This window comes from Bacillus sp. 22-7, assembly GCF_010628845.1.
GTDB lineage: Bacteria > Bacillota > Bacilli > Bacillales > Cytobacillaceae > Cytobacillus > Cytobacillus firmus_B.
On the sequence record NZ_NJQY01000009.1, the window covers coordinates 254,973 to 297,401 of the forward strand.

Here is a 42,429-nt window from a genome sequence, read left to right on the forward strand (position 1 = left end):
GCGACTAACAATCAGTGGGGGATAAGGAAAATCCCCACTGATTGAAGTTTCACTTTATATTTACTTCGCTTCCATATATGCAGGGTATTTTCTATTTTGCAGATAGATCAGCCGGCTTGTTAAAGTAATGGCGCCAGCTGCAAGTCCTGTAATTAAACCAATCCAATAACCATAGGCTCCCCAATCTGTATGATTGGCCAGGTAATAGCCAAACGGCAGCCCGATGATCCAATAAGAAATAAGCGACATAATAAAGGTGACATTCACGTCCTTATATCCGCGCAGCGCTCCCTGGACGGGTGCCTGAATGGCATCTGAAAGCTGAAAGAACATGGCATAAATTAAAAAAGCGGCTGTTAATTGTAATACATGGTCGTCTTTTGTATAAATCGATGCCACTTCTTTTGGGAAAGCCAAAAGAACAGCTGCACAAACTAATGCCATAAATACAGCAATACCGACACCGATCCAGCTGTACTCTTTAGCATCCCTGAATCTCTTAGCCCCCGCTTCAAAGCCCACAACGATTGTTAATGCCATTGAAATGCTTAGGGGGATCATATAAAGAAGTGATGCGAAATTGAGGGCAATCTGATGAGCTGCGATTACGGCTGTTTCAAATGTGCTCATTAATAAAGTAACTGCTGAAAAGATGCTGGTTTCGAAAAAAATCGATAAGCCGATTGGAATTCCGATAAGAAGGATTTCTTTCCATTTGCCGATAGAAACAGCATGCATTCTTCTGAAAATTCCATAGTTCGAGAACGGGGAATTTTTATGAATAATAATAATCGAAATAACCATGATCAGCCAGTAAGTAATAGATGAGGCATAGCCTGCACCTGCTCCGCCGAGTTCCGGAAAACCCAATTTGCCATATATAAGTATATAATTAAAAAAAGCATTGATTGGCAGTGTTAGAAGGGTGATAATCATACTGACTCTGGTCTTTCCAAGAGCATCAATAAACGACCTTAATACATTGTAGACAAACAGGGGAATCAATCCTGTGCTTAGGGCTGCAAGGTAGTTGAAAGCTGTATCCTCGACCCTGTTCTCGAGATTCATTCCACTTAAGATTGGATTTAAGGAAAGTGCTCCTCCGCCAAAAACAATGACGGCCATAATGATGGACAGATAAACACCCTGAATAACAGAAAAAGCAACTTCCTCACGCTGTTCCCCTGCTCCCACGAGGTGGGACACAATCGGGGTAACAGCTAGGAGTATTCCGCTGAGCCCGGTGAATACAGGAACCCATAGAGAAGATCCAATCGCTACACCTGCCAGGTCCTGTGAATCATAGCGGCCGGTCATTAAAGTATCAATAAATGTCATAGAGTACATCGCCAGCTGGGTTACCAGTATTGGAACTAAAATAACCAGCAGCTGATGCAGTTTTTGTTTTTTGCTGTATGTCTGATTCATGAATCTTTCCTCTTTCTATAATTTGACTAGAGAATTATATCATACTAAAGAGAAGCCGGCCCCAAGCGGGTCTGTTATTCAGTATAGTAATTTGCTGATAAATGTTTCAATTATGTGAACTTTTGCATAACGGGAATAAAAATCCTTCAATCGGCGAGTATAAATAGTAAACAGCCATTTCCAAAAAATAGCTTGAGGGAGGCAGAAAGATGAGCTTCAATATAAATAGGATTAATCCCAATCAGACACAAGTTTCATTTGTGGACGGGCGTTTTGAGACTCTTACCAATGAAGAGCTGGATGAATTGCTGTCCCATTACGGAATAAGAGAAAAAACAGATGAATCGGAAACCAATATTATTAATTGAAAAAAATAAAAAGCACTTGCTCTATGCAAGTGCTTAGCGTTTTTGTACTTCGAGAGCTGCTTTTCTTTAAGCCTCCAATAATTGGGACGATTCTTGGACTGCTGCTCCATGACGCATTACATGAAGAGTATATAAATCTTTTGGGATCTCAAATAGATTGTAAATATCACCATTTGCATTCAACTGATCATATACAGACTTTCTCGTTTCATTTGCAAGAATGACATAAGGCAGCTTTTCTGCAGCTTTTTGCGAGCGGATATTTTCCTTGCGGATCCTCATAAAAATGGTTTCAATGCCTGTTTCAAAAAAGAGCTCTTCAAAGAAAGCATCTTTTGCTAATTTGTTATACCCCTTGCCATGATAAGGTTTGCCAAGCCATGTGCCGAGAAAGCCGGCATTGTCCTGGATGTCATACAAATTAATCGTCCCAATCGGAGCGCCCCATTCATCAAGAATTGTGCGTGAAATCAATTCACCGCGCTCTTCAGATTCGATTGTCTGCTTTGTAATAAATATAAACTCATCATAACAATTGGCTTTTTGGCGAACAAAAGGGAAGACATCAGGGTGCGTCATTAAATCAAATAAAGCATGGCAGTCGTGAAGATCACGTTTCTTGAGCATAGGTTATCCCTCCAATTGAGGGCAGTCCTACTCCATGCCAAATAGAGCCTTCGGTCCACCCTCGAAATTTTTTATTATGCTGCTAAAAAATTTCGGGGTGGGAATCGAACCCACTAGAACCAGATAACTGGTGGCGCACCATTTGCCTTCCCTATTACTATCGTTTCCGATATTTGATTGTCTGTCATGTAGGAAGCAAAATTACACTTCACTTTAGGTATAATACTAAAAAAATTTCAAAAAGGAAATAGGTTTTTTGATTATTTTTTTTGCGATTTTATGTCAAATATCACCAGCAATATTCGACACCCTTCTAAGACTCCCTAAACACAAAATCTCCGCCTATCATTGTCCATTTTGGCTTGGAAAGAAAGTGAAATGGATGATGATTCCATAGAACTAAATCAGCATCTTTTCCTTCCTCGATGCTTCCAAGCTGATGATCGATTCTGAGGTTTCTTGCCGGTAAAATGGTGATTCCTTCTAAGGCTTTTTGCTCGGAAAGGCCTTCCCGGACTGCAATAGCTGCACACATATTCAAATATTGCACAGGTGTGTATGGATGATCTGTAGTGATGGAGACTTCCACTCCATGCGCTGTCAGCTGCTGATACGTTTTCCAGGTTTTATTTTTCAGTTCCACTTTCGATCTTCTTGTTAGAGTAGGCCCCACTGATACCTTTAAATTTAAGCCTTCCAATTCGCCTGCAATTAGATGGCCTTCTGTGCAATGTTCGATTCGAAGATCGAGATTGAATTCCTCTGCAAAGCGGATGGCAGAAATAATATCATCTGCCCTGTGTGCATGTATTCTGACGGGAATTTCTCTTTTGAGCGCCCTGACAAGCGGTGCAAATCTTAGAGAGTCGGGATTATCGCACTGTAAAGCCTCATAAAAAGCTTCCCTCAGCATTCCCATAATCCCCATTCTTGTTATGGAATCCTTGTTGCCATGACTATGAATCCGTTTTGGATTTTCACCAAGGGCAATTTTAAGGCCGGCTGTTTCCTGGATAATCATCTTGCTGATGTTTTTCCCGGATGTCTTAATAACTGAGGTTGTTCCTCCAATTACATTGGCGCTTCCCGGCATGATGTGGGCAGTTGTTATGCCATATTTCACGGCATCAGAAAAGGCGGGATCAAGAGGGTATACACCATCCATCGCTCTAATATGCGGGCTTAAGGGTTCAATTGTTTCGTTGGCATCATTGCCTGCCCATCCGGTGCCTTCATCATAAAGACCCAGATGAGTATGGACATCTATGAAGCCCGGAAGAAGGTGGTGGCTATGGCAGTCTATAATTTTTACATTAGAATCAGACTTTAAGTTCTTGCCCATCTTTAGTATTTTTCCGTTTTCTACTATTACATCCCCATGGAAGGTGGGGGAAGTCACAGGATATATGACTGCATTTTTTAATAAAATTTTCATCTTTTATCGTCCTTTGATCCTAAGTATTTGCTTTATTTTACAAAAATGATTAGAAAGTGTGAAGAATTTTCTCAACATCACTAGCTCAAATAAAAAAAGTGTAAAATTGGAATTCTACACTTTTGGTAAATTTGCTATGTTAACTTTTCCTCTTCATATAAAACAAATAAATAGCGCCGGAGACCAAAGCAATAACTATGATCGGCAAGATAAATGGTTTTGCATATTCTTTGATGTCTCTCCAGTGATCACCAAGCTCCATCCCCAATAATAGAAAGAGAACCGTCCAAGGCACCATAGCTGCTAGTGTGTAAACAGTAAAGACCGATAAAGGCATCTTAGCAATTCCGGCTGGGATTGAAATGGCATGCCGTATTACAGGTATAAATCTGGCCGTAAAAATTACTCCAGTCCCATACTTTTCGAACCATTTCTCTGATGCATCCAAATGCTTTTTTTGAATCAGAAGATATTTTCCATATTTGTCAAGAACAGGCCTTCCTCCATATGCGCCCAGCCAGTAAAGAAACAGCTGGGCAAGTGTTCCGCCTGCAATCCCTGCAAGGAGGGCTCCTATAAAATGGATTTTTCCGGTGCTGACTAAAAAGCCGCCATAGCTCAGGACAATTTCGCTTGGGATCACTTCAACCATTAACCCAAGTGCAATGCCGACATAACCCAGCTGGGAGAGTAATTCAAAAATGCCGGCAATTATCTCTTCCATTCTGATACCTCCCCATCTGAAAATTAAAAAGTCCCGGTCATTTGAAGGAATATAATGATGAACCCTAATATCCAAACGTATACAGCAAATATCTTCAGGGATTTTCTTTTTAGAAAATTAATCATCCACACGACTGCTGCATAACCGAAAATCGCTGATGACAATGTCGCCATTAACATGCTGCCAAGGGTTATGGCTTCTGTGTGACCGGACATCAATTCGCCAAATTGCATGACAATGCCGCCAGCGATGGCAGGTATGGATAACAGGAATGAAAAATAGGCAGCTGTTTCCCTGTCAAGCTTCCTGAAGAGGCCTGCTGCAATGGTTAAGCCGGATCTTGAAACTGCCGGAAAAATGGCAGCAGCCTGAAAGGTGCCGATAAACAAGGCATCTCCGTACGTGATGCTGTCCATTTTTTTTGCGCCTTTCTTAACACCATCAGCAATCCAGAGTATGAACCCGGTAAATAGAAATTCCCAGCCGATTGTAACACCGGATTTAGAAATTGAATCGAACATGTCACTCAGCAGGAGTCCCACGATTACGGCCGGAATCGTCCCGACTATCAGAAGCATCGATAGCTTGCCGAAGGGCTTCTTAATAATTTGAAGCAATTCATTTTTGTATACGACAAGGACTGCCAGTAAAGTTCCTATGTGCAGCATTGTATCAAGGAAGAGGCCTGCTTCATCAAGGCCAAATAGATGTCTCCCCAAATATAAATGTCCAGTACTGGAAATAGGCAGGAACTCGGTAAGCCCCTGGATGATTCCCAGAATGAAAGCCTCAAGTTTTGACATCATCTGTATATCACCTTCCTAGGCGGTTTAAGAATAGGCAAAGGTATATGCGCAATGCCTGTCTTTAACATGTGTATTCGAGTTGTCCCAATCGAGAACTGGAAATTAAGGCTGCAGAGGGGATATAAAAAAATATAAAAATACATGAAACCTTTTACAGTGAATATCGTAAATAATATAAAAGAAACATCATTTATATTTGAGGTTAGCTTAGGAGGAAACAGGATGAATGATTATAAAATGCCTTCCAATGATGAAAGGCTTATAGCAGCAGCAATCTATGTAACCAGCTTTTTTACTGTTTTTGTCGGACCGCTGATCATTTGGCTATTGAAAAAGAATGACTCGGAGTTTGTAGATTACCATGGAAAGGAATATTTAAATTTTTTAATTTCCTATTCGATCTACAGCGCAATAAGCGTAGTGCTAATGATCATATTAATTGGGGTCATTACGATTTGGATCGTGGGAATCCTTGCTTTTATCTTTACAATAGTAGCTGCTGTCAAAGCATATGAAGGCAAGGAATACAGAATACCTTTAGTTTTCAGGATTTTAAAATGATGAACACAGTCCAGGGCTAGTTGCCACTGGGCTTTTTTAAATGGATAATTAACTCTGCAGAGCTTTTAGTTATAAAGTACATGGGGTGAAGTAATGACTAGACTCGATAACAAACAAAGGATGCTCAAGCTTATGGAAATTTTGAGAGAGCAGACCGATGAAGAAAATGAATATACACTGGACGATATAACTGAATGCTTTAAAAAGGAATATGGACCGGATGTGAAATTAAACAAAAATTCATTGAGAGACGATATTGAACATCTGATTGAAGCAAAATTTGATATTACCATTAACCAGGAAAAAGAGGGAATGCCAAAGTTCTACAGCCATCAATACCGTCTATTCGAGCTTTATGAATTGCGCATGCTGATTGATGCTGTTGCTTCTGCACGCTTCATCACCAAAGATGAGACTAAACAGCTGATACGGAAAATTAAAAAGCTGACAAGCATTCATCATGCCAAAAAGCTGCATAATGAAATTTTGATCGATTCCTCTGTGAAAAGTGAAAGTAAACTGGTTCGGCTGGCTATCAATGATTTGCATGAAGCCATCTCCGAGAGGAAAATCGTCACATTTCAATACGGAAGATATAATCTCAATAAGGAATTTGTATTAAGCCACAATGGAGGGCAATACAGGGTCAAGCCGCTGGCGCTCACATGGGTAAATGACTTTTATTATTTAATAGCCTACTATTTTGCGAAAGAAGAAATCCGCCATTATCGGATTGACCGTCTCCGAAATGTTAACATAACGGAAGAACAATTCGCATATGAACCCTTTGATGTATCCAAGTATGTGAGTTCAACCTTTCATATGTATGCCGGATCTGAAGAGTGGATAAAAATTCGATTTCACAACGATTTGATCAACGTGATAATTGATAAATTTGGACGGGATGCAGACATAAGAAAACTGGATGAGAACCATTTCGTTTTATCAGCAAAAGCTATTGTGAGTGATGGACTTGTCAAATGGCTCCTCAACTGGGGTAATCAGGCCAAAGTGCTTTCACCATCCTCACTCATTGATCAGGTAACAAACGAAATTAAAAATATGATGGCTGTGTATGAAAAAGAAATGGATTAACCTTAGCAATTAAACTTATAGACACTCCAATATTGGGGTGTCTTTTCATTAGAAAAATAGTTGAAATCCCTTTGAACGATTTTTGTACTTAAACGTCATATGAATGACAGTACAATAAGGGAGGACATCGAAATGGGAATTTTAGAAAGCATTAACTGGGCTATTATTGCACCTATTGTCATCATTCAGCTAATATTAATGGCTGTAGCCATTATTGATCTCATAAAAATAGAAAAAGCAAATGGTCCGAAATGGATGTGGGCTCTCGTCATTATATTTATTAATCTGCTAGGGCCTATCATTTACTTTATTTTCGGAAGGAGAAGCTGAATATGCCGGTTGTAAGCATAACAAATCTTAAAAAGCAGTTTAAGGATCAAGAGGTCATAAAAGGTCTGGATTTTCAATTATCTGAAGGAAAATGTATTGCTTTGCTGGGAGCAAATGGAGCAGGGAAAACAACTACACTTAAGATGCTTGCCGGCCTGGTGAAGCCAGATTCCGGCACAATCGTGTATGAAGGGGGAGAAAAAGCGGATTTCCGAAGATTAATAGGCTATCTTCCTCAATTTCCTGTTTTTTATGAATGGATGACAGGCAGGGAATTTCTTGAATACGCAGGGCAGCTTGCAGGACTTCCCAAAGCAGAAGCAAAAGACAGAGCAGCGGAGCTTCTTGAACTTACAGGCATAGCTGATGCAAAGAATCGCCGTATAGGAAAATATTCAGGAGGCATGAAGCAGCGGCTAGGCATCGCTCAGGCTATAATCCATCGTCCGAAGCTCGTCATGCTTGATGAACCAGTTTCTGCCCTTGATCCCTTTGGACGCAGAGAAGTGCTGGAAATGATGGATAAGCTGAAAAAAGAAACTGCCATCCTGTTTTCAACACATATCTTAAATGATGCCGAAGAAATCTGTGATGAAATACTATTTCTCCATAATGGTGAACTGGTTGAGTCTGGAACAATGGCAGACCTGAGAGCTAAACATCAGAAGGCAAAGATTGACTTAGCTTTTAAGCAGAATACTCCGCAATTTGCCGAAGAATTATCTCTGCTTCAGCCTGTTTCTTCAATGAAATTGGATGGAGATAGTGCAAGCTTTTTGGTGAAGGATATTGAGGATGCCAGGAATTTATTTCTAACTGAAATTGCGAAACGGAACTGGCCGCTGGTTAAGTTTGAAATCAGCAGAACAAGCCTGGAGGATGTCTTCATGAAGGTGGTGCGAAAATGAACCAATGGTTAACTTTATTTAAAAAAGAAATGCTTGAAATGGCCAGAAATTACAAATGGATCTGGGTGCCTCTTACTTTTATTTTGATAGCTGTAAAAGAGCCGCTGACATTATATTATATGCCTCAGATTATTGATTCTTTAGGCGGTCTTCCGGAAGGGGCAGTCATCGAGCTTCCTGTTCCTTCTGCAGGTGAAGCAATCGCTGCAAGTCTTAGCCAGTTCAATACGTTTGGTGTGCTTATTATTGTATTAATTACAATGGGGATTATTGCTGGTGAAAGGAAAAGCGGTGTTGCGGGACTAATCCTCGTAAAACCCGTATCGTACGCCGGGTTTGTAACAGCTAAGTGGACCAGTTTGATGGTGCTCATATGGTTATCATATTTTCTAGGTTACTTCCTCTCCTGGTACTATGTGGGTATATTATTTGAATTTATTCCTTTTGCGGATTTTCTTCAATCCTTCTTTGTTTATGGTATCTGGCTTACCCTTATAATCACTATAGTCATCCTCTTCAATACTTTTATAAAATCGCCTGGGGCAGTTGGATTTATATCAATTGGCATTATAGTCATAGCAACTCTATTGAGCACTTCGCTTTCTCATCTGCTGGAGTGGAGTCCGGCCCTTTTGTCTGCTTATACGAATGCTTTTATCATGGGCGGTAATTTCCCTGATGAATTATTGCCGAGTATTATTATTTCTGTGATTGCCATTACGATTTCCATGATTGCATCAATTGCAATTTTTAAACGAAGGGAACTTGCCTGATTTCAAGCAAGTTCCTTCCTTTTGGGCATATTTGTATATCGGAGGGTGCTATTTTGGTAGTATGGCTTTAAAAGATAGAAAGGAAGATGAAAGGTGATCAGTGAAACGGGTCTGGTGCTTGAAGGCGGAGGAATGCGTGGAGTGTATACAGCCGGTGTTCTAGAATATTTTCTTGAACAGGACCTCAGCTTTCCTTATGTTATTGGTGTTTCTGCAGGGGCATGCAATGCCGCTTCTTATTTGTCCAAACAGAAGGGCAGAAACAGAATTGTAAACGTGGATTATGTAACAGATCCGCGATATATCTCATGGCGCAATTTCTTTAAATCGCGTCAGTTTTTCGGGATGGATTTTATTTTTGATGAAATACCGAATAAGCTGGTCCCGTATCACTACGAAGAGTTTTATAAAAACCAGTCTGAATTTGTAATTGGAACAACAGATTGCCATACAGGAAAGCCTGTTTATTTCAATAGAAAAGACTATGGGAAAGATATGCTGAAGGTTTTAAAAGCATCCAGTTCCCTGCCTTTTATTGCACCTGAGGTCGATTTTAATAAAAGGGTCCTCCTTGATGGAGGAATCAGCGATCCTATACCAATCAAAAAAGCACAGCAGGATGGATTCAAAAAAAATATAGTAATCCTGACAAGAAACCGGGGTTATTCCAAAAAGCCGTCTAAATTTGCTTTTATGGTAAAAAGGAAATATCCGCATTATACCGGGCTGCAAAAAGCATTGGCAGAACGGTACCTGACCTATAACGAGACCCTTCGCTATGTAGAGCAGGAAGAAAAGAAGGGGACAGTTCTTGTCGTCCAGCCGCAGGAGCCGTTAACAGTGGGACGGATGGAACGGAATCCTCAAAAATTGGATAAGTTATATCTCCAGGGATATAATGATGCCAGAAAATCATTTGAAAGAATTAATCAATTCTAACCGTATCTATCAGGATGCGGTTTATTTTTATTAGGATAAAACTCATATCTTTTCGACATTAAGGATTGGAAAGAAAAAAAGATTTTGTTGAAAATAAGGCTAATATACCTGTGGTTGTTTAAATCTATGGATTTAAATGTAAAAAATATGAGTTTTAAGTTGTGGATTTTGGTTTTGGGACAGAGGGGTATGTCGAATAAGAAAGATTGCCGGCATCTTTATTTCGAATATAATGAAAATTAGAAAATATAAGGGGGTCAATATACAAAATGAATATGAAAAAGGGCATCGTAACGGGTGCATTAAGTTTGGCATTATGTGCCTCAGCTGTTTTTGCGGGTTCTGCCGGCGTTGGACAAGCCCAAACGGCTGAAAAGAACTATTTAGTCGTTTTTAAAGATGAGGCAAATCTGCCTGCAGGGTATGCAGATTTAGTGAAAAAGGCTGGAGGGCAAGTAGAGAATAAGCTGAACAAATTAGGAGCTGTTGAAGTTTCTTCAGCTAATCCTAACTTTCTTAATGAAATCAGAAAGTCTTCCCTTGTATCGGCAGCCGGCACTGAAAATCTCATTTATCCCGAAGCTCCTGCAGTGGAAGCAGATCTTCCATTAGATGGTGCGGATTTATATAACAGTCTGCAATGGGACATCAAACAAGTAACAAATGATGGGGCATCATGGAATCTGCCAGGAGGAACTGGAAAGGCCGCTGATGGCAAAGATATTGTTGTTGGGGTAATCGATACAGGTATCGACTATAATCACCCGGATCTAAAGGGAAATTACGCATATGGTAAATCATTTGTTCCCGGTTATCCAGATCCAATGGATCAAAACAGCCATGGAACACATGTTGCGGGATCCATTGCAGCAAAAGGAAGAACGATGGGGGTTGGACCAGACTTGAAGGTAGCGGCTTACCGTGTATTCGGTCCTGAAGGCGGAGCAGCTACTTCCCATATTGCCGAAGCTTTAATGACAGCTGCTGATGATAATGTTGATGTTGTTAATATGTCTCTTGGCGGATATGACTGGTTCCAGAATCCTGAGTACGCAACAAAGGATATTGTAGCAGACGTGCAAATGTTTAACAGAGCCATCAAATATGCGATTCAAAAAGGTGTTACTGTAGTTGGCTCAGCAGGCAATAATGCAGTTGATTTAAAAAGTCCGGGGCAGCTGTCAGGTTCAGATAATGGTGCCACACACAGAAGTCCAAGCAGTCAACTGATGATTAGGGTGTCTGCGGGAGGAGCTTTAAAGAATCTTGCCTTTTATTCCAATTATGGTGTTGGCAAAATTGATGTTATGGCTCCAGGTGGAGACTTGGGACCAAACTATGATCCAAATACTGGAGCGGGCAGGGATAATACTTACTTGGCATTAGCAACAATCCCTGGCGGAGGCTATGGCTATAAGGGAGGAACTTCAATGGCTGCTCCGAAAGTAGCGGCACTTGCAGGTGTGATCATTGCAAAACATGGTAAAGACAACATCTCTCCCGCACAAGTTAAGCATATCATTCAAACTTCATCTGAAGATATCTTTAAACCTGGGTATGACGAGCAATCTGGCCACGGGCTAATAAATGCAGTTAATGCGCTAAAATAATCCTATTAATCAGGCTGGCGGAAACTTTCCGTCAGCTTATTTTTATAAGTGAATTTTGCAAAATAAAAAGAGCTCCTGCTAATAAAGTACTCTTAAAATTCATTTTTATTGGACCTGATTAATAGAATATAGAGAGAATAAAAATAGCAGGGGAGACTTACTGATGAATATCCAGCACTATTACCTGAAAACAGCTGACATCTCTTTGAATGCAAGCCTAACTGCACTTATGCCGCCATTTTTCTTCCTATTGATATTCTTTAACAAATTTCCAGGGAATTTCATTATTATCTTGTTCCCTTTTATTATTTATAGCTTTTTGTGTCATCAAATGTATCTTCTGAATAAACAAAGGGCAGCCGAGGCAGCGGCAAGTAACTTTTATTCTATTGGACAAGCCCCTCTGCCTTTTTTGCAGCAGTCAAGAGTGTTGATCGCTTTTCTGCCGGCCCCTTCTCTCAGAATGGTTATTTTTGATCCCGAAGGAAGGGTGATAGGTGAAATAAGAGATATGAAAATGCGGAAGCTTCGCTGGTTCCTGCCTTATTTTATCGACCGATTCTTTCCAAAAAGGCTGGGGATTTATGACTATACTGATAATCATGAGGCATCAATCATCATCCGTAGAAAGGGAATCGAAGTCTTGTCTTCAGATGGTCACTGCAGGGAAATAATCGAATTTAAAAAGGAAGGAAGCACTCTGCTGTTTCAGAATGGAGATATGCAGTATGCCGTTCCTAAAACCTTTTTACACACAGATCTGCAGGTACTAGATGATCAATCGAATAGAATTGCCCGTTTTCGCAAAGGGTGGATGCCATTTGAGTGGGGTAAGCGCTTTAAGGATCCAAACACACCTGTCCTTTCTTTTAATATTAGTCTGGATGCAAAAGAAAAGCGCAGAATTTATGCCATTTTTGCGGCTCTGTTTCTTTATCGCAATCATTAAAACCATGTGCACATTTATAGATTCTGGATTCCCCATATAGTATGATAAATTCAGTTTAAGTATAGGGAATTCAGTATAGAGGTGTTGGAATGAAAAAGTTTTTACTGGCAGCTGCTGTTATTGTCCTTTTGCTGTTCATTGTTGACAAGACCATTCTTAAGGAAAAGGGAGTAGTAGAGCAAGCTGGACAAATGCAAAAATACGATAAAATTGAAGATCCTGAGGATTTGCCTATTGGTCTGGAGAAAGGCAGCCTTGCTCCAGATTTTGAACTGACAGATATGGAAGGGAATCCGGTGAAACTCAGTGACTACAGGGGCAAAGCTGTGCTTCTGAATTTTTGGGCAAGCTGGTGTCCTCCATGCCGCGCGGAAATGCCGCATATGGAGAAGCTTTATAAAAAGTACAAAGATAAAAAATTCGATATTCTTGCCGTAAATCTCACAAACACTGAAAAGAATAACGGAGACGCTGAGAAGTTCGTGAAAGAGCTGGGTCTGACTTTTAAAATCCCTATGGATGTAAAAGGCACTGTTGGTGCGGATTATAATATTATGGCCTATCCTACAAGCTATTTTATTGACTCTGATGGAGTTATTAGAGAAAAAGTTTTGGGAGCCTTAAATGAAGAATATATGGAGAAGGAAATCAAAAAGCTTCCATAAACAAACCGGAGAGCCATATTAGCTCTCCGGTTTTATATCTGCAATCATATCCTGGTGAAGTCGATTAACGATTACCCTTTTTCTGTATAGCATTATGCCGGCTTCTGCAATATCATTAACGGCAGAGCGATTTATGAATGCCCCAAAAAGCAATCCGGCAATAGGGATCATTTGGAAAAGTTTTTTCCACCCTATTTGGTCCCTGTACGAAAACACAACCTCTCTCCAGCCTTGAAGCTCAGAAACGACTTCCCTTTTTGGTCCTTCTTCTTTAGCGCCAAACATGGTAAGCTGCTGCAGAATAGCTTTTTTTCCAACAATATCACTGGAGACAAATTGAAGGATTTTGACGATGAACATTCTTTCATTTTTATCTGCAGGATCGAAGCCATAGCAAATCGCAATATCCTGCAGTGTTTTTAATTGAATGCCGAGGAGAAGGGGGATATCAATGGTCAGGGTGAAAATCCCTCCGACTCCAGTTCCCGCACCCTGCAATGCAGCGGTTCTTTTTCTGTTTGAGGTTAGCTTTTCCGCGGCTGCATCCATCTTTACTATGGGCAGGGCTTCTACATCCTGCAAGGTATGGATATTCTGTCCAGGATAATAATTCTTTAACGCTGCTGCCGAACTTAAATATCTTCCTCCTGATTGAATATACGTGCCAAGTTCATCAAGAATCACTCCAACCTTTTTTTGTATGAACTCCGGTGTGAATCTATCAATAAGTTTGAAAGGAAGCCTCCCGAGCTTCTCCCAAAACCACAAATCACCTTGGTCTTTTTCCCATTCTTCGCATTTCTTTAATTCTTTTATCAGCTGTTCTTTCGGTTCAATCATTAGTATCGCCCCTTCATTCCTTCTTCTATATTTTAACTATACGGCTGGTTAAAGCAAAAGTTTCACTTCTTTCACAACCAATTCTCTTTGTATATTCCGGCTATTCATGGTAAGATTCTTATAATAGAATAGGATTTCCTTCGGGGCAGGGTGAAATTCCCAACCGGCGGTGATGAGGGTACGCCCTCTTAGTCCGTGACCCGGTTTTATTAGCAGAGATAGGTGCTTAATAATAGCGGTGGATTTGGTGAAATTCCAAAGCCGACAGTGAAAGTCTGGATGGGAGAAGGAATGAGTATAGTAACGCGTTCAAAATTTCTTTTTTTAAACGCTTATTTCGTCATGTGTTTTTGCCCCGTTTCACCTAGCTGGTGTACGGGGTTTTGCCGTTTCATACTTAATTTGGAGAAATTGTAAGGAAGGAGGATTCACATAATTTGAATCACCAGGAATATATGAAGTTAGCCATCAGTCTGGCAGCGGCAGCCAAAGGACAAACAAGTCCTAATCCGCAGGTGGGTGCGGTTGTTGTTAAAAATGGTGAAATTCTGGGGATGGGTGCTCACCTGAAGGCGGGAACTCCCCATGCAGAAGTCCATGCGATTGCTGCGGCTGGCGATAAGGTTAAAGGGGCTGATATTTATGTCACTCTTGAACCGTGCAGCCATTTTGGCAGGACTCCACCATGCGCAGACTTAATTATTAATTCAGGGATTAATAGGGTTTTTATTGCTTCTGCCGATCCAAATCCTCTGGTTTCAGGCAAAGGGATCGAAAGGATGCAGGATGCCGGTATTGACGTGGTGACCGGTCTGTTGAAAAAGGAAGCAGATGCCCTAAACGAACCATTTTTCCATTTTATAAAAACAAAGACACCATACGTAACCATTAAAGCAGCTTCATCGTTTGATGGGAAAACAGCTGCAAAAACCGGTGACAGCAAATGGATTACCTCTCCAGAATCCAGGCAGGATGTACACCGTCTACGGCATGAACATGACGCAATACTTACAGGTGTAAATACAATCATTCACGATAATCCCCTTTTAACCGCCAGGCTGCCCCAAGGCGGAAAAAATCCCATTCGAATTGTTTTAGATACAAATCTCAGAATTCCGGCTGACGCAAATGTCATCCGAGATCAGTCTGTTAAGACCATCATCTTTACCGGCTGCGAAATAGATTCGACAAAAGCAGAGGAAATAAGGAAGTATAATGCAGAAGTTTTTTCTTTTCCTTCTAATGAGGTGCCGATTAAAGAAGTATTAAAAAACTTAGGTGAAAGAAACATCATGACTTTATTTGTTGAAGGCGGGTCTGAGATCCATGCTTCATTTATTAAAGAAGGTTTCTTTCAGCAGATGATCCTCTATATGGCTCCTAAAATTATTGGAGGCAATAAGGCGATTCCATTTATTGGCGGGGATGGTGCCGACTATGTACAAGACTCCCCTGTACTGGAATTCACAGAAATCAAAAGGATTGGCGGAGACCTTAGAATTACCGCAAAACCGCTGAGGGAGGCCAGGCAATAATGTTTACAGGAATTATTGAGGAGCTTGGAACAGTAAAAAAAGTAGTTCAGCAAGGCAAGGCAATGAAACTGACGATACAGGCCTCCGAAGTATTATCAGATGTTCAATTGGGGGACAGCATTTCGGTTAATGGCGTGTGTCTTACGGTTACGGATTTTGCAAAAAATGAATTTTCAGCAGATGTCATGCCCGAAACATTCAAAAGCACTTCGCTTTCTGCCATTAAAGAACGAACTAAAGTCAATTTGGAGAGGGCGATGTCGGCAAATGGCCGTTTTGGCGGGCACTTTGTGACAGGGCATGTGGATGGTACAGGTCAAATCATCAAAAAGGCAGCGAGTGAGAATGCTATTTATATACAAATATCTGTGCCGCCTGCCTTAAGCCATTTGCTTATCATGAAAGGCTCTATTGCAGTAGATGGGATTTCCCTTACTGTATTCGGCAATGAAGACAATACCGTTACCGTCTCGATCATTCCACATACAGCGAGTGAAACGGTACTGGGCTTCAAAACTGTTGGAGACATTGTTAATCTCGAATTCGATATGCTTGCCAAGTATCTATATTCCTTCATGAACAGGCGGCAGGAGACCACACCGCCTAAAGAAGGAATATCAGAAGGATTCCTTAAGGAAAACGGCTTCTTATAATTAGCAAAAGGAGGGGCAATAAACCATGTTTAGTGAAATACATGAGGCATTGGAAGATTTAAAAGCGGGGAAAGTCATCATTGTCTGTGATGATGAAGACAGGGAAAATGAAGGAGATTTCCTGGCAATCGCGGAATATGCTAAACCGGACACCATCAACTTTATGGCCAAAGAAGGCAGAGGCCTGATCTGTACACCTATAACTGAGGAGCTGGCTGAAAAGCTGGAACTGAATCCGATGGTAGAGGTGAACACTGACAGCCATGGAACAGCTTTCACAGTCAGTATTGACCATGTGAAAACCACTACAGGCATCAGTGCCTTTGAGCGTGCTTTCACGATAAAGGAAATGCTCGAGAGTGATGCTAAGCCTTCAGACTTTTCCCGTCCGGGACACGTTTTTCCGCTCGTTGCGAAAAAAGGAGCAGTCCTTAGAAGGGCAGGACATACAGAAGCTGCGGTAGATCTTGCTCGCCTTGCCGGTGCTGTACCAGCCGGGGTTATCTGTGAAATCATGAAAGATGATGGAACAATGGCGCGTGTGGATGACCTTGAAATAGTAGCGGAAAAGTTCAACTTGAAAATGATTACGATTCAGCAATTGATAGAGTATCGCTTAAAACATGACTCCATTGTAAAAAGGGAAGTGGAGATTCAGCTTCCAACAGAATTTGGAGATTTTAAAGCAGTAGGCTATACAAACACTGTCGATGGAAAAGACCATGTTGCTCTTGTAAAAGGAGAAATTGATGAAAATGAACCCGTATTGCTTCGTGTTCATTCAGAGTGCCTGACCGGAGATGTATTCGGGTCTAACCGCTGTGACTGCGGACCGCAGCTTGAAGCAGCACTGGCACAGATTGAGGCAGAAGGCCGGGGAATTCTTTTATACATGAGACAGGAAGGACGCGGCATCGGCCTGATTAATAAATTGAAAGCCTATAAGCTGCAGGAAGAGGGATATGATACCGTTGAGGCAAATCATAAGCTCGGGTTTAAGGACGATCTTCGCGACTATGGGGTAGGTGCACAAATCCTAAGGGATCTGGGAGTGAAAAAAATGCGCCTTTTAACCAATAATCCCCGCAAGATTGCAGGTTTGGGCGGCTATGGGCTGGAGGTAGCAGAACGGGTTCCTCTTCAAATGCCTGCCAAATCTGAAAATGAGAATTACTTAAAAACAAAGAAAACAAAACTTGGACATTTATTACAATTTTAAGGGAGCGATTTGAGATGAAAAAAGTAATCGAAGGACATTTAGTAGGAACAGGATTAAAAATGGCAATTGTCGTGTCTCGTTTTAATGAATTCATTACGGGCAAGCTTTTAAGCGGAGCGGAAGATGCACTTAAGCGCCATGGAGTGAGTGAAGAAGATGTGACAGTAGTATGGGTTCCTGGAGCATTTGAAATCCCGCTTGCAGCTAAAAAGCTATCCCAATCCGGAAAATTTGATGCAGTTATTACACTTGGCACAGTAATCCGAGGAGCAACTCCGCATTTTGATTATGTCAGCGGCGAAGTGGCAAAAGGGGTCTCATCAACAGCATTGCAAAGCGGTGTCCCAGTTATCTTCGGAGTTCTAACAACTGACACAATTGAACAGGCTATTGAGCGTGCCGGCACTAAAGCTGGAAACAAAGGATGGGAAGCAGCTGTCGGAGCAATTGAAATGGGCAATTTGTATAGACAGTTATCCGATGGTGAATAAGGTATCATTTTTTATTCAGACGGAACGCTTACTACGATCGACTTGATCATATAATTATACAGGTGCAGTTATGCTGACCTGTTTCTATCAAAATCGGCGGGACAATTCTCGCCGGTTTTTTTAGGTATATCTGAACAGACGTCTGACCTTCTATTGGCAGAATGAATTTTTTTTGTTAAAATACTGCTTGTGGCTCACCCGTGTTTACTTCTGCGGGGAGAGCGGGTAGGGAGAGGGCTAATTGAATAGATAGGTAGTATTTATGAATAAGTGGTTTAACCGGCTTTTTCAGCTGAATTCAAATGGAACAACTGTTAAAAGGGAGGTTATGGCTGGGGCAATCGGCTTTTTTACGATTGTTTATATTATCGCAGTTAACTCTCTTATTCTCTCTGAAGCAGGAATACCTTTGGAAGCAGCTATTTTTGCAACCATTATAACCTCGGTGGTCGGCTGTTTGATTATGGGGTTTTGGGCAAATGTACCGATCCTCCTTGTGCCTGGAATGGGAATCAATGCTTTATTCTCCTATACTATGGTCCAGTCCATGGGCTTATCCTGGCAGGAAGCATTGGCTGTAGTGTTCATATCCGGTCTGATCTTTGTTTTCGTGGCTTTTTCGCGATTTGCACAGACATTAAGTGAATCAATTCCACATTCACTTAAAGAAGCGATAACAGTGGGACTGGGGCTTTTCCTGATGCTGATTGGACTTGAAAAAGGCGGAATCGTTGAAAAAGGGACAAACTCCATTATTGCTTTAGGTGAGCTGGGAGACCCGCAAGTGCTTGCAACAATCTTAACGTTCCTGCTGGCCATCATTTTATTCATGCGGAATGTGCCTGGAAACTTTTTAATTACTGTTGTGGCAGGAACACTGATCGCATGGGCTTTTGGGCTGATAGATGTGCAGAAGACTGATGAAAAGTCGTTCGCGCTCTCTGATTATATGGAAGTATTTGGAGCAATGTCATTTGATAACTTGCTTTCCGTCACTTTTTGGATTGCCATTTTTTCTTTGACAATGGTTCTGGTATTTGAAAATATCGGATTAGTCCATGGTCATGTTGGTTTTATTAACAGGCCGGAACAGTTTAAGCGCGCTTTTCAGGCAAATTCTGTTTCAGCATTATTGTCCGGTATTTTTGGGACAAGCCCGACTGTTGCAACGGTTGAAAGTGCAGCAAGTATGGCTGCCGGGGGACGTACAGGATTGACAGCAGTTACAACCGGGATGCTGTTTGTGCTATCCGCATTCTTTATTCCTGTTATTAAGTTGATCCCCAACAGTGCGATTGCCCCTATTCTGATCATTATTGGCGGACTGATGCTTCAAAACATCCGCAATCTTGATTTAAAGGATATGAGCGAAAGCTTTCCGGCTATCTTTATCATTGCGATGATTCCGTTCACTTACAGTATTGCGGACGGCATTGCCATTGGATTTATTCTTTATCCAATCTTAAAGATTTCGATAGGTAAAGCAAAGGAAGTTTCATTTGCTTTATATGTCATAGCTGCTTTGTTTTTATTCAACTTTGTTTTTCATGTGATTAGTTAATATAGATTATGGGATGCCTTTATATCGGGCATCCTTTTTCTTTTTATGGAAATGCTGTTTTCGCAAGGTTTGCTGCTTTATATATATTATTTGCTGAGTTGATTGGAGCGAGCAGCCTGGAGCGGAAATCAACGGACAACATTGATAGCTGAAAAAATATGAAAGATCAGCCTGCGAAAAAAAATTTTAAATGAAAATATAAAAATTTCTATTTATTCAACAAGTTTCGACACGCGTAATAACTAACCTGAGATAAAATAGGACTATAGTATTAGGTGTTTTCGGAGGTATGTCAATGGAAGTGTTTGTAGCTAGACAGCCGATTTTCAACTCAAAGGAAGAAGTATTCGCTTATGAACTTCTGTATAGAAATAATCAGGTGAACGCTTTCCCTGATATAGATGAAGATCAGGCTACAGCTGAAGTTATCATTAATAGTTTTTTAAATATAGGAATCGATCAGCTATCTGAAGGGAAACCATGTTTTATAAATTTTACGGAAAAATTACTGAAGCTAAGGGTGCCTGCTTTTTTTAGGCCCAGGGAGATTGTTGTCGAAATCCTTGAAACGGTAAAGCCGAGCGCAGAACTTGTCAGGATATGCAAGGACTTAAAGGAGCTTGGCTATCAGATAGCGCTGGATGATTATGTATTTAATGAAACCAACCCCTTTGCAAGGCAATTGCTGAAATATGCAGACATCATTAAGGTGGATTTTCTTAACACCCCAAAGGAGATGCGGGAAAAAATAGAATTGCTTGTTAGCCAGCTCAGAATAAAAACAGTAGCTGAAAAGGTTGAGACCAGAGAGGAATACGAGGAAGCCAAAAGCAAGGGGTATGATTATTTTCAGGGTTACTTTTTTGAAAAGCCTGTCATTATGTCTACACATGATGTACCAGCATATTTTCAATCCTATTATGAGATGATCCAAAACCTGTCAAAAGAGGAGCCAAGTCTTGACCGTATAGCCGAATTAATAGAACGTGACATATCACTGTCTTATAAGTTGCTGAGACTAATAAACTCACCGGCTTACCGTCCAAAGCAAAAGATAAATTCAATCCGGCAGGCCATCGTTCTCCTGGGTCTGATAGAACTTGAAAAGTGGATCTATGTACTGGCCGTAAGGGAAAATATCGTTCATCATTCCCAAATGGCAGAAGAGACCATCAGGTTATCAATGAGACGAGCGAAAATGTGTGAGGAAATAGGCAGACTCCAAATCGGAAAAAGCGTTTCGTCAAGCTATTTTATGACTGGAATGTTTTCATTAATGGATTCATTGCTTAATATCCCGATGAAGCAAATTCTTGATGAGCTTCCCCTGCAGGATGATATTTGTGAAGCCCTCCGCGGGGAAAATAATCATCTTAAAGTGATACTCGATCTTGCTGTTGCAGTCGAGAAAGCACAATGGAGCAGAATCAGTGAAATGTGCGAGAAGCTGAATGTTGATGAAAAAACCATTTTTAAGATCTATTCAGAAGCATTAGCCTGGTCCAGTCAGCTGCTAAAGCCTCAAGGTTTGTAGAACTATATTCTCCGAGTCTATATTATATAGAAAACAAATATTGAATAATAAAAGCTTTTATGGCACTCTTATCTATAAGTTGAATTACTATTGATCTGGAGGTATTACATTGAATATTGAACTATTGAAATGTCATGGATCAGGAAATGATTTCTTTATTATAGATGAGATATCCAATACGTATCATTTTACAGAAGAGAATCGTGCGGAGCTAGCCAGAGCTATATGCGACCGCAGCACCGAGCTGGGCTCAGATGGAATTCTTTTCGTACTAAAAAGCGATAAAGCAGATGCCCGGATGCGTGTTTTTAATCCGGATGGATCTGAAGCCTCAATGTGCGGAAATGGGTTAAGATGCGTCGCCCGTTATGTTTGTGAACTTCTTGGGCTGAAAGAAGCTATCATTGAGACCATGAAAGCTGATTTACAGGTGAAAAAGCAAGAAGATATATTTGAGGACATTCCGACTTATCTTGTTGAAATCTCACCTGTTTCATTCGATTTGAAGGATCTTCCTTTAGTTCTTGATAAAGATACTGTAATTAATGAAAAAGTGAGCGGGATTTCAGATGAATTAGCTTTTACAGCCTTAGCAGTCCCTAATCCTCATTTTGTTTCCATTGTGGAGAAAGAGCAAATAGCATCAGACCTGCAAAAAAAGATCAGCGAATATTTGAATGGGCCGAATGAATTCTTTCCTGATGGAGTAAATGTCAGCTTTGTAAAGCCGCTAAAAAAAGGGCAGATTTATGTACGAACATTTGAACGGGGAGTAGGATTTACCAATGCCTGCGGTACTGCCATGTCCGCTTCGACACTTGTCACTTGCATGAATGGGCTTAATAAAATCGAAGAGCCTGTAGAGGTATATAATAATGGCGGAAAGGTGCGCTGTGTAGTCCATGAAGAGAATGGCAGGCAATCCATTGACTTAATTGGAAATGCGAGCTATGTTTACCGCTGTGAAGCAGAGACTGACATGGATAACCCTGCAGAGTTTTCCCTTTCCCCGAAAGAGGAATATACTGGAGAAATTAAGCAGTATGCTAAACTTCAGGAATTTGCTCAGGCAGTACTTAAAGAGTGGTTGTAGGATAAGGCATCAAGGCCTTATCCTTTTTTATTATGTTCCTTTAAAAACTCCAGCACTGGTGAAAACGGCTGAATTTCCTTTGTTTGAAAATAAGTGTTAAAAGGATCGCCATCACTGTTTATTCTTTTAATCATATTGGTTATTTGAAACCTTTCCATAGTGAGCTTTTCGTTAACTTCCTCCCAAAACAGCGGAGCTGCAACAGTCGCCGATTTATTTCCTCTGGGTGAATAAGGGGCTATAATCGTCTTACCTTCTGCATGCTGGATATAGTCCACATAAAGCCGCCCACCCCGGTGTTTCTTCAACCTTTCAATTGTAAAAGAATCCGGGTCTTTGTTTAGGAGATACTGGGCAATGAACTCAGTGAAAAGCCGTGTATCATCAAAGGTATAAGCATTTTCCGGCAAAGGAATATAAACTTGCAGCCCTTTATTGCCTGATGTTTTAACGAAGCTGATTAATTTAAGCTGTTCCAGCACCTCTTTAATATAAACAGCGGCTTTAATGGCGAGAGGAAAAGCCTCCCGGGACGGCGGGTCCAAATCAAAAACGATTTCACTTGGTCCGGAGCTTGCGATCGTTTTGAACGGTATATGATATTCAAAAGCAAGCTGGTTGCCAAGCCACAACAATGTTTTTAGATTATTGCAGACAATATAATCAATACCTTCTGACATTTCCGTTTCGACAAAATCCGGTGCGTAATCCGGGCAATTTTTCTGGTAGAAGGGCTCTGCAAAAATCCCATGCGGATACCGGATAACGGTTAAAAGCCTGTTTTTTAAAAATGGCAGCATATAGGGTGCAACTTCTCTTAAAAAATGAATGTAATCAATCTTTTGAATAGCCGGAGTTTCCCATAATGGTTTTTCCGGATGGGTGATTTCTATTTCTGGAGGCAGGTTTTTCTGCTGCTGTATAAATTGATCATATGTACAGGCATCAGGCTTCAAATCGAAACGAAACTGGTGAAAGTGCGGCTCCCGCATTTGCTCCTCATAGATCTCGAGGTATTTAACATCCACACAGATTGCAGGTTCTACATATATGAATTGGCTGTTTTCATCTGCTTTATTTTCTTTAATTATTTGAAATAAGGCTTGTTTTTCATCAGGCTTCAAGCCAAAAAGAAACTGTCCGATTCCTATGACAGTATCCCCCTGATATACCCCGGCATAAAAGTATCCATTAGATTTTTCATAAGCAGTGATAAAACAGGAAACGTATTTCCAGTTTTTGAATTTCAGCCATAAAGAGGTTCTCTTTCCTTCTTCCCATTTATTCTTCATCTGCTTGGCCACAATTCCTTCACCGTCATGAAGAACGACTTTTTCCCATAGCTCCTTAAAACTGGGGTATGGGGGAACTAATTGAATCAGCCTGGAGTCCTTCTCGTCAGGTTTTAAGGGCAAATCACAGCTTTTAAACAAAGCTTCAAGCTCTGATTTTCTGGCAGAGTACTCTTTATCGGCAATTTTTCTGCCATTTATCATCAGGATGTCAAAAACAAGAAAACGGCAGGGAGCTGTTTTGGCTTTCTCAAGAATCTTTTTCTCAGATCTCATTCTCCCCCTGACCTGAATCGACCCAAAATGAGCTTTATAGGCATTTTCCAGCAAGACTACCTCTCCATCTAATATAAGCGGAAGGTATTGTTCAAATTTATCTTTGTGCTGTTCCAAAAAAGTATTAATCTCCGGGAAAAGATTTAATAAAGGTTTATCGTTTCTGCTTGTCAGTCTGGGTTCCTTGTCCCAGTGCAGGATCCCTCTAAAACCATCATATTTTGCTTCAAACAGCCATTCTTTCTCTTCCGGAACATCGAAAGTTAATGTAGGAAGCATAGGTCTCATACAATTTGGCCTCCTTTACAATCGTCATTATAGTTTTGGCAGTTGCCGCTAAAACTACTCAGTTTCCAATTCTTTTTGCGTATCCCCTTTTTTATTAATACACAAATTATGACTATTACATCAAAATGAATGGGAGTCTGACTATGCATACAATGTGGAAAGGAAGCATCAGTTTTGGGCTGGTGAATATACCAATTAAGCTGCATTCGGCTACAGAAGATAAGGATATCAAGCTGAGAAATCTTCATAAGGAATGTCATTCGCCAATTAAGTATGAGAAAACATGTCCTGTTTGTGAAAAGGAAATTAAGAACGAGGATATTGTAAAAGCTTATGAATACACAAAAGGAAAGTTTGTTGTTTTAGAGGATGAGGATTTAGAAAAGCTTAAACAGGAAAATGAGGATAAAGCTGTAGAAATAATGGACTTTGTAAAAATACAGGAAATTGATCCAATTTACTACAATCGCACCTATTATATGTCTCCAGGGGACGGGGGAGGGAAAGCTTACTCCCTTTTAAGAAAAGCGCTCGAGACGTCTGAAAAAGTAGGTTTGGCAAAAATCATTATCCGCTCCAAAGAACAGCTGGCTGTTGTCCGTGTATATGAAAATACTCTTGTCATGGAGACGATCCATTATCCTGATGAAGTACGCAAGGCTGCGGATGTGCCAAATGTGCCTGCAGAAGACAAAGTGTCAGATAAGGAGATCGATACTGCCATCATGCTGATTGATCAATTAACCACAGAATTTAAACCTGAAAAATATAATGATGACTACCGGACAGCCCTTTTGGAGCTTATAGAAGCAAAACGGACTGGCAAAGATATCGTCACGCCTGTTGAAAAAGAGCCTGTGGCAAATGTTACCGACCTCATGGCTGCCCTTCAGGCATCAATTGATAAAACTAAACCTGCTGATGCGGAAACAAAGAAAAAACCTGCAGCTAAAAAGAAACGTGCTTCAACAAAAACAAAGGCTAAAAAGCAAGCTTGATGAACCGAAACCGAATTTGCTGATGCAGACTCGGTTTTTTACTGGGCGGATTCGTAATTTCGAGGATGCGGCTCACTCTGATCCGAAAAAAAATGTTCCGTTCATGATGTTTTGTGGTAATTCTAACTAAAAAGGATATGAGTGAATGAACTGGAGAAATATAACACGTAAAAACATATTTTACTTAACGCTTGCCGCCTCTATCATAGCCGGATTTTTGCTGCTATTTATCGAAATAGTGGATGAACTGAAGGAAGAGGAGCTAATTCATTTCGATGAGTCTGTGATCAAGTATGTCCAGGCATTTATTTCTCCCCGGCTCACAGAGTTTATGAGTGTAGTTACTTTTTTGGGGTCGGTAAAGTGGCTGGCTTTTTCGGTACTTGCAGCAGCTGTTCTTTTGTTCCTGTTTAAAAAGAGATCACTTGCATGGTTCATGGTTCTTTCATCGGGTCTCGGAGCACTTTTTAACCTGCTCTTAAAATGGATTTTTAAAAGAGAACGTCCGGATATCAGACCTCTGATTGAAGAGCAGGGATTCAGTTTTCCGAGCGGACATTCAATGGGATCTTTTATTTTTTATGGCTCACTTGCCTATATGATCATTCATCTGGCAAAAAGAAAGCGCTGGAAGGCTGCATGGACATTGATGCTGAGCAGCTTTATCATAATGATTGGATTAAGCCGCATTTATTTAGGTGTTCATTTTCCAAGTGATGTAATAGCCGGTTTTGCAGCCGGGGGTGTCTGGCTGACCATCATGATTATTGGATTCCGCTATTATGAGTACCGTAAAGATTTATAAATGGGTATTGAGAAATACACACATTCTTAATAACATAGGAGAATAACAGAAATAGGAGTGGAACGAATGAATCAAAAAATTTTGCCGGCATCATCCAATATGAAAGAATTTGAAAAGTTCCTGAAAAGCCCTTATGAAATTGGTGTATTTCTCGATATGCATATTTCACAGCTGAAAAATGTTTCACAGATGGCTAAAGCGCAAAACAAAAAAATGATTTATCATGTTGACCTGATCCATGGCTTGAAAAGCGACGACTATGCCGTTGAATATATTTGCCAGGAATACAAGCCGTACGGGTTAATTTCTACTAAATCCAGCGTCATCCTGAAAGCGAAGCAAAAGGGAGTGATTGCAGTCCAGAGGATTTTCCTCATCGATTCGCATGCACTTGAAAAAAGTTATAAATTAATCGAGAAAACCAGGCCGGACTACATAGAAGTGTTGCCGGGTGCCATGCCATGGATGATAAAAGAGGTAAATGAACGTTTGAATACCCCTATATTTGCCGGAGGACTCATCCGCTCAGAAGAAGAAGTGAAGAATGCGCTTAAAGCAGGAGCAGCTGCCATTACTACATCAAAAATAGAATTATGGGAAAGGTTTTCATAAAAATGTTCTAGAAACGTTTGACAACGTTTTCATAGACTTGTATACTCGGTTTAACAAGTTAATTTATGTGTCGGAGATTAGGAGATTCACACAGTTTAGCCTTTGTAGGCTTAATCTGTCGTGAATCTCCTTTTTTGTTTCCGATCAGCCAAAATGGAAAGGGGATTTTAAGATGTCTGCATTTATGGGAGAAATGATTGGAACGATGATCTTGATTGTTTTTGGAGGAGGCGTTGTTGCCGGGGCGAATTTAAAAAAGACTTTTTCTTTTAATGGAGGATGGATTGTTATTACGATTGCCTGGGGGCTTGCTGTAACGATGGGGGTTTTTGCTGTAGGTTCGATCAGCGGTGCACACTTGAACCCTGCTGTAACCATCGGATTTGCGCTTAGCGGTGATTTCCCGTGGCAAGACGTGCCCGGGTATATTCTGGCTCAGGTCCTGGGTGGGTTCTTGGGAGGGGTGATTGTATTCCTTCACTATCTGCCGCATTGGAAAGAAACAGAAGACCAGGGTGCAAAGCTTTCTGTTTTCTCAACAAGTCCTGCCATCCCCCATACATTTTCAAATTTATTGAGTGAAATAATTGGGACGTTCATTCTTGTATTGGGTTTGATGTTTATAGGAGCAAATCAATTTACTGAAGGGTTAAATCCGATTGCTGTTGGCCTTCTTATCGTTGTTATCGGCATGTCGCTCGGCGGGACAACGGGCTATGCAATTAATCCTGCCCGTGACCTGGGACCGCGTATTGCTCATTTTCTTCTTCCCATTGCAGGCAAAGGGAAATCGAACTGGGGATATGCATGGATTCCGGTAGCTGGACCAATCCTAGGGGGATTAATGGGCTCAAGCTTCTATCAAGTGATGTTCGATGGCAAAGCTTCAGGTATTGTTTGGGCAGTGCTGGGTGTTAATATAATAGTATTAATTCTTTCGTATATTTTTGGCAAAAAACAGCCTGGAGAAGTTGATTCTTCTAAAGTTGCTGCATAAATAAGAGTATTGAACGAGATTGGGAGGAGTTCATTATGGAAAAATATATTTTATCATTAGATCAGGGGACTACAAGTTCACGAGCTATTCTATTCAATAAAAAAGGCGAAATTGTCCACACGGCACAAAAAGAGTTCACACAGCATTTTCCAAAGCCTGGCTGGGTTGAACATAATGCCAATGAAATATGGGGTTCAATTTTATCGGTGATTGCAGGTGTCTTTTCAGAATCCGGCATAAAGCCTGAGCAAATTGCCGGCATTGGCATCACAAACCAGAGGGAAACTACTGTTGTTTGGGATAAAGAAACGGGAGCACCGATTTATAATGCGATTGTATGGCAGTCAAGGCAGACCAGCGAGATTTGTGATGACTTGAAAGAAAAAGGCTATAACGGTCTGTTCAGAGAAAAAACCGGCCTATTAATTGATGCATATTTCTCAGGAACAAAGGTGAAATGGATATTGGATCATGTGGAAGGGGCAAGGGAAAAAGCGGAACAGGGAAAATTATTGTTTGGAACCATTGATACATGGCTAATATGGAAGCTATCTGGAGGGAAAGCGCATGTGACCGATTACTCCAACGCCTCCCGGACATTAATGTTTAATATCTATGAACTTAAGTGGGATGAAGAGCTCCTAAATATTCTTGGAGTTCCGAAAGCGATGCTGCCTGAAGTGAAGCCATCTTCCGAGGTGTATGCTAAGACCATTGACTATCACTTTTTCGGAAAGGAAGTACCCATCGCTGGTGCGGCGGGGGACCAGCAGGCTGCGCTGTTTGGACAAGCATGCTTCGAGAAAGGAATGGCTAAAAACACTTACGGCACTGGCTGTTTCATGCTTATGAATACAGGCGAAAAAGCCGTGCAGTCTGAACATGGACTTCTAACAACCATTGCCTGGGGACTTGAGGGGAAAATTGAATATGCATTGGAGGGCAGCATTTTTGTTGCCGGCTCTGCTATTCAATGGCTCCGAGATGGGATGAGAATGCTTAAAGATGCAAAGGACAGTGAAAGCTATGCTAAAAAAGTGGACTCTACAGATGGAGTTTATGTAGTTCCGGCTTTTGTTGGCCTTGGGACGCCATATTGGGATAGTGATGTAAGGGGAGCAGTTTTCGGAGTAACACGGGGAACGTCCAAAGAACATTTTATCAGGGCGACACTTGAGGCACTGGCTTATCAGACAAAAGATGTCCTCTCTGCGATGGAAGCGGACTCTGGCATTGAACTTAAGACGCTTAGAGCTGATGGGGGTGCCGTGAAAAATAATTTCCTGATGGAGTTCCAGTCAGATATTTTAGATGTTCCTGTTGAGAGGCCGGTGATTAATGAAACTACCGCTCTGGGGGCAGCTTATCTTGCGGGATTGGCTGTCGGGTTCTGGAAATCACAGGAGGAAATCGCTGAGCAGTGGGCAATTGACCAATCATATCATCCTTCGATGGATGATCAAGTGCGTGAAAATCTTTATCAGGGCTGGAAAAAGGCTGTAAAGGCAGCTATTGCATTTAAATAATCAGAAGCAAGTTTTTTACACAAATCATATCTTGTATGTTATAATGATCCTAAGTTAATAGTTCGGCAGGAGATGCGGAGAGACCACAAAATCATTATCGTCTTATCGATAATGTATTTTGTGGTCTCTTTTTTATTCACTGCTTTAAAAGGGTAGTTACAACTACTAGCCTTTTAAAAAAGGAGGAGACAACCATGACATTTTCTAATTTAAATCGTAATGACATGATAAATACACTTACAGCCGAAGAATTTGATCTTCTGATTATTGGCGGCGGCATAACGGGAGCTGGGATTGCTCTTGACGCGGCCACACGGGGAATGAAAACGGCGCTCGTTGAAATGCAGGATTTTGCAGCGGGAACCTCCAGCCGTTCAACCAAACTGGTTCACGGAGGATTAAGGTATCTTAAGCAATTCGAAGTTAAAATGGTAGCTGAAGTCGGAAAAGAGCGGGCGATTGTATATGAAAATGGGCCACATGTAACTACACCGGAGTGGATGCTGCTTCCAATGCATAAAGGAGGCACATTTGGAAAATTCTCAACTTCTGTCGGTCTTAGAGTTTATGATTTTCTTGCAGGCGTCAGAAAATCTGAACGAAGAAGTATGCTCAGTGTCCCGGAAACATTATCAAAAGAACCGCTTATAAAAAAAGATGGACTAAAAGGCGGCGGCTATTATGTTGAATACCGCACAGATGATGCCCGTCTTACAATAGAGGTAATGAAAGCTGCTGCAGAAAAAGGCGCTCTTCCAGTTAACTATTTGAAGGTCGAGAACCTTTTATATGATGAACAAGGTAAAGTTTGCGGAGCTGCTGCTGCAGATCAGCTGACCGGCAAGATTCATGAAATCAGAGCGGAAAAAGTCATCAACGCTGCTGGTCCATGGGTTGATTCTATTCGTGAGAAAGATGGTTCCAGGAAAGGAAAGACCCTGCGTCTGACTAAAGGTGTTCATTTGGTAATTGACCAATCCAAGTTCCCGTTAAAACAGGCAGTGTACTTTGACACTCCTGACAAAAGGATGGTATTTGCCATACCTAGAAACGGAAAAACATATGTGGGGACAACAGATACTTTCTATGATTCAGATCCCGTAAATCCAAAAATGACTGCAAGTGACAGAACATACATCATAAACGCCATTAATTTTATGTTTCCTTCTGTAAAAATAACGGAAAATGATATTGAATCAAGCTGGGCTGGTGTTCGTCCGCTTATTTGGGAAGAAGGAAAAGACCCTTCCGAAATATCACGTAAAGATGAAATCTGGGAGTCAGATACTGGATTGCTGACAATTGCCGGCGGGAAACTGACCGGGTACCGGAAAATGGCCGAAACCATTGTTGATATGCTTGCTGAAAAATTCAAGCAGGAATCGAATAGGACATTTAGCAGCAGTATTACAAAAACATTGCCCATTTCTGGAGGGAATGTAGGGGGATCATCCAAATTCCGTGAATTTATTGGGTTCCAGACTGAAAAAGGAACAAGTATTGGTTTATCAGCTGAGCAGTCCAAACACCTTGTAAATATGTATGGTTCTAACGTTGGCATCATTTTTAATATGATTGAAGCGGATAAGAGTGAAGCTGAGAATTACGGCCTGCCGATTGTATTGTGGGCAAAGTTAAAATATGCAATTAAACATGAAATGGCTGCAGCACCTGTTGACTTTTTTAACCGCAGAACAGGAGCGCTTCTTTTTGATATCGAAACGGTAAAAAAATATCAAAGGCAAGTAATTTCATATATGGCTGATGCGTTTAAATGGGATATGGCTGCTGAAAGAAATTTTGAGAACCAGCTGAACGAGGAACTAAGATCTGCAATGAAGCCTGCTGATCAGGACTAAAACTCTCCGGACGGGGAGTTTTCTTTTTATAGGAGAATTTAAACAAAAGGGACATTCCGCAGGCATACTATATTATAAATAGGTAGAGGAGGTGGGTTGTGTACAATGTTCTCATGTTTGTTGACTCTGGGGTTGACGATTCACTTGCCCTAATGTATGCCCTTCAGCATCCTGATATTAATTTAGTTGGTGTAGTCAGCGCTTATGGCAACATAACCAAAGAAGAATCCATTAATAATACTGCCTATTTACTGAACCTTGCCGGCAGAGAGGACATTCCCATTATAGCAGGGGCAAGCGGTCCATTATCCGGTGAGAATGCTGTCTTTTATCCTGAAATTCATGGGGAGGAAGGTCTGGGGCCCATTCGGCCTCCGGAGAATTTTAGCTGCAAAATAAAGGTATATGATATAGACAAAATTATTGAAATTGTAAATCAATACAAAAATGACCTTGTGATCGTTGGTGTTGGAAGGCAGACTGATTTGGCACTGCCGCTCATTCTTTATGGAAAGGATGCATATCAAGATGTAAATGCATTTTATTTAATGGGAGGTGCGTTTCTGGTTCCGGGAAATGTAACGCCAGAGGCAGAAGCCAACTTTTATGCTGACCCCATCGCAGCGGATTCAGTGCTGGAAAAAGCCAAAAACATTTATTTATTTCCTTTGAATGTAACAAATAAAGCGATTATCCGGCCTGAGACGATTAATTTTATAGCAAATAATACCCAGTCACCTTTTAAAGATTTAATCAAACCTGCTTATGATTATTATTACGAAGCTTACCAAAAGCTTGTTCCGGGAATTCAGGGTGCACCTCTCCATGATGTTCTTGTTTTAAGTGTTCTTACAAATCCTGATCTTGTCAAATATGTTAAACGAAGAGTGAGAATTGAACAGTTTGGAAAGGCCAAAGGAAAAAGCATAGCTGATTTCAGGCCTAAGCCGGAAGAGGAACCGCCGGAAACAATTGATAATATCGCGATGGAGCTTGACATGGAACCATTTATCATTGATTTTATGGAGGTTTTTCTCTCTCAGAAAAAACAGAAATAGCTTTTGACACATTGTGTTAAAAGCTTTTTTATTTGTGTTGAAGGGGAATGAGAAGTTCACATAGAATGTATTAACATGGAAAACATTTGCAGTGAGTGGAAGATTCTTCTGGAAAAGTGAAAATGGCAATAATTCCATTTAACTTCGGCAGTATTAATCAAAATCAAATGGAGGCTTTCAAATTGCTGAAAAATAAAAAATTAAACATGACCCTTTCAATTCTTGGAATGGTCATAGCCATTGCGCTGGCTTACAGTGTGCTTGTCTTTTTAAATAAGGATGAATCTAAGATGCAAAAGACCTCGGCAAATGCGGAGGCGCCCGCACAGGGATTAATGTACGAAGATTTAGGAGACTTTATTGCCTCCAATCATACTTTTTATAATGAAACACTTGGCTGGGGAAGAGACCGGAAAGTCAGCTGGCCGAAACAAAGAAAACAAGCTGAACTAATCATAAACTCCCTAAAAAAAATATCAGCAGAGAATGAGGATCTGCAGAAGGACCTAGGAACAATAACAAGTCTGGCAGAAACTGTGCAGTCGGGCACCAAGGAAAAGGACGTATTAATCAAACTGCACCGGTATTTTCATGATCTGGATATAGGCTTTAATGATTATAAAGATACAACCGATTATTTTGATGTAACCGAGTACAAAGGAGAAAGCTGATCTGCGGGTGACAAGATTTTTTCTTGACAGATAACCGCCTATAAGATAATATAGTGATTGAAGTATTTGAGGTATATTTTGAAGTCGTTAATTCACTTGGAATGTTCGGCAGCCGAACCTTCTATTTAGTGGAACTGCGGCTTTTTATTATGTTTTATGCTCTTTAGGATTTTGAAAGAGTAAGTATGTGTTTGTAATTAAGAATAATTTGTGTGGACAGCTTAACGCTGAATGTTCTTCTTAATCATCTTCTGTAAACCAGACACTTCTCCGTATTTTTACTTCAGTAAGTTTCTTACCATTTAATATTAAAATCTCAGAGAGCATCTAAGTCGGAAAGGATTCCGACCGACCTGATTCCCACTGGCGCGGTCTAGGAGCCGCAAGGATGGAAGAGAGGCAGGGCTTTCATTGTTTTAGGTAATAAATAATTAACTCAAATATATCACTTATAAGGACAGTATTTGCTGTCCTTTTTTATTTATTTTACAAGGCTATTTTCGCAAGGTCTGTTGCTTTTTTTGTATCCTATCTACTGAGCAGATTGGAGCGAAAGGTGCGAAATCCTCATAAATGCATTCACATTTTCTTCGTGCAGCGTATACTCAAGGAAACTTTTTGTAAAAAACACGAACATTTTAATAAATTTCAGTTTAATTATTTGTGTTTTTGTGCTATTATCTACTCATAAGAATAGCTTTTCAAAATCGCAGTGACTGACGACAATGCGGAATCAACCGCTGGGGAGCTGCGTCTATGTATAGCCGGTCGTCTGGGCAGAGATAAGGGATACCCTTGTCTCTTTTTTCATAACAAAATGGAAAAGCCCGCAAGCCGAATAGGTGCTTTTCCTATAGGAGGAATATGCATGGCGGAAAAAAAGATTATTCTTGATGGAACTGTTGTGGCAAAGCATGTAAAAGACCAATTAAAGAATCGAATTGAAGATTTAAAGGGAAAAGGTATTGAGCCTTGTTTAGCCACTATTTTAGTGGGAGATGATCCTTCGTCTGAAACGTATGTAAGAATGAAGGGGAATGCGTGTGAAAAACTGGGCATTATATCAAAACGTATCCATATGCCAAAGGATACAACAACACAAGAACTGCTGGAGAAAATTGCAGAACTGAATGATGATCTTTCTGTACATGGAATCCTTCTCCAGCATCCCGTACCTGGACATATAGATGAACGCAAAGCTTTTGAAGCTATTGCAATTGAAAAAGACGTTGACGGTGTTACGAGCCTTGGATATGGTCAAACTGCTTTCGGCTTTGGTGAATATCCGTCTTGTACACCTGCAGCTATTATGGAAATTATGGATTATTATAAATTGAATGCTGAAGGTATGCATGCTGTTGTCATCGGCAGAAGCCCGATCCTTGGCAAGCCGGTTTCTGCCCTTTTACTCAATCGAAATGCAACGGTCACAACCTGCCATTCATATACCAAAGACCTGCACAGGATTGTAAAGCAGGCTGATATTGTAGTTGCAGCTGTGGGAAAGCCTAACTTTGTTAAGGGTGAATGGATTAAAGAAGGGGCTATTGTTCTTGATGCCGGTTATAATGAAGGAAATATTGGAGATGCAGAGTATGACAGCTGTTTTGAAAAAGCGTTTGCTATTACACCTGTACCTGGTGGAGTAGGACCTGTTACGATTTCCATGCTTTTGAAACATACTGTACAGGCTGCGGAAAAGACACTATCTAATAAGAAAATCGTAAGTAGTCAATTTATCCCTAATTGAAAATTGATCTCCAAAGGGATTGACTTATAGATGGGTGTCGTTTATTATTAGGTTAACGCTGTAAAGTTCGTAATATACTTTTTGGATAAGTAGACGTAGCTGCAAAGAAATGTAGGCGATCGTTCATCCTCATTTCTGGCAGCTGCGGCTTTTTTATGTTTAAGTTTATATGGTACATTATAGTGAAAAACAACTTATTGGGAGGCAACACAAATGAACACAGGTAAAGTTAAATGGTTTAATGCAGAAAAAGGTTTCGGATTCATCGAATCTTCAGAAGGCCAAGATGTATTCGTACACTTCTCCGCAATCCAAACTGAAGGTTTCAAAACTTTAGAAGAAGGTCAAGACGTAACTTTCGAAATCGTTGAAGGTAACCGTGGACCTCAAGCTGCTAACGTAACAAAAGCATAATTTTGCTTAAATGAGGTGATGCATGTCTAATCATGCATCACCTTTTTATGTTTGCTTATCCACTTTGTAGCCTTCAGCATTCCTCAAAACAGATCTTCTGCAACACCTGCTTTTAGGATATGTATTTTTCATTTCACCCAATTAAAATTCTTCAATTACAAAAAGTTTAAAATTAGTGCAAACGGAAATGTAAAAAAGAGATGCAAACTGGAAAGCCTAGTAAAGTGTCATTGTCTTTATACAAAAACAGTCTTTCAGTACCTAATAACATATATAATTCAAGGAGGAACACATATTTTGACAACTTTTTCAGATTTTGGCTTAAGTAATGAAATAGTAAAAGCTCTTTCCAATATGGGCTTCGAGGAACCAACACCAATTCAGGCACAGGCGATTCCAATCGGAATGCAGGGGAAGGACATGATCGGCCAGGCGCAGACTGGAACTGGAAAAACCACTGCTTTCGGTGTACCGCTTTTAGAGCAGATTGATTTAAACGAAGGAATTCAAGGCCTTGTCCTTGCTCCAACGAGGGAGCTTGCCGTACAGGTAGCTGAAGAATTAAACCGTATAGGACAGGTAAAGGGTGTCCGGACACTTCCTGTTTACGGCGGTCAGGATATTAGCCGCCAAATACGTGCACTTAAAAAACACCCGCATATCATTGCAGCTACACCAGGAAGATTAATTGACCATATTGAAAGAAAAACAATACGCTTAAGCAATATCAAAATGGTCGTTCTGGATGAAGCGGATGAAATGCTCAATATGGGATTCATCGAGGATATCGAAAGAATTCTAAGTGAAATTAAAGGGGAGCGCCAAACCCTGCTTTTCTCTGCTACAATGCCGAGAAGAATTCAGACCCTTGCTGAAAAATTCATGCAGGAGCCTGAAATGGTTAAAGTGAAAGCGAAAGAAATGACAGTTAAAAATATTGAACAGTATTATATGGAAACGCATGAAAAACAAAAATTTGATGTGCTTTGCAATCTTCTGGATATCCAATCACCTGAGCTGGCGATTGTATTTGGCAGAACCAAAAAGCGTGTGGATGAAGTGGTGGAAGGACTCATTAAGAGAGGATATTCGGCTGAAGGAATTCATGGCGATATTCCACAGGCGAAAAGAGATCAGGTAATCCGCCGATTTAAAGAGCAGACAATCGATATTATGGTGGCGACTGATGTTGCTGCCCGAGGCCTTGATATTTCAGGCGTCTCCCATGTTTATAACTTCGATATCCCGCAGGATCCTGAAAGCTATGTTCACCGGATTGGACGTACAGGCCGTGCTGGAAACAAGGGGCTTGCGATTACATTCGTTTCTCCAAGAGAAATTGACCACCTGAAAATAATTGAAAATGTTACAAAGAGTAAGATGGCGAAAAAGCCTGTTCCTTCCTTTAAGGATGTTGTTGCAGGCAATCAGCAGGCGACTATTAATAAACTTATGGAAGTTATTGAAAAAGAAGAATATGCAGACTTCAAGAGAGTGGCGGAAAATCTTCTTGAAGATACAGATTCTGTTACTTTGCTTGCTGCAGCCTTTAAATTGCTGACTAAAGGTCCTGATGTAACACCGGTTAAATTAACTGCGGTCGAACCTATCCGTGTCAGAAAACCTAAAGGTGATCGCGGAGGAAGAAGATTCAGCGACAGATCCAGAGGCGGCGGACGCGATAGAAGAGATTTTAAAGGCGGCCGGGACAGACGGAGCAGTAAGCCGCGCAGCAATAGCAATAAGGGGTAATGCGGCCGGAATAGCGAAAAAAAAGATTTTTTTCACTGCTTTTTGAATTTTTTATTATAAAAATTGAAGTTTTTACCCATATTAGTAAATGCAGGGTAATTAATCACTCTGTGAGTTATTGATATTAGGAGGAAATTTACATGGCAACAGGCAAAGTAAAATGGTTTAACTCAGAAAAAGGTTTTGGTTTTATCGAAGTTGAAGGCGGAGAAGATGTATTTGTTCATTACTCTGCAATCCAGACAGAAGGTTTCAAAACCCTTGATGAAGGCCAGGAAGTTAACTTTGACATAGAGCAGGGCCAGCGTGGACCGCAAGCTGTAAATGTAACAAAGTTATAATGATTGAAAAGAGAGTCCCTTGATGGGGGCTCTCTTTTAATTTTTGGAGTAAATAAGGGGTAAATAAGGTATAACAGTAAGGAGAAAGGGCTGATAGTGATTAGAATCCTCATTTTATCCGATACCCATATGCCAAAGAAATCAAAACATCTGCCAGGAGTATTGCTGGATGAACTGAACGGCTGTGACTTAATTATTCATGCAGGGGATTGGCAGAGCATCAAACTTTATGAGGAATTAAAGAAACGTGCGCCGGTTGAGGGAGTATATGGAAATACTGACAATGATGAACTTTGCGCTATTTTGAAGGAAAAAATTCTGCTTGAAATAAAAGGTTTTAAAATAGGTGTTGTCCATGGGCATGGGAAGAGGAAAACAACTGAAAAAAGAAGTATTGAGGCTTTCGATGATGAAGAAGTTGATGCACTAATTTTCGGGCATTCACATATTCCGGTCAAGAAACATCATAATGGGATTATTCTTTTTAACCCCGGGTCTCCAACTGACAAGCGCAGGCAGCCGAACTATTCGTTCGGCATCCTGGAAATTACAGATGAGTTAATATTTAATCATGTTTTTTTCGATTCAAAGGAATAATACCTCATTAAATCTTAATTGTATTAAGGTCATATTCATAATAATCCTGTGTGCCGTATGATTCGAAGCCGCATGATTTGTATAATGCTAGAGCATGGTCATTTTCTGCAGCGACTTCAAGACGCACCCAGCTGATTCCCTTGCTGTACTGATGGTTAACAGCATTAGTGAGGGTGCTCCTGCCGATTCCTTTTCCCTGAAATAAAGGATCGACAGCAAAGCCGTAAATCCAGGCAGCATCTTCTTCTATTTGAATCCTGATTTTGCCGGACTTTACGCCTTTGTATTCAATTATAAATGTCTTCTCATTTTCGCTGGTAAAGGTATTATTATTAAACGCCGCTGCCTCTTCTTTTGGAACATCAAAGCATACTGTATCCAGATGATTAATGAAATCCAGGTCACTGCTCACTGCTTCCTTCAGGGTTACTTCCTGGTTTATTGTTCCGATTTCCTTGCTTTTATGGCGTTTCATTTGATACTCGGAGAAAGAATAGCTGCAAGGCAATGACTTTATAAAACCTTTCGCAGATTCAGAAGAGGCTGGTGCATTAATAAGCAATTTGCTTGCCTGAGTCAATTGTTTTACCGCTTCATTGAACAGACTGCAGAAGATGCCCTTGCGTCTATGATCCGGATGGACCATTCCGCATAATTCCACCGGGCCTCCGAAACTATAAAGAGCAAGGTACCCCAATAATTTTCCGTTTTTATCATAATGGAAATAGTCATGTTTCTCATCCGCGGGTCTCGATCTCAAAGTATCCCAATTTAATTTTAATTCGATATTCTCTGTCTCTTCGCATATTTGCTGTAGAGAACGAATATCGTCTAATTGTTTTTTTGTCAGCAATCAGGCGGCCTCCTGTATAAAAAAATGATAAACCAATAATATAAGAAAACGGTTCAAACGAATAGACCTAAAATTGAATTCGTTTGAGTGCTGATTGAAATTATGTTAATAAATATAGCAATATGTTAGGATTGTATGAATTAAGGGGGAGATTGAATGAAAAATTTCACAGTGAAGTTCCATAAGGAAGACAATATACAGCAAATGGTTGTCCAGAAGCTGAATGAAAATGACTTTGAGCAATATACAGAAGGTGGAACAAGGCATTTATTTGAATTGAACTCAAATGTGGGCTATTTTATATTTTTTGATGCTGTCGACAAGGAAGGTAAAGAGTCTTACATGGTTCTGCAATATGAAGGGGAATCGGAAGAACCCAGTGCGTGCTATGCTTTTGAATTAAAAGACTTCTACCAATTCACAGCTCTTTATCTGAATGACCTGGATTTTAATGAAGGAAATAATGTGGACAGGGAAGAATCTTATACACCTATACAGCATTTAGCGCATCTCATGTATCACATTATTGAAGAGGGAAAGGGAATTTAAATATAGTAAAAGAGCAGGGGAACCCTGCTCTCAGACTGTCGACAAACTCGATGAAAATCGTGCTTGTCTGCAGTCTTTTTTGTTTTACAATAGAAGTAATACAATGCTTGAGGTGATTAAAATGCTTTCTAAACATAATCCAATTCAACGGGATCAAATTGAAATGATTGCACTAGACGAACTTGTACCAGCGGACCATTTGGTTCGTAAAATTGAGGCTGCGATTGATTTCTCATTCATCTATGATTTGGTAAAAGATATGTATTCAGAAGTAGGACGCCCAAGTATTGACCCTGTAATATTAATTAAACTTTCATTTATTCAATATACCTTCGGTATTCGTTCCATGCGTCAAACCATTGAAGAATTGAAAACGAATATGGCTTATCGATGGTTTTTAGGCTATGGCTTCCACGATAAAGTTCCCCACTTCTCAACTTTCGGTAAAAACTATGAGCGCAGATTTAAAAACACCGATCTCTTTGAACAGATATTTTACCGAATCTTAAAACTGCAACTGAAAAGAATTTAATTAGTGCAGAACATGTTTTTGTAGATTCTACTCATGTAAAAGCGAGTGCAAATAAGCGTAAATTTGAAAAGAAAGTTGTTCGAAAAGAAACCCGTGCCTATCAAGAACGCCTTCAAGAAGAGATTAATCAAGACCGTGAGGCTCATGGAAAAAAGCCTTTTCCACCAGACAAGTTTGATAAGGAAGAATTCAAAGAAATTAAGGAAAGTACAACAGACCCAGAGAGTGGCTACTATGTAAAAGATGAGCGTACAAAACAGTTCGCCTATTCTTTCCACGCAGCAGCAGATCGCAACGGCTTCGTACTAGGCACAATTGTAACCCCGGGTAACACGCATGATAGTCATATTTTTGAGCCATTGGTAGGACAAGTCATTGAGAAAGTTAGTAAACCAGAAGCTGTTGCGGCAGACGCAGCTTATAGAACACCTGCCATTACAAGCTACTTATTGAAAAACGATATTACACCCGCTTTGCCTTACACACGACCACGCACAAAAGAGGGTTACTTCCGGAAACATGAGTATGTTTATGATGAGCATTTTGACTGTTACATTTGCCCGGCTGGTGAGATTTTAAAATATACTACGACTACCAAGGAAGGGTATCGTCAATATAAATCGGATCCGCGAATTTGTGCTGGATGCCCATTCTTGTCTCAATGCACACAGAGTCAAGCACACAAAAAACTAATTCAGCGTCATGTGTGGGAGGAACATGTGGAAGAGGCAGATCACCTTCGTCACCATCAAGACGTCAAACCGATCTATGAGAAGCGCAAAGAAACAATTGAGCGTGTATTTGCAGATGCAAAAGAAAAGCATGGCATGCGTTGGACAACCCTAAGGGGACTTAAAAAATTGTCCATGCAGGCGATGCTTACTTTCGCTGCCATGAATTTGAAAAAAATGGCCAACTGGACTTGGCAAGGTCCAGAAATGGCCTAGAAGAAGACCTCGGAGAGGTCTAAAATCCTCTGAAAATGATTCAAATCCAGTAAAAAACCAAAAAAGGGGTTCAGAATGAGACTATTCCGAACCCCTTTTGTCTACAAACTGAGAGCAGGGGAACCCTGCTCTTATTCTTCTGCCTGGGAAAGGTTGTCCCGGCAGAAAGCTGAAATTGTTTTTTCTTCATCCTCGTCTAAAGCGAAATCTAAAACTGTTCCAGAACTGCCTTCAACAAAATGATAATTGAGAATTCTCTCGTCTTCTCCATTTTTAAAATAAAGCACTCTTAGCCTAATGCCATTCTCTGAATATAACTCATCTTCTTCATCCACATCAATATCTAAAAAGAATTCGTAGCGGTCACCTGTTAAAATGCCAGTAGGATCCTGTATGTACTCAACAGTATAACTTGTAATATTCATGGTCTTCACCCTTTCTATCGCTGCTGTACATGTCATTATACACTTTTCCCGGATTGGGTTAATAGTATTTAACAATTTTTTGATGTTTCAATGATTATAGCTGCGGGTTTAGAACTTTTTGACAGAAGCTTTTAAATATGTTATACTATTTTTAGTTAAAAGAATATAATATTGCCCTTAAACACTTGTTATATAGAGCCAGTGGTTCGTCACTTTATATAGCAAGTGATTTTTATTTTGGGTAAGGGTCTTACTCTTTGGGAGGTGCCTGTATATGGCAATGGGATTTGGCAGAAAAAACATGGAAGAAATCAAGGTTGAAGAAGTGAAAATTTGGGAGTGCACATCTGAGTCCTGCAACTGCTGGGTAAGAGACAACTTCAAAAGTAGCCAGGTGCCTCTTTGTCCGATTTGCAAAAGTGAAATGAAAGAAACGACTAAAGAATTGCAAGTCGTTAACAATAACAGCATATTTTCTAAATAGTTGCAAGGGCGATCTAAAAATCGCCCTTTTATTTTTTGCATAATAAATTAAGAGTAAGTCTCGACTAAAATATTTTCTCATTTGTATATTTGTTCCGCAGACAGCGCTTGTATTCGGATATTACGTTTTTTTATTAACAATTTTGTTGTTCCAGGGAGAAGTATATGTTTGTCCGAGATGAACAAAATAATGGAAACGAGCGAAAAAAACTGGATGTGGAAGAATGTCAAATTTGCTTTGGTTTCTTGGGTTAGTGCTCATTAGCGTGGGTCTTATTTATATAACTTATAAGAAAACAGACTTTCGTTTTAATCTGGCTGTTTATTTCTTTATTATGGGACTTTCTTTTTTAATGGAATATATCGTATTGATTTTAGGTGACGCTTACTCCTATTATCCGAATTTCTTTTCAATCCGTTGGTATGATGATGTTTTTGGTTCAAGTATTTCACAGGCTTTTTTTATTCCCAGTGTTTTGATGACTATAGCGGCTTTTAGAATCCCGTTCAAGTGGATCATTTTAATAATAGCCTCCATTTATGGAATAGAAGAGCTATTTCTGTGGCTTGGCATCTATGAACATAACTGGTGGAAATCCTGGTTTACCCCGGTAATATTGTTCGCGTCTGTCTTTGTTATAAAATGGTGGAGGAATAGAGTCGAAGACCCATCTTTTTTTATTCAATATATTACTGTGTATATGGCTATTACCACAATCTTTCAAGGAATCTCTTTTGGTTTGACTGCTATCGTGGGCTCTCATCATTATAAAGTCGGATGGTTTGATTCTCCTTATCAGGACCATGTAGCTTTCAGTGTTCTGATATGGATTATTTATGCCCTGCTGCTGACCATTGTTATAATAAAATTTTATCGGTTTAAATGGCTTGTATTATTATTTATTGCTGATTTTGCATTCCATATCATTATGGAAAAGATGGACATCTTAGTAATAAACTCTTATTGGAATCCTGTAATCTTTAGTGTGATACTTATGCTTTTACTCATGCTCATCAGGAAGTTAAATCATTATATGTTCCCATCGTTTTAAATTGGTATAATGTACCATGCATAAACGGTTGACCTGGAACATGGACGATGCTATTATTTAAGAACAGCTTTCGCAAAACATATTTTAAAAGTAATTTTTAAATTCTGTTGACATTGGAAGTTGTAAATAGTATTATAATAAAGTTGCTTTAAGAGATAGTGACTGATTGATCTTTGAAAACTGAACGAACAGAAACGTCAACGTTTAA

Annotated in this window: 42 protein-coding genes, 1 pseudogene and 2 riboswitches; of the genes and pseudogenes, 34 read left to right on the forward strand and 9 right to left on the reverse strand. The window is 40.2% G+C overall.

Annotated features, from left to right (window positions below; translation table 11 throughout):
* Positions 1–60: 60 nt before the first annotated feature.
* Positions 61–1,428, reverse strand: a complete 1,368-nt coding sequence (locus tag CE058_RS08965; protein WP_163142012.1) for an MATE family efflux transporter — start codon at positions 1,426–1,428, stop codon at positions 61–63.
* A 209-nt stretch (positions 1,429–1,637) separates the two neighbouring features.
* Between CE058_RS08965 and CE058_RS24745 the strand changes: the two genes are divergently transcribed.
* The gene (locus tag CE058_RS24745; RefSeq protein WP_197087758.1) at positions 1,638–1,796 is read left to right on the forward strand and encodes a hypothetical protein; all 159 of its coding nucleotides are present in this window, start codon (positions 1,638–1,640) and stop codon (positions 1,794–1,796) included.
* A gap of 66 nt (positions 1,797–1,862) precedes the next feature.
* Here the strand turns inward: CE058_RS24745 and CE058_RS08970 are convergent, their stop codons facing one another.
* The 4 genes from CE058_RS08970 to CE058_RS08985 form a co-directional block, all read right to left on the reverse strand.
* A complete protein-coding gene (locus CE058_RS08970) occupies positions 1,863–2,423 on the reverse strand; it encodes a GNAT family N-acetyltransferase (RefSeq protein WP_048011415.1) in 561 nt (186 codons plus the stop codon).
* 313 nt (positions 2,424–2,736) lie between these two features.
* A complete protein-coding gene (locus CE058_RS08975) occupies positions 2,737–3,858 on the reverse strand; it encodes an amidohydrolase (RefSeq protein ID WP_163142015.1) in 1,122 nt (373 codons plus the stop codon).
* Between the two features lie 139 nt (positions 3,859–3,997).
* Positions 3,998–4,582 (reverse strand): undecaprenyl phosphate transporter UptA, encoded by a 585-nt coding sequence (gene uptA / locus CE058_RS08980; protein ID WP_163142018.1) that lies wholly within the window; start codon positions 4,580–4,582, stop codon positions 3,998–4,000.
* Between the two features lie 23 nt (positions 4,583–4,605).
* Positions 4,606–5,385: an undecaprenyl-diphosphate phosphatase gene (locus CE058_RS08985; protein WP_048011450.1), complete on the reverse strand. Its 780-nt coding sequence runs from the start codon at positions 5,383–5,385 to the stop codon at positions 4,606–4,608.
* A gap of 225 nt (positions 5,386–5,610) precedes the next feature.
* Between CE058_RS08985 and CE058_RS08990 the strand changes: the two genes are divergently transcribed.
* The 9 genes from CE058_RS08990 (at position 5,611) to CE058_RS09030 (ending at position 13,218) form a co-directional block, all read left to right on the forward strand.
* Positions 5,611–5,949: a DUF4870 domain-containing protein gene (locus tag CE058_RS08990; RefSeq protein WP_048011451.1), complete on the forward strand. Its 339-nt coding sequence runs from the start codon at positions 5,611–5,613 to the stop codon at positions 5,947–5,949.
* 132 nt (positions 5,950–6,081) lie between these two features.
* Positions 6,082–7,044 carry a helix-turn-helix transcriptional regulator gene (locus tag CE058_RS08995; RefSeq protein ID WP_227888306.1) on the forward strand — a complete coding sequence of 321 codons (963 nt, stop codon included), beginning with the start codon at positions 6,082–6,084 and terminating at the stop codon, positions 7,042–7,044.
* A 132-nt stretch (positions 7,045–7,176) separates the two neighbouring features.
* Positions 7,177–7,374, forward strand: a complete 198-nt coding sequence (locus CE058_RS09000; RefSeq protein WP_163142024.1) for a PLDc N-terminal domain-containing protein — start codon at positions 7,177–7,179, stop codon at positions 7,372–7,374.
* Positions 7,375–7,376: 2 nt separating this feature from the next.
* On the forward strand, positions 7,377–8,282 hold the full coding sequence (locus CE058_RS09005; protein WP_163142027.1) for an ABC transporter ATP-binding protein: 906 nt from the start codon (positions 7,377–7,379) through the stop codon (positions 8,280–8,282).
* On the forward strand, positions 8,279–9,055 hold the full coding sequence (locus CE058_RS09010; RefSeq protein ID WP_163142030.1) for an ABC transporter permease: 777 nt from the start codon (positions 8,279–8,281) through the stop codon (positions 9,053–9,055). The genes CE058_RS09005 and CE058_RS09010 overlap by 4 nt, the downstream gene beginning before the upstream one ends.
* 93 nt (positions 9,056–9,148) lie before the next feature.
* Entirely contained in the window at positions 9,149–9,994 is an 846-nt protein-coding gene (locus tag CE058_RS09015) for a patatin-like phospholipase family protein (protein ID WP_048011422.1), read from the forward strand.
* 269 nt (positions 9,995–10,263) lie between these two features.
* Complete coding sequence (locus tag CE058_RS09020) at positions 10,264–11,604, forward strand: S8 family peptidase (RefSeq protein WP_163142033.1); 1,341 nt, start codon at positions 10,264–10,266, stop codon at positions 11,602–11,604.
* 163 nt (positions 11,605–11,767) lie between these two features.
* Positions 11,768–12,553: a hypothetical protein gene (locus tag CE058_RS09025; protein ID WP_163142036.1), complete on the forward strand. Its 786-nt coding sequence runs from the start codon at positions 11,768–11,770 to the stop codon at positions 12,551–12,553.
* Between the two features lie 89 nt (positions 12,554–12,642).
* On the forward strand, positions 12,643–13,218 hold the full coding sequence (locus tag CE058_RS09030) for a TlpA disulfide reductase family protein (protein ID WP_163142039.1): 576 nt from the start codon (positions 12,643–12,645) through the stop codon (positions 13,216–13,218).
* A gap of 18 nt (positions 13,219–13,236) precedes the next feature.
* Here the strand turns inward: CE058_RS09030 and CE058_RS09035 are convergent, their stop codons facing one another.
* Complete coding sequence (locus CE058_RS09035; protein WP_163142042.1) at positions 13,237–14,058, reverse strand: EcsC family protein; 822 nt, start codon at positions 14,056–14,058, stop codon at positions 13,237–13,239.
* 132 nt (positions 14,059–14,190) lie between these two features.
* Positions 14,191–14,353, forward strand: a riboswitch (FMN riboswitch).
* Between the two features lie 142 nt (positions 14,354–14,495).
* Here CE058_RS09035 and ribD point away from each other — a divergent pair.
* From ribD to dapF, 7 genes are all read left to right on the forward strand, one after another.
* The gene (gene ribD / locus CE058_RS09040; protein WP_061793230.1) at positions 14,496–15,593 is read left to right on the forward strand and encodes a bifunctional diaminohydroxyphosphoribosylaminopyrimidine deaminase/5-amino-6-(5-phosphoribosylamino)uracil reductase RibD; all 1,098 of its coding nucleotides are present in this window, start codon (positions 14,496–14,498) and stop codon (positions 15,591–15,593) included.
* Positions 15,593–16,246: a riboflavin synthase gene (gene ribE / locus CE058_RS09045; protein ID WP_061793229.1), complete on the forward strand. Its 654-nt coding sequence runs from the start codon at positions 15,593–15,595 to the stop codon at positions 16,244–16,246. The genes ribD and ribE overlap by 1 nt, the downstream gene beginning before the upstream one ends.
* Before the next feature lie 25 nt (positions 16,247–16,271).
* Positions 16,272–17,465, forward strand: a complete 1,194-nt coding sequence (locus CE058_RS09050) for a bifunctional 3,4-dihydroxy-2-butanone-4-phosphate synthase/GTP cyclohydrolase II (protein ID WP_163142045.1) — start codon at positions 16,272–16,274, stop codon at positions 17,463–17,465.
* A 14-nt stretch (positions 17,466–17,479) separates the two neighbouring features.
* Entirely contained in the window at positions 17,480–17,956 is a 477-nt protein-coding gene (ribH, locus tag CE058_RS09055) for a 6,7-dimethyl-8-ribityllumazine synthase (protein ID WP_048011430.1), read from the forward strand.
* 262 nt (positions 17,957–18,218) lie between these two features.
* Positions 18,219–19,517 carry an NCS2 family permease gene (locus CE058_RS09060; protein ID WP_048011431.1) on the forward strand — a complete coding sequence of 433 codons (1,299 nt, stop codon included), beginning with the start codon at positions 18,219–18,221 and terminating at the stop codon, positions 19,515–19,517.
* Positions 19,518–19,812: 295 nt separating this feature from the next.
* Positions 19,813–21,051: an EAL and HDOD domain-containing protein gene (locus CE058_RS09065; RefSeq protein WP_163142048.1), complete on the forward strand. Its 1,239-nt coding sequence runs from the start codon at positions 19,813–19,815 to the stop codon at positions 21,049–21,051.
* Between the two features lie 109 nt (positions 21,052–21,160).
* Positions 21,161–22,144 (forward strand): diaminopimelate epimerase, encoded by a 984-nt coding sequence (gene dapF / locus CE058_RS09070; protein WP_061793226.1) that lies wholly within the window; start codon positions 21,161–21,163, stop codon positions 22,142–22,144.
* A gap of 17 nt (positions 22,145–22,161) precedes the next feature.
* Here the strand turns inward: dapF and CE058_RS09075 are convergent, their stop codons facing one another.
* The gene (locus CE058_RS09075; protein WP_163142051.1) at positions 22,162–24,000 is read right to left on the reverse strand and encodes a DNA ligase D; all 1,839 of its coding nucleotides are present in this window, start codon (positions 23,998–24,000) and stop codon (positions 22,162–22,164) included.
* 143 nt (positions 24,001–24,143) lie between these two features.
* Between CE058_RS09075 and ku the strand changes: the two genes are divergently transcribed.
* The 13 genes from ku to CE058_RS09140 all read left to right on the forward strand — a co-directional run bounded on the left by ku (position 24,144) and on the right by CE058_RS09140 (position 37,380).
* Positions 24,144–24,998: a non-homologous end joining protein Ku gene (gene ku / locus CE058_RS09080; RefSeq protein ID WP_163142054.1), complete on the forward strand. Its 855-nt coding sequence runs from the start codon at positions 24,144–24,146 to the stop codon at positions 24,996–24,998.
* Between the two features lie 145 nt (positions 24,999–25,143).
* Positions 25,144–25,803, forward strand: coding sequence for a phosphatase PAP2 family protein (locus CE058_RS09085; RefSeq protein ID WP_163142057.1), 660 nt, complete (start codon positions 25,144–25,146; stop codon positions 25,801–25,803).
* A 66-nt stretch (positions 25,804–25,869) separates the two neighbouring features.
* A complete protein-coding gene (locus CE058_RS09090) occupies positions 25,870–26,415 on the forward strand; it encodes a glycerol-3-phosphate responsive antiterminator (RefSeq protein ID WP_048011438.1) in 546 nt (181 codons plus the stop codon).
* A gap of 172 nt (positions 26,416–26,587) precedes the next feature.
* Positions 26,588–27,412 carry an MIP/aquaporin family protein gene (locus CE058_RS09095; protein WP_163142060.1) on the forward strand — a complete coding sequence of 275 codons (825 nt, stop codon included), beginning with the start codon at positions 26,588–26,590 and terminating at the stop codon, positions 27,410–27,412.
* A 35-nt stretch (positions 27,413–27,447) separates the two neighbouring features.
* Positions 27,448–28,938, forward strand: a complete 1,491-nt coding sequence (gene glpK / locus CE058_RS09100) for a glycerol kinase GlpK (RefSeq protein ID WP_163142063.1) — start codon at positions 27,448–27,450, stop codon at positions 28,936–28,938.
* Between the two features lie 194 nt (positions 28,939–29,132).
* A complete protein-coding gene (locus CE058_RS09105) occupies positions 29,133–30,797 on the forward strand; it encodes a glycerol-3-phosphate dehydrogenase/oxidase (protein ID WP_048011441.1) in 1,665 nt (554 codons plus the stop codon).
* A 98-nt stretch (positions 30,798–30,895) separates the two neighbouring features.
* Positions 30,896–31,855, forward strand: coding sequence for a nucleoside hydrolase (locus tag CE058_RS09110; protein ID WP_163142066.1), 960 nt, complete (start codon positions 30,896–30,898; stop codon positions 31,853–31,855).
* Between the two features lie 182 nt (positions 31,856–32,037).
* Entirely contained in the window at positions 32,038–32,526 is a 489-nt protein-coding gene (locus CE058_RS09115) for a hypothetical protein (RefSeq protein ID WP_163142069.1), read from the forward strand.
* Positions 32,527–33,228: 702 nt separating this feature from the next.
* Positions 33,229–33,311: riboswitch (ZMP/ZTP riboswitch) on the forward strand.
* A gap of 83 nt (positions 33,312–33,394) precedes the next feature.
* A complete protein-coding gene (locus tag CE058_RS09120) occupies positions 33,395–34,276 on the forward strand; it encodes a bifunctional 5,10-methylenetetrahydrofolate dehydrogenase/5,10-methenyltetrahydrofolate cyclohydrolase (protein WP_048011443.1) in 882 nt (293 codons plus the stop codon).
* A gap of 213 nt (positions 34,277–34,489) precedes the next feature.
* Complete coding sequence (locus tag CE058_RS09125) at positions 34,490–34,690, forward strand: cold-shock protein (RefSeq protein WP_009332508.1); 201 nt, start codon at positions 34,490–34,492, stop codon at positions 34,688–34,690.
* A 297-nt stretch (positions 34,691–34,987) separates the two neighbouring features.
* Positions 34,988–36,442: a degradosome RNA helicase CshA gene (gene cshA / locus CE058_RS09130; RefSeq protein WP_048011444.1), complete on the forward strand. Its 1,455-nt coding sequence runs from the start codon at positions 34,988–34,990 to the stop codon at positions 36,440–36,442.
* A 140-nt stretch (positions 36,443–36,582) separates the two neighbouring features.
* Positions 36,583–36,783, forward strand: a complete 201-nt coding sequence (locus CE058_RS09135; protein WP_009332506.1) for a cold-shock protein — start codon at positions 36,583–36,585, stop codon at positions 36,781–36,783.
* A 99-nt stretch (positions 36,784–36,882) separates the two neighbouring features.
* Positions 36,883–37,380, forward strand: a complete 498-nt coding sequence (locus CE058_RS09140; RefSeq protein ID WP_048011453.1) for a metallophosphoesterase family protein — start codon at positions 36,883–36,885, stop codon at positions 37,378–37,380.
* 7 nt (positions 37,381–37,387) lie between these two features.
* Here CE058_RS09140 and CE058_RS09145 read toward each other — a convergent pair whose 3' ends face one another.
* Positions 37,388–38,233 carry a GNAT family N-acetyltransferase gene (locus CE058_RS09145; protein WP_163142072.1) on the reverse strand — a complete coding sequence of 282 codons (846 nt, stop codon included), beginning with the start codon at positions 38,231–38,233 and terminating at the stop codon, positions 37,388–37,390.
* 156 nt (positions 38,234–38,389) lie between these two features.
* Here CE058_RS09145 and CE058_RS09150 point away from each other — a divergent pair, with 156 nt between their 5' ends.
* Together CE058_RS09150 and CE058_RS09155 are read left to right on the forward strand one after the other, a co-directional pair.
* Positions 38,390–38,782, forward strand: a complete 393-nt coding sequence (locus tag CE058_RS09150; RefSeq protein WP_048011446.1) for a hypothetical protein — start codon at positions 38,390–38,392, stop codon at positions 38,780–38,782.
* A 121-nt stretch (positions 38,783–38,903) separates the two neighbouring features.
* Positions 38,904–40,261 (forward strand): annotated as a pseudogene (locus CE058_RS09155) (IS1182 family transposase).
* A gap of 131 nt (positions 40,262–40,392) precedes the next feature.
* Here CE058_RS09155 and CE058_RS09160 read toward each other — a convergent pair.
* Positions 40,393–40,686 carry a DUF6509 family protein gene (locus tag CE058_RS09160; protein WP_048011447.1) on the reverse strand — a complete coding sequence of 98 codons (294 nt, stop codon included), beginning with the start codon at positions 40,684–40,686 and terminating at the stop codon, positions 40,393–40,395.
* A 274-nt stretch (positions 40,687–40,960) separates the two neighbouring features.
* On the opposite strand from CE058_RS09160, the gene CE058_RS09165 reads away from it, so the two are divergent.
* Both CE058_RS09165 and CE058_RS09170 read left to right on the forward strand, forming a co-directional pair.
* The gene (locus CE058_RS09165) at positions 40,961–41,170 is read left to right on the forward strand and encodes a cold-shock protein (protein ID WP_048011448.1); all 210 of its coding nucleotides are present in this window, start codon (positions 40,961–40,963) and stop codon (positions 41,168–41,170) included.
* A gap of 223 nt (positions 41,171–41,393) precedes the next feature.
* Positions 41,394–42,221, forward strand: a complete 828-nt coding sequence (locus tag CE058_RS09170; RefSeq protein ID WP_163142075.1) for a hypothetical protein — start codon at positions 41,394–41,396, stop codon at positions 42,219–42,221.
* Positions 42,222–42,429 lie beyond the last annotated feature (208 nt).

Bases quoted from the DNA above. Each gene is read 5' to 3' on its own strand.
- CE058_RS08965 (WP_163142012.1), bottom strand. From the start codon at position 1,428: ATGAATCAGACATACAGCAAAAAACAAAAACTGCATCAGCTGCTGGTT.
- CE058_RS24745 (WP_197087758.1), top strand. From the start codon at position 1,638: ATGAGCTTCAATATAAATAGGATTAATCCCAATCAGACACAAGTTTCA.
- CE058_RS08970 (WP_048011415.1), bottom strand. From the start codon at position 2,423: ATGCTCAAGAAACGTGATCTTCACGACTGCCATGCTTTATTTGATTTA.
- CE058_RS08975 (WP_163142015.1), bottom strand. From the start codon at position 3,858: ATGAAAATTTTATTAAAAAATGCAGTCATATATCCTGTGACTTCCCCC.
- uptA (WP_163142018.1), bottom strand. From the start codon at position 4,582: ATGGAAGAGATAATTGCCGGCATTTTTGAATTACTCTCCCAGCTGGGT.
- CE058_RS08985 (WP_048011450.1), bottom strand. From the start codon at position 5,385: ATGTCAAAACTTGAGGCTTTCATTCTGGGAATCATCCAGGGGCTTACC.
- CE058_RS08990 (WP_048011451.1), top strand. From the start codon at position 5,611: ATGAATGATTATAAAATGCCTTCCAATGATGAAAGGCTTATAGCAGCA.
- CE058_RS08995 (WP_227888306.1), top strand. From the start codon at position 6,082: ATGGAAATTTTGAGAGAGCAGACCGATGAAGAAAATGAATATACACTG.
- CE058_RS09000 (WP_163142024.1), top strand. From the start codon at position 7,177: ATGGGAATTTTAGAAAGCATTAACTGGGCTATTATTGCACCTATTGTC.
- CE058_RS09005 (WP_163142027.1), top strand. From the start codon at position 7,377: ATGCCGGTTGTAAGCATAACAAATCTTAAAAAGCAGTTTAAGGATCAA.
- CE058_RS09010 (WP_163142030.1), top strand. From the start codon at position 8,279: ATGAACCAATGGTTAACTTTATTTAAAAAAGAAATGCTTGAAATGGCC.
- CE058_RS09020 (WP_163142033.1), top strand. From the start codon at position 10,264: ATGAATATGAAAAAGGGCATCGTAACGGGTGCATTAAGTTTGGCATTA.
- CE058_RS09025 (WP_163142036.1), top strand. From the start codon at position 11,768: ATGAATATCCAGCACTATTACCTGAAAACAGCTGACATCTCTTTGAAT.
- CE058_RS09030 (WP_163142039.1), top strand. From the start codon at position 12,643: ATGAAAAAGTTTTTACTGGCAGCTGCTGTTATTGTCCTTTTGCTGTTC.
- CE058_RS09035 (WP_163142042.1), bottom strand. From the start codon at position 14,058: ATGATTGAACCGAAAGAACAGCTGATAAAAGAATTAAAGAAATGCGAA.
- ribE (WP_061793229.1), top strand. From the start codon at position 15,593: ATGTTTACAGGAATTATTGAGGAGCTTGGAACAGTAAAAAAAGTAGTT.
- CE058_RS09050 (WP_163142045.1), top strand. From the start codon at position 16,272: ATGTTTAGTGAAATACATGAGGCATTGGAAGATTTAAAAGCGGGGAAA.
- ribH (WP_048011430.1), top strand. From the start codon at position 17,480: ATGAAAAAAGTAATCGAAGGACATTTAGTAGGAACAGGATTAAAAATG.
- CE058_RS09060 (WP_048011431.1), top strand. From the start codon at position 18,219: ATGAATAAGTGGTTTAACCGGCTTTTTCAGCTGAATTCAAATGGAACA.
- CE058_RS09065 (WP_163142048.1), top strand. From the start codon at position 19,813: ATGGAAGTGTTTGTAGCTAGACAGCCGATTTTCAACTCAAAGGAAGAA.
- CE058_RS09075 (WP_163142051.1), bottom strand. From the start codon at position 24,000: ATGAGACCTATGCTTCCTACATTAACTTTCGATGTTCCGGAAGAGAAA.
- ku (WP_163142054.1), top strand. From the start codon at position 24,144: ATGCATACAATGTGGAAAGGAAGCATCAGTTTTGGGCTGGTGAATATA.
- CE058_RS09085 (WP_163142057.1), top strand. From the start codon at position 25,144: ATGAACTGGAGAAATATAACACGTAAAAACATATTTTACTTAACGCTT.
- CE058_RS09090 (WP_048011438.1), top strand. From the start codon at position 25,870: ATGAATCAAAAAATTTTGCCGGCATCATCCAATATGAAAGAATTTGAA.
- CE058_RS09095 (WP_163142060.1), top strand. From the start codon at position 26,588: ATGTCTGCATTTATGGGAGAAATGATTGGAACGATGATCTTGATTGTT.
- glpK (WP_163142063.1), top strand. From the start codon at position 27,448: ATGGAAAAATATATTTTATCATTAGATCAGGGGACTACAAGTTCACGA.
- CE058_RS09105 (WP_048011441.1), top strand. From the start codon at position 29,133: ATGACATTTTCTAATTTAAATCGTAATGACATGATAAATACACTTACA.
- CE058_RS09120 (WP_048011443.1), top strand. From the start codon at position 33,395: ATGGCGGAAAAAAAGATTATTCTTGATGGAACTGTTGTGGCAAAGCAT.
- CE058_RS09125 (WP_009332508.1), top strand. From the start codon at position 34,490: ATGAACACAGGTAAAGTTAAATGGTTTAATGCAGAAAAAGGTTTCGGA.
- CE058_RS09135 (WP_009332506.1), top strand. From the start codon at position 36,583: ATGGCAACAGGCAAAGTAAAATGGTTTAACTCAGAAAAAGGTTTTGGT.
- CE058_RS09150 (WP_048011446.1), top strand. From the start codon at position 38,390: ATGAAAAATTTCACAGTGAAGTTCCATAAGGAAGACAATATACAGCAA.
- CE058_RS09160 (WP_048011447.1), bottom strand. From the start codon at position 40,686: ATGAATATTACAAGTTATACTGTTGAGTACATACAGGATCCTACTGGC.
- CE058_RS09165 (WP_048011448.1), top strand. From the start codon at position 40,961: ATGGCAATGGGATTTGGCAGAAAAAACATGGAAGAAATCAAGGTTGAA.
- CE058_RS09170 (WP_163142075.1), top strand. From the start codon at position 41,394: ATGTCAAATTTGCTTTGGTTTCTTGGGTTAGTGCTCATTAGCGTGGGT.